Source organism: Enterobacter cloacae complex sp. HYC033_NIDB, assembly GCF_056673335.1.
In genome coordinates this window covers 57,672-113,017 of sequence record NZ_CP115125.1, presented here as the reverse complement: position 1 = coordinate 113,017, position 55,346 = coordinate 57,672, and the positions used below count along the sequence as shown (strand labels likewise).

The window sequence follows — 55,346 nt, the reverse complement described above, 5'->3', positions numbered from 1 at the left end:
TTGGATAATTACTTTCCGGATTATAATTAACATTATCAAAGTCCACGGATTCAAAGTCATTATTTATAGAGTGGGCGCCATCTACCTTGTTTTTTTCAAGCCACTCTTTGATGCTTATACACCCGCTAACCTTATATAAATCCATCAATGTACCCACAATGAATACAAAAAAAGTAACAAGAGGAGGAGCCAGTGAACATATAGGCATTATCACATACCAAACTACCCTGTTGTATGTGTAGGGTTCAACACTGCCTTTATTCTTAGATATTTTATAAAACAAATAGATGAACAATCCTTGCCATAAGAGCACAGTTGCACCAATGAATACCACCTCCGTAACTAACCATCCAGCCAGATAACAAGCAATAGACTGAAACAACACTACCATGAATATCTGAAGCAGATTTCTCATCGCACCCTCTCTGGCATCCTGTTACTGCTTATGTTTATCTTGATATTTTTTTGCCTTCTTCATCAGTTCTTCAGGACTGTCAGCCCCCGGCACTCGTTCTTGAGACTCCTTTTCCTTATTATACGTATTCATTTGCGAAGATTGCTCTGAATTATGATGTTTTTGCAGATCAGAATACTGTTTATTTATGCTGCCTTCTTCATCGCGTATTCCTCCTTTAGTATCGGCTATATTCTCTCTCGATGTTGTGAGCATATTATCAACTTGGTCTTTTACATTATTCTGAATTCCGCTGTCCTGTGTACGTTGTTCGATAGTAGCCTGATGAGACTGGTGATCGGCACTAACATCGCTATTTCCACCGCCACCAGAAATGGCCCCCATACCATGGCCAACATTTCCTTTAGCTGCTGAATATGATGCATCAACGCTCGGTTGTACCTGCTCCTGAACAAATCCCCAAGCCAGTTCCCGACGTTTTCCTGCGATTTCTGCTGAGCTGGTATTAGTAAGCAATGTATCTGCATCTTGAGGTGCATGTTTACGGACATACTGGGCAAACTGCTGATTTAGATCCTCGCTCATTTGACCACTCATACTTTCTGTACGAGACGCCATTTCAGCATATTCATGGCTACGAGCCTGACTTGTGGTGTACTGATCATAGCTCTGTTTTGCTGAGTTCAACGATGCCGAAAGTTGATCTGCTCGGGAAGCCGCATTATTGTCCGTATGGCTCCCAGATTCACTGACTTTACGGCTAGTAAAGTAATCACTCGCCTCCTTAAAGTCCTGGGTTGCTTTAGCATCCATATCATGTCGAGCATCATGGCTAGCTCGAGAGCTATTTGTTGCTTGGTGCATATCGTCATCGGAAAAATCAACTCCCGCCTTAACTCCTGCCTGAAACCCTACCCCTCCTCCGGTACCCAGCACATTCAGCCCCATACTTCCTTTAGCATGTGCATCACCATACAATCCGAGTGACGCTCTGGTGCTCCTTGACGCTAACTCTTGAGTGGCCTGTTCATTACTAATATTATGCCCTTTCGCATAGCTTTCTACTGCGCTGCGCATCCTGCTGGCCATCATAGAATCCTGAGCACTCATAGTGCTGTCTGCGCCACTGGTCATTGAATTACTGCTACCACGGTTTGAGCCAAACTGACTAAGCGTATTCCATGCGCTACTCAAACTACTGTTATATCCATGCAATGCACTCTCTGACTGGGTTTGTGCCTCGCGGGCCATTGCCTGCTGTGCGGTTGCAATCTGACGAGTCATGTTGATACTCATAGGAATACGTGACGTAGCACCACTGGAATCTGTCACTACACTACCATCACGCATTTGCGTCGAACTGGCTCCGTTAGCCAACTGTTGGCTCATTTGTCCAAATACTGTTGAGCTATTGGTATTCCAGTTAAAACCACTCACATTTTCTGTCTGCATGTTAGCGTAAGAGTAGTTACCATCAACAGCACCAGAGGCAGCAGTGGCTGCAGGGCTGATAGCGGAAGAGGCCAGATGGCTGTAGAGATTTGAGAACCCCGCCCCCAGTCCCTTCAGCATTCCCCATGCCAGTGGCGGGATAAGCATCGACAGATAGCCTGCCGTGGTAGCGAGGTCTGAGTATTTTATCTGCACCTGTGACAACTCCGAGAGAACCACTGGTGAACCGTTGGCCTTCGCATAGAAGGTCATGCAGCTGTTGAGGATGGCGTAAAGCAGTGGCCAGCTCTGCACCCACATGATAGCCAGCACGTACCCCTTCAGCACATTAAGGGTGACGGCGTTAAACATCCCGCCCAGCACCATCAGGGGGAATATTCCGATGGTCAGACCGACAATCAACGTCTGAGACATAGGTAGTGAGCGTAATGCCACCTGACCGACCGTCGCATGCGCCAGCCGCTGCTTCTCCATCGATGACGTAGTGGCGATATTCAGCAGGCTTGAGGTGTCACCGTTGCGGGCTGCATAGCTCATGATGCCATTTCGCAAAGCGTTCATCGTCACATTCTGACGGACAATCGACGCGGCGCTCTGACCAGCACCATAGAAATAGTTATAGCTGTCCCCGATCATCTGGCTGAACAAAATGTCAGGATTCGGACGTCCGCCAAAAAGCTGACGCACGTAGTAACTCCATGTTTTTCCTCCGGTCTGAGTATCCAGGGCAAGCTTTGGCTTAATTACCGCAGCGGCTTCTTCACAGGTTAAAAACTGATTATTGTTGTTGAATACCCCCCTCAGCGGACTCGGCTTTGAGAAAATCAGCGTATACGGGTCTGCACTGTTCATTAGATCTTCCATGGTATATTTTCCGTTCAGGAAAATATCGCCCATCACGCAGTTCTGCACATAGTCCGTGAATATCGTAGTTATCTCTGGGTTCTGTGATAAAAAGTCCGTACTGCGTGAAACCAGATTCGCCCCAAATATCATGCCGGTTTTGCTGTAGGTGATGCTGTCGGGCTGTGAAAAGACCATTTCATACCCCTGAACAAGGGCATATCCGATTTTGGTGGTCAGCGATGCAGGCAGTGCCAGCCCGACGGGCACGTTATCGACTTTATAGACCTTTGTCTGATTACTGATATCGATTATTTGTACGGAGGTGCGAACACTGACCAGCAGCGACATCAGCACAATGACGCCTGCCCAGCCCAGCATATCCATGATGTTGTGCCGTCGTATCCACGAAATGGCTACAACCAGCACAGAGAAAGCCGTCGCAATACGCCGAATAACAACCCAGTTCTCCGTCGACATGAACGTGACGATGGCATTCAGCGTCTGCGTCAGCCAGTCGCCGCCCGCGATGACATAGATTTCCTGCATCAGCGCGCCCCCCCGAAGTGATAGTTGTTCTGGTAGCGCTGCAGCATGCGTGCCGAGACCTGCTGGCGCATGTAGCTCATCTGGCGGTCAACAACCAAAAGCGCATCCTGCTGTACCTGCACCTGTGCCTGGAAGGAGGCTATCTGCCGCGTGGCTTCGTTGAGGTTATTATTGATGCTGTCGATAACCGCCTGGTCATAGTTTCCCGTTGCCACCATTGCACGGGCCTGCTGGACCAGCTCCTGGATGTACTGGAGAAGAATGTCGTAGCCGATGTAATCGGTTAGCTGATAAACGAGGCTGTTAGAAACCCCCAGCATCTGTGGATCAACCAGGTACTTGAAGACCGGGATGGTAGTACTTGTGATAAATCCCTTCTCTTTCTCGGTTAACTTTAGATCGGCAACGGCTTTATTCTGAATGCTGGAAAGGATGTCTTTTATCTGATTTTTCAGTGCATTTTTCTGGCTGATCGTGACATTAGCATCGGCAACCACCTTCAGACATTTATCGCTGTCATTACAGTGATACACCCGTGCAGTCCCCCCCTCCATCATGGCCCGAATAAGGTCGCGATCGGTCGTTCTTGCCGGAAGCGGGGTTATATTACCCTTCTCATCAAAGACCATTGTTCCGGTCAGGGTCATGATGAACTCCTTAAGCTCTTTATTCCCGTCAAACATGCGGTTCTTTCCGAGCGCATTCCAGATGACATTGATATTCTTCGTTATGCGCTCTTTATCCTTATCACTGGCCTTATCACGGACCTTATCCATGCTTCCCCCCACCGTGCAGCCCTGGCGGGATGCCGCCCAGTCGGCAAACATGTTGCTCTCACCGGCAATGTCCTGGCAGACCTTCTGCTGGGAGACCTGAGTGCGCGGAAACAGACCGCCGACAATCCCCTGCGCCGCCTGGCAGGAGCTGAGGTTCATGCTGTTAATGTCGCTGGCCATCTTCTGCAGGAAGTCTTTAGCGGTCTTGATTTCCGGTACCGTGGTCTGCAGCGCCAGATCGAAGAAGTATCCGGCCGCATTGGACATAATCTGCTTGGCGAAACGCTGCAACTGATCGCTGTTAATAAAGCTGAAGGAGCCCAGATAGGCATCGATGCCGCCGCAGCCGGCGTTGATGTCGGGCAGCGTCATGGAGATAAGCTGGACGGTTTTCACCTGCGTGCGCGCGTAGAGTGAGCCGCCCGTGGCGTAGCCCGCGGCCTGGCCCTGCCAGACCTGTGGCTGGCTGGTGTTGGACGCAAAGCCCAGCTTATTAAAGAAGGTGTTCATGTCACTGTTCACGTCGGCACTCACGCTCGCTGAACACGCAAGAAGGAGGCCACACAGTATGGAGAGAGGTTTACGGACGAACATCGGCACCCTCCCGACTCGCCTGCAGGGCGAGTTTTCCCATTTTTCGTTTTAGTATGAACATTTGCCCTTTCGTATAAAGCGAGTTCAGGATTGCATAAACGCCACCTGCAACGGCAAGCCCGCCGCTCAGCGCGATAAATATCAGTGGAATGGCGTACATCAACACGTTCCACAAATCTTTCAGCTGCAGGTGACCGTCCCTGAGCCAGTCGCCGACGCAGGCATTGAAAACGTATGTCATAAAGACGCGCGACAGCACGCCGGCAATGAGCAAAATGCCCGCCCACTCAGCATAAACGCCGAACCGTGCGTCCTCTTTCCGTGCCCTGAGCGCGATTAACTCTGGCGTCGTAGCTCTCTGAAGCATTCCGGAGGTCATCATGTCGTGTTCCTCTGCATTGTTCTGATCAGCCATTGTTACCCACTCCACGCATCTGAAGGACCGTATCCATGCGGGCCATAAAGCCCTGTTCGTCGGTCGCGCCCTGCAGCAGGGGCAGGGCTTCAAGGGTGTTTACGTTGACGAGAAAGGTGGTTGGCGTGGCCACGGGCAGGTTAGGGAAAAAGGTTTTCATCACCTCCGGCGGCGCGGGCAACGCATCGGGAAAGGACGCATCCCCCTGACCGTCGATGGTGTAGGCCATCACCCCAAACCCCACCCGTGCCGACAGCGACTTCAGGACCGGATCAAACTGGTGGCAGTACGGGCAGTGTCCCTGCATAAACAGCACGACCTTCCAGTCGGCCAGATTGATCTGGCGGCCGTTGCTGAGGCGGTACCAGACCGGCGGCTTCGCCGGAAGTGGCTTAACTTCAGGGTCTTCCGGGGATGTTGGCAGAGATCCCGACGTTCGCGCCCCCTGTGGATGCCATAACGATTTGATCTCGTCCATTGTGGAAGCCTGTGTGGCCAGGCAGAGGGACATGAGCGCCACGGTAAACACGGTATGTCTAAGGTTCATGTCGGCATCCTCCGGCATCACGGGCCTTTTCGGCCTCACGGGCGGCATCAATCCAGCGGTTGATGATGCGGTAGCCCCCCCAGAGCGCCATCGATACGCCGATTATCTGCGCCAGAAGAATGGCCATCTCCGGCTCGCGCCGGACCAGGCGGGAAACAATGTGAAACCATATCCCGAGGCTCAGCACCCATAATCCGGGCACGTCGAACTCAGGCAGGCGAAAACGGAATTTGCGCATGCGAACTCTTCCTGTATTAAAAGTTGGGGGCAAAATCTGTGGAAACGTTGAGGAACTGCTTCGCCAGGTCATCCTGGCTGATAAAGCCATACGAGACGGGTTTGACCGCCCCGCTTTTAGGGTCGGCCAGCATCAGCGCCGGGAAGTAACGAATACCCAGCCGGCTGGCCTGTCCACCGTCCATTCGGGTATCCGGCAGGAGTGGATTCACGATACCGTCCACGGAAACCGGAATGACGCTGAGGTGATACGTTTCGCGGAAGTTTTTAATGACCTGAACCAGCTGGCCGTCGATCGGGTCCTGTCCGCGGTAGAAGAACATCACGCCATAGTGCTGAGCCAGCGTTTCAATGGCGCGGCGCTGGTCGGCAAAGTCCGCCGCCAGCTGGTTGCGCACGGTACCGTTGTAGTGGCTGTGCTGCAGGTTGTAGTCCAGTTCGGGGTGCTCGAGCATGGCTTTTTTGGCGCTCATCGAGAACAGCCCGGCCTGCTGCGTCCAGTAGTTCTGCAGGCGGAAGTAGCGGGTAAAGTTCTCCACGCCCGGATACAGAATGGCCTCGTACATGGCGCGCTTCGTGGCCTGCTGAAGCGTGGCAAGCTTCTCCATGATGTCCGGCGAGGCCTGCTGAGGCTGTGTTGAAGAGGATTTGTCGTCCTCCGGCGTTCTGCGCGTTTCGTTGTACCACTGCCAGCCGGCATCTTTTCCTGTGGCGGTAAAAACGCTGCCAAGAAGCAGCAGCGCTAACGCTGTCTTTCTCTTTTTCACTGGAACCTTCCTTATCCCGAAGCAGGTCGGTTATCGTTTGAAAAGCGGGTTTAACAGCCACGCCAGCAGAACTCCCGCCACGAAAAGCACAACCATCAGCGCCATAAAAAACACATCGATGCGGGTTGTTTCATCAACGATATTCCCGCGCCAGTAAAGCACCGGTGAGGCGACAATCAGGCTGATGATAAGGCGTCCAGTAAATCCTTTAATTTTCATGATGGAGAGTCCTGAGTGAGTGATGAGTGGCTTACTGTTTGTTCTTCAGTTGCGCGGCGATTTCCTCGCGGACGCGCTTCGTCAGGGTGTCGTTATCCGGGATTTTCTTGTTCTTTTGCAGATCGTCGAAAAAGTTTGAGAAGTCGAGTTTGTCGAACTTGATTTGTTGCAACTCAGTCTGGGTGATGCCGCGACAGTCCGGGCTGCTGGCCTTGCCAAAGCCGATGTGAAGCTGACCGTTACGTCCCTGCTGCTGCACAATCTGGGCAAGCTTTGAGTCAAACTGACAGTAGCTGCGCTTCTTCTCGAGACAGACGCCGAGCACTTTTTTTGAACAGAACTCACCGATACTGACCGTGAGCTTATTCTCTTTGGCCTTGCCCAGCGCTTTCTCCTCGCTGCTGCACCTGGCAAGCCCGACGTCCTGGCCCCAGCCGCCGTCCTTACAGCAGCTGCTGAAGCCTGCCGCAAACTTCTTGCAGAACTTCGCGCTGCCGGTAAAGGCGCGTACGTTAACGCTGTTAATGGCTGCCACGTCCTTGCCCGCAGCGGCCAGCGCGGCGAGTGCCGAAACGACAGGTGCAAAATCGTTGTTTTTACCGTTCTGCGCCCGCTCACAGTCACCATCGAGACAGAAGGTGTCGCCGCCACATATCATCACCTGGCCGGAAGTACGTGTTTCACAGGAGTACGTCGCGTATTCATGCAGGCAGCCGCTGCCGTCTTCTGCCGTGAAGGCGCAGGTGCGTGAGGCAAGCGTACAGGCCGGATTGTTCATGTAGGTTTTGCAGGTGCCATTGTCAGCAGCCTGGGTCATATACGTGTCTTTGTACTTCCAGCAAGCCTGCGTGACCGGGTATGACACGCCGTCAACCACCACCGTTTTTGTGCTCCCCGGCTCAATACATTCCGTCTTTTTGAGCGTACCTTCGCTCTTGCTGAACGGGCAGGATTCGTTCCAGACCACGTCTGGTACCCATTTTTTGGCGGGAATTTCAATCTGGAGCGTAACGGTGAAGCTGTAGCGCATATTGCTGTGCTTCCAGATTGAATCTGTAGTGGGATTGTTTCTCCTGGTACGAATGGAAAACACCATCCCTGCGCCTTTCTTCAGCTGCATGCCGCTACTCAGCGCCAGGCTACCGGTATCGTTATCCATGGAAATCAACCCGAAAGGCGTGGTTACTCGCATAAACCAGTTAGGATTACTGAACGCCAGACGTTTATTCCAGGAATAGGTGGCTGTTGCAGCAACAACCTTCCCTGTCACCGGCGCAGTCCATGTTCCTGTGTATCCCGCTTCGGAGGAAGCAAACGAAATATTCTGAGACTGGATAACAATCTGTTTTGTTTCAGATGTATCTTCATAGTGGCCGGTAATGCTGGCCGTGCGCGTACAGGCCTGCTCAACCAGCAGGTCGCGCTCACAGGTATAGTTGGTGAACTCACTGCGGCTGATATTCTGCGCTTCGCACTGCGTCTGCCCCGTTTTGCCGATGATGGTATCAGCGCGGGACTGGACATCCTGGCTGGCCTTAATAAACGGCGCGTCGGGCGAAATGGGCTCCTTCGGGTTGTTAACAAACGAGTCGGTGACGGCTTTTGTAGCCTCATTAGTAGTCCAGCCCGTGGTACCGTCCGCTTTCAGCGCACCATCACCGGTCGCCGTCACACCGCCATAGTACTTTTTCTCACCGGGTGAGGCGGTATAGTTGGGGATAGACGCTGAGGGGTTAAAGTTTTTCAGGCTGCTCTCACCCTGCCCCTGTACCTGACGGGCAAAATCAGCCCCCGCCCTGTACTGCGCGTCAGCATCGGCAAATGCATTCACGCTTGCCATCGTGGTGGCAATGGCCAGCACCGACATCAGTATTGCTCTTTTCATCGGGCATCTCCTTTATTAAGCAGCTGTTGCGCCTCATCCCTGCACTCGCCCTTCCCCACCACCTTTTCCAGCGCCTGCTTCAGATGAAGATTGCCGCGAATCACGTCGTGGCCCGCCTCGCAGTACACCACCAGGGACGGCACGCTGGTGATCCCGTACTCACGAAAGCGGGTCGGGTCGATGGCGACGCCGCTGGCTGAGCCGTCCTGAACAAGCGCCATCACGGCGGTTGCCGTCGTTTTCATGTCGTTGTTGACCATACCCCGCAGGGTGGCGGGAATATCGTAGCGGCGGGCCTCGGTCAGCATGCGCTTAAGCCCCGCCTGCGGGATGGCAAAGGAGACGAAATACAGGGCACCGTGCGTGGGTTTATCCTGCTGGTCCTCGCGCTGGCGCTGTTTCAGCTCCCCGATAAAGCGGGCGTCGTCTGCTGAAAGAGGGTTCTGGCGCACCTGCTGCTCCAGCATCTGGCGCAGCGGCGCGTTGTCCTGCCCCCTCAGCTGCTGGCTGAAAGACTCCTGCTGACGAATAAACTCGCGGTTCGCCTCATCAGCCCCTGACGCCAGCGCAGTGCAACAGTATGCTGACAGCAGCAGCGCCGCCGTCAGACCGGACAGAGTTTTCATGGAAGTTTCCTTTTTCTCAGAGGAAGACGCAGTTGCGCTTGCGCCAGAGAAGATAGCCGTAGTTTTTCTTCGTGTTCGGCGGGTTACGCCCCGTTTCCCAGCGCATGACCGTTCGGCCGAAGGGATGGCACTGCGCCACGTCCGGATACATATTCACCATCTGATAGCGCCAGCGCGTTTTGGGAATAATGGGTGACGGATACTCGAAGCAGACCTTTTTATCCTCCCCGACGCTCTCCATTATCTGACCCTGACGGTGCAGCTTGAACGCCATGCGCTCGCTGACCAGAACGGAAGACTGCAGGGGGCTGGACTCATTGCTCACCCAGCCGTTAAAGGGATACATTGACCCCTGCGATCCGGCACACCAGAACAGCGCGTCAACCGACGTTTTTGCTGCACTGGCCACCGCGTCGGCCGCACATGCGCCCTGCGCGATGGGGTTGGCAAAAATGACCGCCTCCGGATTCAGAATGGAGGTCAGGGCGCTGTCCCCCCATGTCGGGTCGATTTCAGACAGGTATCCGATATCCAGATCGCCGCCCTGCAGACACCCGAGGGAGGTGATGATATTGAGCCAGTACGTCAGCGGATATTTGTACCAGTGCACGTGGTAGAACGCGCCATTGACCTGTTTGTCATCTTTTTTGGCGGCGCCCATCCCCATTTTCCCGAGATTAACGGTGAATCCGCCGAGGTTCACCATGCAGCCCGGAGAACGTGCCACATCGGTCATGGCCATCGGCTCCCAGTACCCTATTGCCAGGCCAACGCGCTGAAATACCGGCGGTGGCATGGGACAAAACTGTATCGGGCTACCGGGATTGGACGTGTCCGGTAAATCCCCGCCCGTGACTTTTGTGCTGCCGAGCGACAGGGGGAACATGCAGCGCCAGCAGATATCAGTGATCGGATTGACGAAGCGCCCTTCGCAGGCGGCGTCCGCCGCTGCCATGTGGCTGTTACCCCACAGAAGCAGCCCGAACAGAGAGACGGTCAGCATTTTCACCGGACACCTCCTGCATCATGCTGCGCCATATCGGGCGGAATGATTTCCACCTGCAGGCGCTTTCCGCTGGGTGCCGCCGTTACCCGCGCCGGCACCTGGCTTATGCCGAACCGGGCGGTCAGCACCCCGTTCTGGTCGAAGAAAATGCGGCTGTCGAGCTTCTCCGACGTCTGCGGAATGTTGCCCTGAACCAGAATGATGCGGGTGATCAGGGTGTCAGGCTTCTGTCGCTGTACCCACGCGAGCTGCTCCGCATCGTCGCCGTTGATAAACAGCAGGGTTTCGTTAAACGGCACCACATCAAGCGGATTAAAGACCTGCCCCGCCTGAGCAAACACGTTGCCCCTGTCGTCGGCAAGCGCCTTGTCCACCCGCACGCTCGGGTCAAACCAGCGCCGCTCGTAGCGCACCGCGCGGGTTATTCCCTCAACGGCAGGCGGGCGCTGGCTGTTGCGCACCACGCGCGCCTTAAACTCCGCCATCTTTTTGTCCATCTCGCCGGACTGCGCCAGCGTCTGCAGCCGGCTTTCGATAACGGTCAGCATATCCGGCTCCGCCACCGGCCAGAGATCGCCCCACGTCCCGAGGTCAGCGGCCGTCACGCTGCCGGTCAGCAGCGTCAGGCCCAGGGCAAGGGCGCGCATCACCCCCCCTCCTTCATCCGGCGGGCCACGTCAGTCTGGATTTCACGCGTGATATCCGGCGCCCCCTGCACCACGGCAGGTGCGACAAGGATGAGGGCACGATGGCGGACCTGCCAGTCCCTGAGGCTGGCCTCCAGTGACGCGTTAAAGCGGTCTGAAAGTGCTTTTGTCTGCGCCTCGTCCAGTGAACGGCGACCGGCGCTGTCAAAGAAGGCATCCACCGTGGATTTCATGTTGAAGGCCACAACCACAGGACGGTTAAGCTGGCAGACCAGCCAGCTGATGCCTGCGCCCGCAGCCAGCGTGCCGGCAATCAGCGCGGCGTTAATGAGTACGTGTTTTTTCATGAGATGGTCTTCCCTTCATGCTCGTGAAGCCAGCGCTCCAGCGCGGCCATTTCCGGCCCGGATTTTTTCCACGCCAGCTCCCAGACGGCTTCGTGAATACTCAGCCCTTCCCGGCGTCGCTGCTGCAGAAACTCAAAGTCCGGACCGTCCGAGGAGTACATTGCCCGGCTGAGCGGATCGACGAACAGGCGGTGCCAGGACGTCAGGTGCTCAACCGACAGCATAAAGCTGCTGAACCAGTTGTCCTTCGCGCTGCCAAAACCTTTAATCATGTCGCGCTGCAGCTGCGAATACTGGTCCGGGTACAGCTGGTTGTACTTGGCGAACTCTTTGGCGGACTGCTTGAGGATAATTTTGTAGGACGAGTTACCCCATGCCGCGCGGGCGGCGCTGGAGGCCGTTTCCGAGTCAAAATCGACGATGTTCTGCGTAATGGTGATGTACGAACCTGTATGGCGGCGGGCGGTACGGTAGCCCTTCTCGATAAACGCCCCGACCTTGTTGTTCTTGAAGTCCAGCAGGCGCCAGCCTTCGTCTATCACGTTGAGCTTCTTCAGGCTGCGCGGCGTGCGGTACATGCGGTTCTCAATGTAGAGAATGAGCGAGAACATCACCGCCACCAGGAGGGACGGCCTGTCCTCCAGTCCGCCGAGCTCAAGCACCACCATCCGGGCTTCGTCCTTCAGGGACGGTTCGTCGGAGTTGAAGTAGCTGCCGTACACCCCGTCGCGGGTGTACTGGGTCAGCAGTACCACCATCTCATCGAGGCGGCTGCGGATGGTTGGCGATCCGCTGTACTCCTCGCTGTCGCGGGCCATCATCAGGTAGTCCACCACGTCGTCAATGCGCGCCTGGTTTTTCTTCGTAAGCCAGGTGGCCTTCACCGCCTTGAGCAGCAGACCTTCGTGCACCTCGTCCAGGTTGCCGTTGGGGCTGGCCATCACGGACAGCTGGTCCCGCAGGCGTTCGGCCATCTCATCGATGGTATCGTCGGTGACGTTAGCGAACGGATTAAACTTCAGCGTCTCGCCGTCGAGGTAGACCCCGCCCATGTTCTCGCACAGGGACTTGTAGCCGTCGCCCATGTCGAACACCACGGCGAAGCCGCCGGAGTCGATAACGCTGCGTATCAGGGGCTGGATAAGCCCGGTTTTCCCTGCGCCGGAGGTGCCACACACCGCCATATTGAAGTTGGTGTTACCCATGCCGCGGCTGAACAGGTCGATAAACGCCAGCTGGTTGCGGTAGGTCGGTGCCAGCAGGCCGGAAGTGGCCAGCGGGCTGTCCGCCACCACCGGCATCAGATTGGCGACATTAAAGCTTTCGGCGCGCTGCAGCACGCCGGACTCGCGCAGCTGCTTAAAGAGGCCGCCGCCCGCCATAAACGGCAGATTCACGAGAAAATTGCGCATATGGTTAAAGCGCGGGGAAATCAGCTCGAAGCCATTTTTACGGAAGCTGTTCAGTACGTCCTGCTCGACCTTCAGCGCAGTTTCCTGGTCATCGCGGCAGAAGAGGGTCACGTTCAGAAAATAGCTCACCAGCGAGGACTGCCCGGACGACAGGCGCTGGCGCAGATCGCCCCACTCTTTTGCCTCCTGCGCCACGCCCGGGAAGAACTTGGCGTAGCTGGTCTTGGACTTCTTCTCAAGATCCATGAACTTCAGGTTGGCCTCGTTCTGCGCCTTTACCTGGTCTTCCACGCTAAGGACCAGCGTCAGGATAAACGGGCACGAAACGGACAGTTCCGGGTTGAGAAGGTTGCTGTAGTTGTCGGCCATATTCCAGAGGAAGGCCAGCTCCGGATTTTTGGTCAGCTGGAAGTTCATGATGCGCGCGGTGCTGTTGCGACCGTTACCGCGCAGCCCCAGCGTCATGTAGTCGGCCTTCACCTTCAGGTCAAAGGTATCGTCCACGCACTGGTAGTTCAGATCCTTGAGCGGGTCCAGTTCCCGTTCGGTGGGATACAGCGCATCCGGGTTGTGGTTAATCATTTCGCCCGCAATGCGGATAAAGGCATCCGCATCCACGCTGCGGGTGGCTATCTGCGCCCCCTGCAGCGAGGCGCGGATGATTTTGACCTGGTTTTCCATCTCCATCACGCTGGCCTTACTTCCGCGCTTACGGGGGACGCAGCAGGAGATGTACACCCGGTAGTTACGCAGGGTCAGCGGCAGGTTGAGGTGATCGGGCAGCGGGAACCCTTCTTCTGCGGCCCTGAGATAGTAGGCGCGGGTGATGGCGTTGAACGTATCAGCCTTTTCCCCCGTCCATGAGAGCTCGCGCAGGCCATACTCGATATCCTGACCCACCAGATGGCTGGACACCAGGTGAACGGCCACCGGCACCTCGCGGGGCAGCTTGGTGCGCATCAGGTTTTCCAGCGACGAAACGATAGTTTCGTTGGCGCCGTTGATGGGCTGCGCCTCGAGCATAAAGCCCATCGTCTTTTCGTTCATGAAGAGGCCGGTTTCCGCATCGTAGTCGCGGTACGGCAGCACGCGGCTAAACTGCGGGAAGCGCATCTGCCCGAGGACATCGTTCGCCTCAGAGGACGCATCGGGCATCTTCAGGGCCGTCAGCAGCGAGTTGACCGTGCGGGTGACGGAGTCCAGCGGATTACTCATGATCCCCCTCCTTTTTATTGTCGGCCGTTTTGACCGCTTCCGTCGCAGGGGCCGGGCGGCTGGCGGGGATACCGTAGCGAAAACGCACTGAGCGCATCTGACCGTACAGGCAGAAATACGGACGGCATCCCATAAGCAGCGCCGCCCCTGAAAACACAATGGCCATCACAATCCACAGCAACTTAAACGCACTCAGCGCCCCGTCAACATGACCGGCATATCCTTTAGCATCGGTGACGACGCTGCCCCGGTCATGGCAGACGGCAGAGGGAGCGTCATGCAGCGTGAGGCCGGAGGACTTGTTCTGCGGAGCAGGCGGTATAAAGGGTTGTAAAGGTTCATCACGGCAGACCGCAATACGAAACTCGCCACTGCTGACGTTATGCGTGACGGCCATAATTTCCTGCGCCATCGCCTCTCCGGGCGTGGTGTTATCCATCCACAAAAGCATGGCAACCAGCAGCATCAGCGTGGCGGCAGGCCAGATAATCAGATAGTGAAAAGCCCAGGCAAGCCATCTAAGGCAATACAGCAGGACGGACAGAAGCTTAAGCATCATTCCCTTTACCTCCGGGATTCAGCGGAAACCAGACGCTGCAGTTGTGTCTGATAGCCTCCGCCAGCCTCTCCCCGTCCTCTCCGCTGTACAGCGCTTTAATCCGGCTGACGTCAGACTTCGCCAGGAAAACCCTCATCTGCTGTTTTGTTACGCTCATACCTGAGCCTGCTTTACCCAGGAACAGACAGTGCCCACGCTGCCGTTGCATTATGTGTTGAGAAATCCCAGCCTTCCCGTCAAGGGCGGGAGCGCTCTGCTGAGACGCTGAAAGCCAGAAGTCGCGCTCTGCGGCATTAACACAGATGACACGCATCCCCATCGCCTCGCAGCAGGCCGCTATATCGTTAAGGTGGCGGGTCTTACCCGGACCGCTGTTACTGTTGGTTGTCATGATGTTCGTCTCCTGGTTTTTTGCCATCGTTCTGAATGTCTTTGCGCAATTCACACCAGTCGCGGAGTTGTCGTTCTGATAAAAAGGTCCGCATAACCTCAACGCTGATGGCTGTCTTACCGCTACCGGTTTTCCCCACGACCATCACATTGGTTTTTCTTCTTCCCATCGGTCACCTCAGATACTGTTTTTCTCGTATTTCCAGAACCCGCTGGCATTCCGTACAGGTACGTACGCCCGGGATGGCCTGCTGCCGCCTGAGGGGGATGCGATTGCCACAGCATTCGCACCGGTTGCGGCTTTTGCCCTGCAGGCAGGATCGCTGCCTCGCGGCCTGTATATGAAGCTGGTTCAGCAATTCGTCCTGCTCCTGCAGGAGATCGAGTTCGTCTGCCATCAACGCTCCCTGCTCACACTGTCCGGACACGCTACCGCCCATCCCTTTTTACGTTTCAGGGCACGCGTGATAACGACAGATTGTTAAAATGGGTGCCACACGCGGTGGCGGTTCAGGTTTCAGTTAACGCGTGGGGTTCCCCACGCTGAGGGTTTCACAACAAAAAACACCCGCGTCGGCTGGTGATAAACGTCCTGCGTATCGATATAGGGCGCGATCCACAGCCCGGCCGCCTTTTCACCGACGCGAAGCGGCCTCGGGTCCACGATGGACTCGCGCCCTGGCGGCGACACAGTAACCGGCGTGACCGTGGAGAGCGGCGCCCGTGAGGCTGAGTGCGGCTGCGGGCGGGGGAGAGTCGGTATACCCGTCAGAGGTGCATTCCTGGATGCGATGGCATGCACCGGTTCAGCCGGCAGCGTCAGGGGCTGCACGGACCGGGTCCGGAAATTACCCTCAGCCAGGCGCGGCAGCGATGTCGCACCCGGCTTTACCGCGCTGGCCTCCTCCAGTCGTTTGGCTTTCTCATTGGCCTGCTCGATGGTCATGCAGGTATCGGATGTCGTCGCGTTACACTCAAAATCGCTCGTTGTACCGGCACATCCCGACAGCGTCAGGAGACTGGCCAGTGTGAGCGCAACAGGCACTGTCTTGTTCATTTGCGGTTCCTTTACGTGGGGTTATTGTGAGTCGGCCTTCGGCATAAACTGGCTCTGGTTAAGCCTGCCCAGCTGGTTGAGCATCTGGTCGGTACTGAACCCGTTCATGCCGCCCTGCGGGACTGACGGCGGCGGAACCGGGCTGCGGTCGTCGCCCTCCGCTTTGCTTCTGTCATTCTCGTGCGCCAGCTCTTCAATGGTTTTCAGCTGAAAACCGTCCTGAAAGACAACGGTCACTTCGTTACCCGCCCCAATAGGAATGACGGGGTGGTACTGCTCTGCGCGTTTGATGTAGTAGTCGCTGAGGGTCTGGGCGGCTTTGGAGGCGCCTCCGCCAATCCCCATCTTCATCACGTCACCCGCGCCGAGTGATGCCGTGGCGCCGAGGCCGACCGAAGGCTGGGACGCGGTCTGCACGCCCTGACCGATGCCGTCAACAAATCCCGCGCCCCATGCCCAGCCGAGGATTTTGCCGTTTCGCATCACCACCTCGCCCTTGATGCCGTTTTTTCCCCGGAAGCTCACGTGCCCGGCAATGGGCTGGTCGATGGTGACGCCGTGCTTCAGGCAGCTGATGTTGCGGGTGCGTACGATGGCGCGTTCGCTGGACACGTCGCCCCAGGCTTCAAGCCCGATGAAGCAGCCGGTCAGGTCGTAGCTTTTGCTGTTGGGCATTTCCACCCTGCCCGTAATGCGCAGCTGCATCGGCACCGTGGACTCGTTACCGGTTACGGAGGCGTTGGCGTCAGCCCCCTCAATCAGCATCGATTTGGCGAAGCTGCCCGACGGGATGTACGGCAGGGACGGACCTTTACTCTCGTCGCTGTGGGCAAAAGACTGCCGGCGCAGCTGGTTGGGTACGGGGATGGGCTGGTACTGCACCTGCGCCGGCGGCGTGACGCCGTTACCAGGATAGAACGCGGTCGGCGGCGGGACGGCCCCCGTCTGCGGCGGGAAACCGGTCGGCTGCGGCTCACCTTCAGGCCCCGGCGCAGGCACTGGCGGCTGCGGGGCCGGCTCACCCGATGCGGTGACGGGTTTCGCCCCCAGCGCGCTGACCTGAGCGGAAAGCGCCGCATTATCCTGACTGAGTTTGTCAATCTGGTGCTGATAGCCTGCCTGCCCCTTGCTGAGCAGCTCAAGCTCGCGGCGCATTTCGGCATACTGCTTCTGCATCTCGGAGGCCGTAGCCTGCATCTCGGTCGTGGCATGCTGCTGCACCTTCTGGTCAAAGGTGCTGTCCACCACGCCGGTCATATCGGGCGCAGGCTCGCCGGCGGCTGCCGCATCGCTGCTGCCCTCGTAGCGTGCATCCGCCAGATACCAGCCGCCGCCGCCCACCACGCCCACGGTCGCCAGCACGATACCCAGCCAGATAAACTGCTTGCGCTTCACCACTGAATTAATGCTGGCCATCAGCCGCACCTCCGCTGCTGATAATGAAGACCTGCAGGGCGCCGCCCGCCATCAGCTGACGCGAGGCTTCACCAAACAGCACGCCGCGAATGCCGCTCTGCCAGAAGTCGCTTTCCGCGATGTTGCGGGCCATCCCGGTATTGTTGGTGACGCGATAGCGCACCACCTTAAGGTGATTACCCACCCAGACGCGCTCGGGGACTGCAGAAAGTCCGGCGGGAGCGTTGAGGGCTTCATGCGTAACGGGGATAGCCTGCCAGCCGGACGGAAGCTGCCCGCCCAGCAGATGCTGGCTCAGGGAAACCAGCGTGGCCTCGTAGGGGGAAGACTCTTCCCAGGTGCGCGCCGCTTCACCCGTACCGGACAGCTCGCTGACCAGCCGGATGGTTCGCCCCGCGCCCGCACGTGGCACGGCCTGTACCGAGAAGTTGAGGCCGCGTTCGGTTTCCAGAATGAACGTGAAAGGCTTTTTGTTGAGGGTGCTGACAATCACACCACCGCTTGCCGTCTGTTCCTGACGCGTCAGCTCACCGTCGAGGCTGGTCAGGGCCGTCACGCGGTCACCTGCGACTGTAAAAAGGTTCGGGTCGGTATTGCTGACCGCGATGCTGGCCTGTCCGCCGTTCGTCAACGGGACAATCGTGGCAGAAAGCGCAGCGGGTGCGGCGACCGTCTGACCGGAAGCGAGCATCAGCAACGCCAGCAGCGCACGGCGACTATTTTTGTTCATCGATGATTTCTCCGAAGTGACTGAGCCAGCTGATGCCGTCCTCGCGCTCGAACTTGAGAACGTACTGTTTCAGCTCGGGATACGGTTTCGAGTCGCCTATCCAGGTCTTCAACTGGCCGCGTACGTCCACGCGGCTGCTTGCCGGGTAAACCTTCACGCTGGTCATATAGAAAGACGAGTTAACGTTGTTGTCCTTAATGCGCTTCGCATCCTCAGCAAGCCGGATTTTCAGCTCGTTCTGCGCTGCGGGTTTGACATAGGACAGCAGCTGCTCATGAGAGGCATCAACGGTTTCCGGGGTAACATTGAGGCGAAGGGCGATAAGCGACAGGGCCATCTGTTGCAGGTAGGAGGCATCTGCCTGGTTCTGCGACACGGCAAACGGCGCGTTGAAAAGCATTGGCGTGACGATAGACTTCTGCTCATTCTGAAGGCGGTAGTTGTTGACGGCCTGAATAACATTGGTGGTGATGCTTCCCAGAATAACCACCCCCATGGCAATAAAGCCGATGGCAATAACCCGCTGTGTACTTAATCGTGCTCCGTGTTCCATCTGATTATTCCTGTCTATTTAATCCACTGGCGGTAGCATGAGTCGGGTACATCATGAAAAATCCCCCTCAGCAGTGAGGTCGGCATATACCAGTAGACCAGGTCCCGTAGCCATGAACTGCCCCGCCCTTTTTTGAGCTTTTTAATTCCGAGATAGGCCAGTACGGCAGCGATAATTCCGGGGATATAATGCTGGGTCCAGAATCCCCACCCCAGGCAGACAATCGCCGGAATAAGCTCATCCACAGGAAGGCCAAACCAGCGGCTCTGATTCGTCAGGGTTTCGGGAAAGCGATATTTTTTGAGAGATTCATCTGCCATATATGTTCCGTCTCCGGTACAGCTGGCAGTATGGAAATACCTGCCAGCCGGATTACAGGCAAAGCCCTCCCGTGAATGCTCGTGAAGGGCATTCAGAATTAAACCGGAATTTAATAGTCGGAAGTGGCTCTGAACGGCTGTCGCTGGATATCAGTATCCTGCGACAGACATACCTACCGTGACGAATACGGACAGGATCGCAAAGCCCGCCAGGAACTTGAGGTTCTTGGTCGTCATATACATCACGGCGCCCACCAGAACTTCGGCAAGAATAACCCACTTAACCACGCTGGAGTCTTTACCAAATGTTCCTTTAACGGTTGCATCGCCGCTGGACATCAGATCTTTACCCGCAGTCGAGGCAAGAACCGTATCAGGGAAAAACGCAGCAAGGGCTGCGACAGGCAGGGCAAACTTCAGCGCTTTGAGTAACGGGACTTTGCTGAATTTTTTCTTTGCAGGGGTCGCGGGTACAGCGTTAATAACAGACACATCAGTCATATTCATTAATCCTTTAATTACACCGGATAGATTTGTTGAAATAAAAATCCTAAGAAACTAATTTTGTGACTTGGGTTCAAGATTGTTTGGGATCACCTCCGCCATTTCAGAGTTATAGAAATCAGGGAATTTTTCCAGGTGGTCACGTAACCGAATCAGCGCTTCAGCTGATTTAGAACGACCACTTCTGTCCTTCGCCTTCAAAATAAGAAGATCGGTTTGTGGGTCAAGGTAGATCGACATAGTTACCGTTGGGCCACGAAGCCTGTGACGTCTAATCATGTTTTCCCTCTCAACATATTCCTGCGTCAGGATAGTGACACATTGAATACAATTTATTCAATACGCGAAAAATTCCACTATATTTTTTACATAAATTTAACATTCAAAACCTTAAGAACAACCATTCTCACCTTTCTGTATACGTCCATTCTCATGCAGTAGAATCTGAAGTCATCGTAATCAATAAAATATTTCGCAAGCTCACTCTTCACACTAGAAAGTCTGCTTGAAATTGCTTTTTCAGAGACACCTAAATATTGCGCCATCGTATGAAGTTGAAAACCAAGAATTGAAAAACATAACGTAATCATCTTTTTATTCGTCAACCCTGATATAAAAATATCAAAATCAAACTCATCATTTTTTATCCTATTCGAGGTATTGAATAAAGCTTGATAATCCGGGAAGTAATTAATAAACCATAAAGCATATAATTCTTTATTTACCATACGAATTTCAACACGTAACTGATAAAACTCACCATTCAAATTAAAAGTTCTACAAATAGCTGTATCAGGCCCCATAACAAAGGCCTCCAACTCAATTGTCGACAAATCAAGCTCAACTTCATCAGGATCAAAACTGACACCTGAAAAACACTTTGATAATGGGTGAAAGAAATCTAAATATGCATCATTTTTATATATGGGGTTTCTGGATTGATTCCGAATGCAAAAAGGCAAAGGTGAGTACTTATAGAGCGCATCAAAACGCTTCACAATATCATCTAATGATTGACTTGATTGGGAGAGATCTCTAGGATCGCGCGGGTGCATTGAAGCCTCCTCTGAAGGTTTCTGTGTATAGTCGGTACACCCGGGGGTCTAGCCCGGTGTACCGGCGACCCGCCAAACTGAATGGCGAGCATCAAATTTTACTTATGTCTGCATAAAATATATCAATTACTGACGCCAAAGTCACTCAAAAACAGCAGATCTAAATCCTATTTATCAAACATTTTCAGCTAATTATCTTGAGACTCTTCCTCCTGGGGGAAGAATTTTTCAACAATCTGTTGCACATCTTCACGTATACACGTAACCATATCCCTGAAATCAAATTTTTCATTTCCTGCGAGATGCGGACTCAGCGACTCCATCGCCAGGAGCTTGCTGACTATAAATTGAGTTTTCATTACATTTTCAAGAATAGTTTTATTATAGAGCGCCTGATTAAAGGAAGACTCTTTTCTTTCCATTTGCGCTTCATAGACCCGAAGACCAAGTTCGACCAGCATTGATGCAATGCTCGAAAAACTTACATCTTTATCTCTCGCTCCTTCAGCGCGACGTTTTTCAGCGATTACTCTTATTTTCTCTGACACTTCATCGCTTACATAGACCTGAACTCTGGCCATAATTTTCTCCTTATTTATAGTTCCAAAACTTCTGTACCTCAGAATATTTTGAAAAGCTAAAAATGCACGACTCGGCACAAACTCCCTGCCAGAAAACAGACGACTTGCATGCCGACACACACTGTAAAAATTCACGACTCGAATATAGACTCGCCGTAGTCATAACTCAATGGATTTATTAAAAATAGTCACAAATGACTCTGAGTAGAGTTTTTACCGAGTCGAATAGAACTCGCTACCGAGTCGTTTACACACATTAAAATAAATTATTTCACATTACTTTTTCACTAACTGCATGATTTGAATACCCAATCAGAAAAACTTTAATTTTGCGTGGGGTGTGGAGCTTTTGGTGGTGAGGAGTGCATATTAGTTGAGTCTGGGCATGGGATGGGTTAACGTATTTCCGGCATGGTGCCCGGAGGGAAGAAATGAAACGGATTGCTCTTACGTTTTTAATGTTGGCTTTTTCTGGAATGTTGAACGCTGCTGATTGTTTTGATCTGGCAGGAAGGGATTATCATATAGATCCGGATCTGCTTCGGGCAATCTCCTGGAATGAATCGAACTTCCGCACATACGTAAAAGGCTACAATCCTGTTTCGGGTTTTGGCTCCGGACTTATGCAGGTGGACTCCCAGCACTTTAACGAACTGGCTCGTTATGGAATAAAACCGGAGCATCTTCTTTCCGATCCGTGTATGAATATCTACACCGGGGCTTACTATCTTGCAATTGCATTCAAAAAGTGGGGAGTCAGCTGGCAGGCCGTGGGCGCTTATAATGCAGGTTTCAGGAAAACAGAAGAACAGGCGCAGAGAAGATATGTCTATGCCAGAAAAATTGAGGCAACATATCGGGCTATAAAGAATAATAAAAATGCAGCGCAGACTCTTGCAAAACAGTAAAAAGACCTCAACAGGAGGTCTTTTTATTCATCCAGTATTTATGTCGTCAATCAATAGCCCGATAAATTAAATCTGCTTCAGGGTGTTTTATGATACTGATGTAGTCTTTCAGTGCATCCTGACGAGCGACGAGGTGTTTACAGACTTTCGAATATTCAGGCCCCATATCTGCAACCTGCCAGGACAACCAGTTCATGATCATCAGGGTCGCAATAATTCCGGCAGCATCGGCACTGACCTCTGCTTCAAAGTAATTACCGGGAATAACCATGTTATAGCGCTGTTCACCTTCCGGTGCGATATATCCGGTTTGCGTCGTGGTGAATCTGACACAGTTCGGAGCAATGTTTCCTCCGGTGCCCTGCGGAATAATCCAGTAATTCCAGAAACCGCCATCATAATCTGAATGCTGACGTAACCAGCTGGCAATCATGTTATCAGCAGAAGGCGTAAAAAAGAGCGCAGGAATAAAATCCAGACGTTCATCACCATCTGTAACAGAGTAGCGCTGGCGTTCATCGATCTTAAATTGTTCGGCTGATTCACGAGTGGCGGTTTTGACGTTTAATGTGTGCATTCTGGTTTTCTCCTCATTGGGTTATTACATCGTTCGACTTCATCACTGAGCGGCGAAGGGCAATGAGCAGCTGACAGTAAGGAAATAAAGGGGCGCGCAGCGTTTATATACCCCTTTATTTCCTTACTGGCTGATGCTAAAAGCAGCCCTCCGCGAACTGATGAAATCGGGCGATAGTCACACCAGGAGAATGCACACATCCCGTAACGGAAAATCGGCGTAAGACGAATTACCGTTACGGGCTTCAGAGTGGGGGTAATTTATTACCGCCACGGTGAAAGCGGCGCATCCATTCGGGATGCAGCAAGCGTGAATTTGAATTTACGTCAGGATGGACGCCCGAAGGGCGGAGACGGTTTACCGGCTCCGTTCACGACAGCCGTGTCCCTTCAGGGACGACGCCCGGAAAAGAAAGGATAATATCCATATCCGCGGCAGAATAATAAAGACCATCGCCAGCAGGAGAATGAGGAATATTAACCACCTGACCAAAAGACAGGAGCTTCAGACTACCACGCGCCGGAATAATGCAGGCAGCGCGTCAGCGCAGCCTGCTTATTCTGCGCCGCAGGCGCGCGGCCTTTGATGCCACGAAAGGCAGGACACTCCCCTGCCCTTCTGGATAGCTATGCAGCGTCATTTATACAGCGCAAAAAGTCGCGCATGGCACTGATACGGCGCTGATCGTCCAGCCGCTTACCAAAGTTGTTGATGTAGTACACAGGCGTATACCGCACCCTGTTTAACTTCATCGTCAGCGTATTGCCCGTGACCACCTCGGCAGGAATACCCAGCAGGGAAAGCTGAATAAACGCCATATCGGCCGCAACAGAATCAATATCGATGCAGCTTCCGAACATATGTTCAGACGGGTTATAGCCCGCCTCCAGCAGATATTCCGCATACGCCACAATCATTCCCGCCGCACCGCTTGCCGGATCGCTGACGGTAACGAATCCCTCACGGCGTATCGTTTCGTCGACGTCCGGCATCAGCAGCCTCGCCAGCAGTGACTGGACGTGATACGGCGTGAAATACTGTCCGTTGCGGTCGTCGCCAAGCTCAAGCTCCATGAAGATCGCGCCGAGGAAGTCGTGGAATTTGGCCTCCAGTGCGCAGACCATCAGGCAGAAAAGCGTATGCAGGTTGCTGATATCACTCTCGCTGTACTTCGCGCAGATTTTGCGGCTCTGCTCAATATTCTCTGGCGTTCTTATCCGCGCCATATCCAGCTCGCTGGCGGCCAGCGTGATAAAGTCGCTGAACACCTCCCAGCGGCGCAGGCTGCGGGCGGTATCCCTGAACACGCTGATAAACTGGCGGCGGGCCTGGTCGATTGTCATCATCCGGTGCAGTATCGGCTGCGCATTCACGGTGGGCAATACGGGTTTAGCGGGTGTTAAGGGTGCGGCTTCTCTCGCCTGATCAAAGAAGCTGGCAAAACTGAGTTGAGACATATTTCCTCCTTAAATGCCGCCCCGTAAGGAGCGGCTCAGTTATCAGTTAAATGCCCGCTTCAGTTCGAGCGTGCGTAACACCTGCCCCCACTCACTCCCGCGCATGGCAGGAATACGAACGGCGCGCCCCTTCTTCCGGCAGTGCGCTATGTGACGGCCCAGCGCCCGCATTTCGGCGCTGATGTCGTCACGGTCGATATCACTGCGTTTAATACGCACCTGTTTTTTTACGGGTGCGTTTTCCGCCTCAAGCATCTGGACATACAGGGCGGTCGGTGTAACAATCGAAACTTCACTGAATTGCATTGGTTTGTTCCTTTTGGTGAAGGCCGGATTAATCGTTGCAAGCGGGTAAATCCGGCGGGATATGGCAGACGAAAGTCTGCCTTTTTCATTTCTGGCGCTGCACTCCCTCCTTAACGCGTGCCAGAATCTCCGCGTGGTCAAGGTTGCTGTAGTCGCACATCCGGTAATAACGGATACCGATCCGCGCGTAGATTTCGGTCACATTGCCGCAGACCATTTCCGCCAGCATGAAGGTTTCACACTCGCCGTTCTGACTGCTGCGCCAGTTCATCGGGTACATCAGCCCCAGCGCATCATGGAAGGCGTGTACGTCGATTTCGACGGACGCGGTCAGATATGACTTTTCGCGGCTCAGCCAGTACGCGCGTTCGGCCTCACTGGTCGCATAAATACCCGCTTCAGCGCAGGATTCGGTCAGATTTAAGTGCATGGTTTATCTCCTTCTGGTTAATGGCGTTGATATTTCGCCGTGGTGGTTATTCGTCGAACGTGATGCCGGAAAAATGCGCCATCAGGTGCAGCATGTCGGCAATCTCGTCGACTTTCTGCTGAATGGCTGGCGTGGCTTTCAGGATGCGCGTGACAGCGGTTCTGAGTTCGCCCATATAGCGGTTTGCAGACTCGCCCAGCGCCGTTTTGTCCGTATTGCTCTGGTACTTCATCAGGGCTTTACTGACGTGGTTTTGCAGGGTATCAAGTTCGCTGAGCGCGCTTTTCTCCCATGCGTCAAAGCTGAACGTACTGTTCGTGTTGCTGTTGCTCATAATGTTTCTCCGGTGTGACTGGCGGCATCCCCTGCCGCCAGCCGGTTAAGTAATCAGTAATCCGCCGCCAGCTCGATCATCAGGTCAGCACATTCACCATCGGCACGTTCTTCTTCCGCAGTCGTCAGCATGTAACCCCGTTTCGCTGCCGCCCCCATAAACGCCGGACGGTCTTTCAGTGGCAGTTCTGCCAGGTAATGCATAGCCATACCCAGCAGACGGGACTCATAAATCTCGTAGTGCAGGCCACATCCCCGGTTAGCCTGTATTTCCATACGGGCCAGCACCACGTCCGCGCGAATAACATCGAACGGGTTACGGGAATGGATATTGCGCACAAAGCCATCAGTACGCAGGGACGAGGTTTTCACCCATCTTTCGGAAGATTCTTTGGTGGCGGTTTTGACGTTGACGTTCTGTGTGTTCATCCTGCTTTTCCTCCTGTCTGGTGGTTTATCCATCTCTCGGTGAGTTCCCTGGCGGCAAAGGGCAAAGGAGCAACGGCGGGGCGGCAGGAGAAGGGCGGAGACTAAAGTTTTTGCGGTCCCTCGCAAAAAGTTTTGGCGGAGTGCATTTCACCCTTCGGATGACGACACGACGGTGCTACGACAAGCCCTCCGCCCGGGGACTTAACGGGAGAGGGCTCGCCAGAGGTACGGGGAGAGGATGAACACACCCGACACGGCGGAACGACGTGGCGTCACCTGAGTGCCGGCGGCTTTATCGCCGGCATGGTGAAAGCGGCGTGACCGGAACGGTCACTGCGAGCCGGTGTTGACGTTGCGACAGTGGGATGGAAGCCCGTCAGGGCGGAGACGGTTTACCGGCTCCGTTTACGACAGCCCCGGTTCCCGTCAGGGAGGTCGCCCGCAGTCATGGCCAGTGACCCCGTCAGACAGCAGGCAAATTTGAAAAGATGATACAGACAACTGCCACCATAATTCGCAGCGTTCGTTCTTCAGAGGTGATTCACAGCAGGAAATTACAAAGCGTGAGGACCATATAAAAGAGCAGTTATACCGCAGGCATAACCGCTCTTTTTACTTTCCTGCCCTCACGCTGGCGTATAGTTTGTTACCTTCGCCTCCAGTACACCCAGCCACTGACCAGAAGCAGAACACCGCTCAGCACCGCCAATTTCATCGGGGTTATGATCTCCCCAGAATTCCAGCTTGTATCCGATACCCCCAGATAAAAAACGCCAGACCTGAAGCCACAATTCCCCACTTAAGGAGAAACAAGAGCACGTTGTCCAGCATACCTGGCGGATCGCGCCAGGTGATAACCAGCGCAATCAGGGCACAGATTGCCACCCCGGCATAGTACGCCGTGCTTCCGAACATCTCCGGCGCCGCGTAATGTATGACCAGCGTAAACAGGCCATTTAACAGCGCGACCAGTATCCAGTATCTCATCTCTAAATTATCCCTTTTAAGCACCCTGCCGACCGTATTCTGGCAGGATATGATATCAGACTCAGTGAGGCGACTTTCCCCGAAAATAATCCGGTCGCACCGTCAGTTCCCGCTCAATGAGTTCATCTGCAAACAGGGGCGCGATCCTGTTAACACGACGCGCCAGATTCCGTCGCCGCGTGGCCGCCTTTCGCTCATCGCTCCAGCGCCTGATCGGCCGTTCATACAGAAAATCAACGCAGACAGCATATCCGGCTCCTGCCACCCACAGTGACATCACGGACTCAGGGGCTGGCTTCCCGGCCTCCACCACTTCTGACGCCAGTTCAGGTTCACCGGGACAGGGACCGGGACGCTTCCAGCGCAGCGAGTAACGCCACTTCATACCTGACTCCGCGCTGTCAGCTTGTTGGGTACCATCCAGCGCTCCAGCTGCCGGACAGATCCCGGACTTTCCCTTGCCAGCGCATTCGTTTCAGCCATCACCGTCCAGAAAGGCTGACTCTCCATCGTCCAGCGCTCCATTGGCTCCAGTGACGGGAAACGCTCGCTCCAGCGCCAGAACATCTCTTCCAGGTCGTACTGGCGCAGTTCAGTCCCCGACCAGCGTGCGCTCCAGCTGCTGACCGTTTCAGGCGTATGGAATGCCAGCTCAATCTCCGCCTGCCCCGCCAGCGCCTGGTACGCCTGCTCACGCTGGCACCGTTCTTTGTGACGCTGTCGGGTGTATTTTTCATCCCGCAGGGCGTCCTGACAGCGAACCCGCTCGGTCTGCTGAAAGGCCACCTCCGGAAAGAGGCGCTGACCCGCACCAACGGGAAGCGGCAGCCAGCAACGCGTCCCGCGACTTTCAATCAGCGCATCGATGGCACTGAGCCAGCTGTCCCTGCTGCCCCGCAGCTCCCGCGCCGTCAGCACCGGCGCAAAATGATGGATTTCCCTGATAGTGATGCGCGTGCTGCCCGTGAGCCGCCGGAAAAAGGCGCTGGCATACGGATACATCGTGGACACCGCGCCGCGCGACCGCCGGCGTTCAACCTCCGCGATGGCCTCCATCGCGGCGCGTCGCTCAGGGCTGAAGGGAACCAGTGACAGGTTTGCAGGTATCATGCCGCGCCCTCCGCTGCCAGAATACTGATGATGCTGGCCTGACTGTATCCGTCCGCATCGAGACGCGCCGTCAGGCTGACGGTGTGGCTGACAAGCTCCGGCTGGTAGCCGCTCAGGGTACGAATGACGGAGAACGGGCGACCGCTGGCGGGCACGAACACCACCATCCACGCCGGACTGATGGCACCAGGACTGCACACCGCAATATGGTAATTGCCGTGCGAGGGGGTAAAGCGTATCTGTACGGGGAAGAAGCCGCCGAACTCGCTGCGGTACTCGCCGTTCACATCCCAGTTTTCAGGGCAGGACAGGTCACGCATGACGGCGTGGGTCAGTTCGCGGCGGAAGTCTTCGCCGCTGTCCCGCCAGTCCTCAAACTCATCACAGGACATCGTTTTCAGTACATCGGGGGTCAGAATAGTGCGCATGGGTATCTCCTTATCGCCGCCCCGCAGGGCGGCGCTCCGTTATCAGGCGGCGTGTGCCGTGTTGGTGGTGTCGTTGTCAGGGCTGTCGGTATCTGAAGCCGCGTCGTCTGCACCGGATTCACCCGCTGACTCCGGTCCTTTGAGCCATGCCGGAACCCAGCGGGTGTGCTGCATAAAGTGCTCCGCATGCGCTGCAGCATCGCCCTTCTTCATCTTCTCCGCGTCACCCGCCGCGCCCGTCAGCCCCGCCTCTTTCAGGGAGGCGACAATCTGCGGATGTTTCAGGCTGCCGAAGTAGTTGTCCTTCGTCGGCTGCCACCAGTCGCGCAGGTGGAAGCCGATTGCCGCCTCGACCGCATCGAGGGTACTGCGCGAGGTGTGCCCCATATCGCGGGTCTGCACCCCGTCAACGGAACAGGCCGTGCAGAAGGCCATCAGCGACATCAACACCCCGCCGTCAAGGGCAAAGAAGGTGGTGAAGTCCTTCTCCCACCCTTCCGGCAGCAGGGCTTTCAGCCTTGCCCGTTCGGTCATCAGGATGTTAAACGCTGCGCCATCCTTACCGGACGGGGCGTTCTCCGTCAGGCTGCCGTGAGATACAGTGAGGCTGATACGGAACGGATGCGTCGTGGTCAGGCAGCCCGAGAAGACGCAGGTACACATGCGCCAGACCATCAGCGCCACCGCCTTTTCGGGCTGCTGCATCAGCGCCGCCTGGACTGCCAGCGTACGTTCGGAGGTCATTTTCGTGAGCAGCGGAACACTGATCCCCTCTGCGGCGTCGGGCTGGCGTGAGGTGAATGGCACCGTTACGCTGCTGGTTACGGTTTCTTCAGGCATATCCGCTTTCAGGCGCACACCGCGCTGCACGTACACCTGCCCTTCGTACAGGCTGACCATCACTCCCGCGCCTGACTTCATGTCGTCAGTCCACGCGCTGGCTTCTGCCGCCGCCTGAATGGCGAGGATGTCCGCTTCGATCGCATCTGACTCGTCGCAAACGCTGTCATATGTATCGTACTGCTCCCGCAGCGCACCAAGACGCTGCTGCTGCTCAGGGGTGTACACCGGATCGGGTTCAGCAGGCTGCACGAACTCCTTACCGTCTTCGCCGTGGTACCAGATGCGGGCTGCGCGTCCGCGACTCCATGCCCAGCCCTCCCGCTGCTGAATGTCCTGCGCGATACGCTCCAGCTTTTCCTGCACCAGACGCTCAACCAGCACGCTGTCAGCCGTACCGTCGCCCTCGTCCTGGCTGAACAGATCTTCACGGATGTAACCCCCTGCCGCCTCGTAGGCATCGCGCCCGATAAAACGAAATTTGGCGTTGTCGGTGCGCATCTCGGTTTCGGTAATAGCGCGTTTAATCAGGTGTGCGGGCGCGTTTGACCAGCTGGCCTTCACGTTTTCGAATACCTCGACCTGACGGGCAGGATCGTCCTCGAGACAGAGCGCCTGACACTGCTCAACGGTCAGTTCGTCCTGTGCAAGCTTCTCCATCAGGGAGGGGGCGAGGTTTGCCAGCTTCAGCATGCGCTGCACGTGACGGGAGCCGAAGCCGAGCGCGTCGCCAATCTGCGCGGGGGTTTTGCCCTGCCCTGCCAGCGTACGGAAACCTGCAATCTGCTCGGCGGGATGCATGGCGGCGCGCTGCTCGTTCTCGGCGACGGAGGCAAGGGCGGCAATGTCGTCGGAAACACGCTTCACCATAACGGTATGGTCAGCAGCGAGACGCCCTTCCTGCGCCAGCAGTTGCAGGGCAGTTAATCGGCGGCCACCTGCGGCCACGCCGGATTGTCCGTCCGCGAGGGTGTGAACAATAAGGTTCTGCAGCAGTCCGAGCGTCTCGATGGAGTCGGCCAGACCGCGAACGCTGTCCACGGAATAGGGGATGGAGCGCACGTTCAGCGGGGATTTAACGAGATCGGACAGCGGAACGTACTCGACCGCAGCGGCCTCAAGGGCGATCTTCAGGGCAGCCTCCTGTGCCTTCGTAATTTTTTTGCTGCTCGCTTTTTTGGGTGCTTTTGCTTTAACATCGGTTACTGACATAGTTGATACCTCACTGATTGATGATTGTCCGGCCCTGCGGAGTTACCGCTCCGGCAGGGCACCTTCTTATTTACTGCTGTTTACGAATACCGTAACGTTCGATGTAACGGTTGAGCCATTTCCCGGCATCCGCTTCAAAATTCCACGCGCGCCAGACCATTACGCCGTTCTGACGAACGACCAGACGAAAATGTGTACCCTGATCGTCCTCAATTGCCACGTTGGTGTACTGCGCCGCAACGACCTCAGCCTGTTCGCGGGTAAAGGTGTCGTCGGGTAAAACCGCCAGCGCCTCGCTCATGTTGCCCCTCCTTCTGAACCTGTTTTGCTTTTAAAAAACCATCACCCATTGAGTTGCCGGGGCCGCGGTTTTGACGTTTTGCGGGGACCTGCTGAACGCCCCCGCTGGTTGTTACCTTCACCCGTTTGAGAGCCGTTCGCCGCAGGGGCGTAAACCAGCGCGGGCGATGGCGGATGTCCGGGGCGCGGTTTACCGCGTGCCATTTACCCTGGACAGCTGACAGCGGCTGTGCTTGTCTCAGCCCCGGCGAAAGGACTCAAAAGGGTGAAAAAACCAGGCAAGGAATGAGCAGGAACCCGCCGCAACGACGGAAAGCGCGGGCGCGAAACGGCGTTGCCCCTTACAGCCCGGCGGCCGTTGATTTTCGCCGGGGTGCAGGGAGCGCAGACCACGGCGCGACAGAGGCGGCGCATCCTGATAAGGATGCTGCAAGCCCTGGTGTTGCGTCATGGGATGGAAGCCCGAAGGGCGGAGACGGTTTACCGGCTCCGTTCACGACAGCCCGCCCGGACGCCCGCAATGAAAACGGGAACGGGCAGAAAACAGAAAACGGGAGGATAAGAATGGATTACATGCGGCTAAAATGATGGCTGACGATCATCCAGCTTGATGCCAGCCGGGAACATCAGGAGCGAAAATGCTTTTCTTTTCTGTACTGCACAACGCTATACCAGGCCGAAGCCAGGAAAGCAAAAACGGTGATCAGCACTCTTAATTCGTCCCCCGGTTCCTTCCCCTTCAGCATCAACATTATGATGATGCCGGCAACGATAATCCATGCAACGCCACTCCAGAGACGCAGTTTATCCGCCGCGACATTAATCAGGATAAAAGCAACGGCCAAGATTCCCCCCCATAGAGCCGGTACAGGCTGAAACGGAATAAACAACAGGTTAATACCGGTTAAAAGAGTCACGGCTGCAAACATCAGAGAAATACGCATAAAATATCCTCCCTGGACACACTGATGATAAGAATCACTTCTGCTGCTCATCTCCGGGTTTATGATATTCGGGCGCATTTGCGCGCGGCAGCTGCTGACTGTTCTGCCGATGAACGTCAAGCCGTTCACGGAAATACTGGCGAAGATGTTCAGGCTGTTCCCGTTCAGCCAGCTCCGGCACCACGGGCCTGTTCATCCTTTCCTGCCAGGCAACGGCAGCGGCGGCTTTATCGACCGAGACCTTATCCTGATCTTCTTTTGAGAAAGAGGCGATATTCCACTTCGACATATGCATCACCGGTCTGCTTTACAGGAAGATATCCCTGATAATACGCACATTCCCGGGCAACAGCGACTGACAATGGAGAGGAGAGTGCGCGGCGCCGCAGGCGCGGCGAAGTTTCTCTCCGGCAGGCGCAGCCTGCCCGGGTTTTCGCGCGGGCTGACAGGCGCCCTCCGGCCGGACGCCTGCCATCATGTTTACTGGCCGTATCCGTCCTGTCGTATAAACTGGCCGCAAAGGTAAACAGCGCTCTGACAGGTCATGTAGTAACATATTTCGTCGATCACCTGTTCTGTCCGAAGCGCCGACTGCCCATTCTCGCGGCGGCGGGCATTAATAAGCGCTTTGTACTGTCGCAGGATCTCGCGGGTTTCCGTTGCAAGTTTCATACGTTTTATCCTTAACCGGCGGGTTTCCCCGCCGGACATTAATCAGTTGCTGAAGACATAGCCGTCATGGAACACATAGCCGCTGCTGAACAGGTCACGCGCCCAGGCTTCAAAATCGAAATAGCTGCGCAACGGCTCCGGCACCTCATTTAACAGGCCGTTGTCCTCCACCATCTCCCGCGCAAAGTCCTCCTCGCTTTCCGCCTCGCCCCGGTACGCATCATCAAACGCGTCATAATCACACTCGCCAGTATACTCCGCCCAGGCGATAAAAGCGGCTTCCCTGCCCTCTTCTTCGGCGCGTTTGTAAGCGGCGATAAAATCCCAGTCAATGGAGCATTCAGAGACGAACTGCGACGGGATACCTTCCCAGTCCTGAAACATAAACTCGGCATCCCATTCATCGGCATGCAGCGCCTGACAGGCCTCGTAAAAATCCTCCCTGCCGTCAAATTCCGTCAGATCAAACCATTTGCCGAAAATGCTGCCGCAGTTGTATTTGTGATACGTGCCCACGTAAACAGCGGGTGTGGTGGTCGTAGTGCTCATAAAAAATCCTCCCTAGTCGATGTCGTCTGAGTTCCGGCTTACGCCGTGCCGACACGACAGCCGGGCGAAAAGCGGAGGATGCAAGGGCGTCACCGAAGCCGCAGCGCAGTAAAAAAGCAGGAGCAGGCTGGACGGTTTGACGGCGAAAACTGAGCCGGAAAACGACGGGAAGACGGCGGATAATGCCTTTGAAATAAACTGCGACCGGGTGAAGGTGACGGCGTTTACGCTTCCCTTGCATCAGCCGCGGCCCGGCTACAGTAGAGGCACGGCGTTTGCCGCAGGCCGCACGGGACGTTACTCAACGCGAAGCCGGAACAACGTGGAGGAAGAGCCGTAAAAGCGGAGCCGGCGACATCCTTATCCTTCGTGCCAGATTCAGGGGGCCGCCGCCCCCTGCTGTTCGCTAAACTGGCCGGATTGCTGACAGGGCATTGCGGACAAGACTGATTTCTGCACGCGCTTCTGCCATGACCTCATGTAACAGGGTTAAATCCATCCACCGGCGCGGAGGCTCGCCCGGAATACGCAGCACATCGCACATCTGGCCACATGCCAGGATTTGATCCACTTTGTCGCTGATAACAAAGAACTCGACGCTACTGTAGCGTGCCCCTTTGTTCAGGATGGCATCGAGCACCACCGGCAAATTGTCATCATCGTCCAGCCAGCAGGGCATATCATTTTCCTTCACAACCAGACGGAAGTTTCGGGTCTGGCGATAAAACAGCGTTTCCCCGCGCGTGTTCAGTGCCGCCTTTATCCGGCGCGCATCCTCCCATACCTGCCGGGATACATCCCGCACGGCGCGGGACAGGCAATCCGTTACAGCCTGAATCTCCGGCTCCGTCAGCCATTCCCCGGCCCAGGGGAAAGCTATCTGTGTTCCGTCCTCCGGAAGCTGCGGCGCGTCGGCATAGCGGCTGCCGGATAAAATAATCTGCGCTGGCGTCCCGGATATTTTTGTCATGGCACTTTGCAGCTCTGCGGGTACGTCACCGGTACAAAGCAAAGGCAGCAGATGAACAATATTTGCCGCATCCAGACGGACATAAATGCTTATCCAGCCCGGTTTATTGACCGGATCACGCTGATCAACATCGGTATGGTCAGGCCATCCATAATCAGCAATCAAATCGCGCGCACGGCGCATAACAAGGGCGGTTAACGTGGTGATTTCCTGCATAATGGGTTCCTCTGAACGGGGTCAGTACACGCCGCCCGGGCGGCGTGTTGATTTCAGTTTTTCAGTAAGGCGCGAACTTTCGCCGCATCAGCCAGGCGGCGGGTAACGCTTTCCGGGACCGGATGATTGCTGTCACGGGCGGTCCATTCCCTGTGCCATAACGCCTGTTCGGCAGTGGTCAGCAGGGTTTCAAGCAGGTCAGCCGGCACACTCACCGCCGCTGCGGCCTGTTTCACCTGTTCAATCAGATCCATCACCGCACCGGCAGACACGCCCGACTCAAGCCGTTGTTCCTCCGGAATGGCGTCCATACGCGCCAGTACCGCCCTTGTGTCCTGCTCCGAAACGGCATATTCCATTCCGTCGGCCAGTGCTTCGATATCCGCCGGGGACCAGATAATGAGGTTCAGCGGGGTTTCTGCGGGATACTGCTCACGCAACAACCGGCAGAGGGTTTCACAGGTTCCGTACATGTTTTTCTCCTTAGTCCTTAAAGCAGGCATCCAGCTCAAGAATTTCGTTGTACGCCGCCATAAACAGGGCATTGATGCGAAAAAGGGTCTGACGGGTCAGGCGTTCGGCCAGCACATCGGAATCAAAGCGATAGCGGTGCTCCATCCCGTTCAGCGTCGCCCGCAGGTCACACATGCTGTTGGCGACTTCCGTCACTTCTGCGCGGAGTTTTTCGTGTCCTGCATAGTTCATTACGCAGCCTCCGGGAACTCGTCGTTAGCGGCCGGGTACTGCATGGCGCGCCGGACGGCGGCCAGACGTTGCTGTCCGGCCCGGTGATACTGCTCCAGCAGTTCAATACCGATGTAGCGACGGCCAGACTGGAGCGCGGCCACGCAGGTAGAGCCACTGCCCGCAAAGGGGTCGAGCACAATCGCGCCGGGATGTGTGAAGGACTCAATCAGCGGTTGCAGGCTGGTTACGGGTTTTTCGGTAGGGTGGTGCCGGTTGCCGCTGTATTTCCAGCCCAGCACGTCCGGCAGCGGGTTTTGTGGCAGACGTGGACGGCCTTTTGCAAGGATGTAGGCGCATTCGTGGCGATAGCCCACGTATGCGGCCTTCGATGTGTAGGTTTTGGTAAACACCAGGTGGCCGACAACGCTGAATCCCGCATTTTTCCAGGCAGCCATAAAGCGATCGACGCGGTTCCAGCCATAGAAGCTCACCATCAGCGTGTCTTTTTTCAGCACGCGATACATCTCATGGCAGGCGGGTTGCAGCCATTCATCGGTTTTATCGCCGGCGATGGTACGCCCCTGACGGTCACGAAAACCGACGAGATATGGCGGGTCGGTGAGAATGAAATCGACAGCATTATCCGGAAAGCCGGACATGATATGGACGCAATTACCCTGGATAAATCGGGACATGGTAGTTCTCCTTTCTCAAATGCGGCGCCAGTTACGCCGTGCCGATACGACAGCCAAGCGAAAAGCGGAGAATGCAGGGGCGGTGCCGCAAGCCGCAGCGCAGTGAAAAAGCCCACGCTGGCTGGACGGTTTGACGGCGAAAATTGAGACGGAAAACGACGGGAAGACAGCGGGTAATGCCTTTGAAATTAACTGCGACCGGGTGAGGACACCGGCAGAGCGAACCCTTGCATTCGAAGTGGCCCGGCTACAGTAGCGGCACGGCGGCCACACGATGGCAGGAACCTGAAATACAACCTATGTTCTGAACTGAAGAAAACACAGATTTCGCATGCGAAATCTTCACCGGAGAAACGATAATGTGCGGTCGGTTTACGCAGTACAACTCCCGCGAGGAGTACATGGCCTTTCTCGGAGAAGAAGCAGAACGGGATATTCCGTATGATCCGGAGCCCGTCGGCCGCTACAACGTTGCGCCCGGAACCCGGGTGTTGCTGCTGAGTGAACGCCGCTCGCAGCTGCAGCTTGATCCAGTTCACTGGGGTTATGCCCCGGAGTGGTGGAACAAGCCCGCTCTTATCAACGCCCGAAGTGAAACTGCGGCCAACAGCCGGATGTTCAGACCACTCTGGGAGCACGGACGGGCCATTGTTTTTGCCGACGGCTGGTTCGAGTGGAAACAGCAAAACGGCGTGAAACAGCCGTTTTTCATTTACCGTAAGGACGGAAATCCGCTCCTGCTCGCAGCCATCGGGAAACCACCTTTTGAGAACGGCAATGACCAAAAAGGATTCCTGATCGTCACAGCAACTGCGGATGAGGGACTGCTGGACATTCACGATCGACGACCGCTCGTGTACTCACCGGCTGCCGCACGTAAATGGCTCAGCGAAAACACAACCAGTAAAGAGGCGGAAGACATTGCCCGTGAGGGCAGTCTTTGCTCCGAAGATTTCACATGGCACCCCGTCAGCCGGGCTGTTGGCAATCCCCGGAACCAGGGCCGGGAACTGATAGAGCCACAGGCTTAGCAGACGGTGAGATACCCGGTATCCACTCACAGGGTTATGCACCGTTTCTGTGGATAACCCTGAGCCTGTTTTATCCGCCAGAACAATGACCTGGCAGGAGCAGGTAAAATTCTTCTTGCAGGACGGGAAATATCTTAAATAATACTGTATATAAAAACAGGTATTTTAAGAGGTATGCCATGTTACTTTTTGTCGCCCCCGAACAGGAGCCGGTGCCGTCCACTGCCCCGCTGTTCACCGAACGTTGCCCGGCGGGTTTTCCGTCACCGGCCGCCGATTACACGGAGGAGGAACTGGACCTGAATGCCTATTGCATCCGGCGTCCGGCTGCAACGTTCTTCGTCAGGGCTATCGGGGATTCGATGAAAGAGATGGGCCTGCATTCCGGCGACCTGATGGTGGTCGACAAAGCCGAAAAGCCGCTGCAGGGTGACATTGTCATCGCGGAGACTGATGGCGAATTCACGGTTAAACGCCTGCAGCTGACACCCCGTATCGCCCTGCTGCCGATGAACCCGGCCTATCCCACTCTCTATCCGGAAGACCTGCAGATTTTTGGGGTGGTGACAGCCTTCATACACAAAACACGGGGCATGGACTGATGTACGCGCTTGCTGACGTGAATTCGTTCTATGCCAGCTGCGAAAAGGTTTTTCGCCCTGACCTGCGAAACAAACCCGTCGTCGTTCTCTCAAATAACGATGGCTGTGTCATTGCGAGAAGTCCTGAAGCGAAGCGGCTGGGTATCAAAATGGGGGTACCGTGGTTTCAGCTGAAGTCGATGAAATTTCCGGAGCCGGTTATCGCGTTCTCCAGTAATTACGCCCTCTAGTAAGTTAAGTGGAATGCAACATTTTCTGTGTAAACTTTGAACAGGATTCCTGATTACGAAGGAGAACACAATGCTCACCACTTTATTCTGTACTCCTGCCAGTTCACAGGCAGAACGATGGTTGGGGTTATTATCCGATCTCGGCAGGTCACCGGCGACAATTCATGCCTACCGCGGCGCACTTACTCACTTCTTTCACTTCTGCTGCCAGCGGGAATTGCCCCCCGAGCAGGCAAGCTTTGAAGATATCGCTGCGTACATTCGCCCCCAGTTACCCGGCATGCCTCAGCCTGCAGCCAGTGCAACGCTTCAGCTTCGCCTTTCTGCTATACGTCTGTGGTTTGACTATCTGATTTACATGGGGGTAATTAGCCGGAACCCTTTACCGCGAGCAGGCACACCCCACATGCCTTCAGCAGGACGCGGTATGGTCCAGCGAATAACACGACTGCCACAAATTCCGGATGACGGCCAGTGGTATCATCTCTTGGGTTATATATCAGACTGTTCATTGCGCGATCGCCTGATGCTAGCGCTGGCGTATCATGGTGCGCTAAGACGCACTGAGGTGACAACAATAACCATAGAGGATATCGATCCTGCCCACAGGCTTATACGGATTCGCGCCGAAAACACTAAAGGCAAACGCGAACGGGTGGTCTGCTACGGCCCGGCGATTACGCCGGTACTGGCAGCACATCTCAGGAACCTGAGGCAAGCGGGTATTACTGGTGGAGCACTGTTCCGTTCGTTTTCTGACAGAAATTATGGCTCACCGCTTTCATACTGGAGCTGGAGTAAAACGGTTCGCTAGTGGTCAGACAGGACCAGCATGCCATTTCTGACCACGCACACCTTTCGTCACCTGCGACTGACACATCTTGCCCGGGCGGGATGGAAGCTGCATGAGATAGCAACCTATGCTGGTCATCGTGATCTACGCACCACGCAGATATATATCCATCTTTCAGGCACTGATCTTGCGGCCAGAATGGCGATGACTGTTGCGGAGACTGACCGGAAAATCGCAGCTATCATGTTTGGCCCGGAGAGAGAGAATGACAGGCAAGCGTGATAAAGGTTTCATATACGCGCATTTTTGCCGTGCAGATTATGACCTGCACGCTGGCTTTAGTCCTGAGCAGAAAGAAGCGCTAAGTACAAGCCATAAACGCTCCCGTAACTATGGCAGGTCCGGTTCCCTCTCTTCCCTGATCACCCCCCTGCTGGATATCGCCAACACCAGTGGCACCGGCTGTAGACTTACCCGCACTGTAATTATGGCGATGCTGACTGAAATGCAAAATGTAGGGCAACCTTGCTGGAACTGGCGGAAAGACCAGTGGATCTCCCTGTTTGATAAATATCGTCGCGGTAAACCACTTATGATGGCATTTGCATATCATCTCGGTTCATTCACGTCGCCGCTTCAGATCCCTCATGAAAACACTCTGTCGCTTTACGCCAGTGCCATCTACGGCAACGCGATTTTCCGGGACCAGCTGAACCGGCTCTCGGAAGCACTGATATCACTGGGCTATTCCCCTCAGCACCTGCGGCATGCCGTTTCCTCCCCCCTGGGTCTGCTGATGCTACTCAATGATAATCCCAGGCTTGAAGAGATGACCACAGAGCTTCTCTGGCAAGCTCAGCAGTACCACGATAAGCGCGTATCAAGACACGTAGGGAAAATTTCTCATGGGCTTGCCGCACTTGGCATTATTGCAAAGCCGGTACGAATGCGTAACTACACCGAATGGCATGAGAAGCCGGTCGAAAATATCAGCCCTGAATGGGTCGCATGGTGCAGACGCTGGCGTGAGACATCTGTGCTTCGTCCCAGAACCCGTGAAAACCAGTACAGCTTTATTCTTCGCTGCGGCCTCTGGCTGGCAAAGGAGCATCCCGAGGTGAAGGTCCCGACAGACTGGTCTATTGAGACATGTGCCAGTTTTATCGCTGCTGTGGGGCGAATGAAAGTGGATGAGCTGTCTCTGGGGACTGAACATGGACTGCGGAAGTCCAAACGCTCCGGAGAGCCCATGATGCCACATTCACGTGCACATTTTATCTATTCGCTGCGACGATTTATGAGCGATTTCGAACTCTGGGGCTGGGGACGCCTTAATTTCAGCCCCGCCCGTCACCTTTTCACGCCGGATACCCCACTTTTTCGCCGTGGTGTAAATCCGAGAGTGATAGATGATCCCGTCTGGCTCAAACTCATCTGGGCCAGTCTGAACCTGCGCCACGAAGACCTGCTCAGTGAAATTCACTATCCCCTTTCCATGCTTCAGGCAATGGCTGTTATCTGGACCCATGCAGGTTTACGACAGAATGAACTCCTGCGCCTGACTACGGAATGCGTCACGCCTCAGTCAGAAGACATTATCAGGGAGGATGGTAGTGTCGTTCCTGCCGGAACACTATGTTATCTAAACGTCCCGGCAGGAAAGACATCGAAAGCATTTGTTAAACCCGTCTCTGTCATTGTAAAAAAATATGTAGACATATGGTTGAACATCCGCCCCGTGGATCAGGCAAAACTGAATGATGATCGCACCGGAGAAAAAGTCCGTTATCTCTTCCAGTATCGCGGCAAGCCGGCAGGCAGCGATGTGATTAACCGGACGGTCATCCCAGTCCTCTGCGCCAGAGCGGGGCTGCCGGTTGAAGACAGCGGAGGCGCCATAACCAGCCACCGTGGACGGGTTTCAGCCCTGACTGCGCTTGCCAGCGTACCACAGGGCATGTCGCTGTATGAACTGATGCAGTGGTCAGGTCATTCATCACCACAGTCAACCCTGCATTACATTCGCATCCGCCCTACACAGCTGGCAGCGTCATTTGTGAAGGCCGATCGGATAGCCCATATGATAAGCGTACTGGTCGATCACGATCCGGAAGCGGTCTCGCCCACTGATCCGGCGACCTATTATGACCTTGGTGAGTCCTTCTGCATGAATCCATTCTGGAGCAGTTGCCCGCACAGAATGGCCTGCATTGGTTGCGATTTTAATCTGCTGAAAGACAGTGCGCGCGGACTGATGCTGGAGAGTAAAACATCTATCAGGCGTTATCTCGAAGAGGTCCCGCTCACGCCTGATGAGAAAGCCATTGTAGAGCAGGATATTAAAAAAGTAGAACAGGCTCTTGCAAAATTAACCGGTAAATCCGGAGGATAAAATGAACCAATATGAGCAAAAAACGAAGATTGCGCACATCAGAGCATATTAACCAATAGGTTGCAGATCAAATCGCCTGTAACAGCCTTTCTGGCTGTTTGTATATAATTATGAAAAAATGGTGAGTAGAGTTTCAGGGTAACAGGGGATGCTTATGTCGGTTTTCCACAACTGGCTACTTGAGATCGCATGTGAGAATTACTTCGTCTACATCAAACGCCTTTCCGCCAACGATACCGGCGCAACAGGTGGTCACCAGGTAGGGCTTTATATCCCTTCAGGTATCGTTGAAAAACTGTTTCCGTCTATCAACCATACCCGTGAACTGAACCCTTCGGTTTTTCTCACCGCACATGTGTCATCGCATGATTGCCCAGACAGCGAAGCCCGGGCAATTTATTATAACAGCCGTCATTTTGGTAAAACCCGGAATGAAAAAAGGATTACCCGCTGGGGTAGAGGCAGCCCACTTCAGGATCCTGAAAATACAGGGGCTCTGACGCTCCTGGCTTTCAAGCTTGATGAGCAAGGGGGGGACTGTAAGGAAGTAAATATTTGGGTATGCGCCAGCACTGATGAAGAGGACGTCATTGAGACCGCTATTGGTGAAGTTATACCCGGAGCGCTTATATCCGGCCCCGCAGGACAGATTCTTGGCGGACTATCTCTACAGCAAGCGCCAGTAAATCATAAATATATTCTACCTGAAGACTGGCACCTGCGCTTTCCGTCGGGAAGTGAAATTATTCAGTATGCAGCCAGCCATTATGTGAAAAATTCCCTTGATCCGGATGAGCAACTTCTTGACCGCCGGCGCGTGGAGTACGACATATTTCTGTTGGTTGAGGAACTGCATGTTCTGGATATCATCCGAAAAGGATTTGGCTCTGTGGATGAATTTATTGCGCTGGCCAATTCTGTCAGCAATCGCCGTAAATCCAGAGCCGGGAAGTCGCTGGAACTGCACCTGGAGCATCTATTCATTGAGCACGGCCTGCGACACTTTGCGACGCAGGCCGTCACAGAAGGTAATAAAAAGCCCGATTTCCTTTTCCCTTCCGCAGGGGCTTACCACGATACTGAGTTTCCCGTAGAAAATCTGCGCATGCTGGCAGTCAAGACTACCTGTAAGGATCGCTGGCGTCAGATACTGAATGAGGCCGATAAAATTCATCAGGTGCATCTGTTTACACTCCAGGAGGGAGTTTCTCTGGCTCAATATCGGGAGATGCGGGAGTCGGGTGTCAGACTGGTCGTGCCATCATCTCTGCACAAAAAATACCCGGAGGCGGTGAGAGCTGAGCTAATGACGCTAGGCGCGTTTATTGCTGAGCTGACAGGGCTTTACGCAGATATTCCATAGATAATCTCCCGGCATAAATACCGGGAGGAGCGTTCAGATTCGTTCAACCTTGCACGAATCGGCATAAACCGCTTTCAGGATATAAGGTTCAAGCAGTTTGGCTACGGCTTCAAACACGGGCACCACTACGGAGTTACCGAACTGCCTGTACGACTGAGTGTCTGACACAGGAATGCGAAAAGGCCTGCCATCTACTTTTTCAAAACCCATAAGGCGCGCGCACTCTCGTGGAGTCAGCCTGCGGGGCCGATGCGCCTGATTTTCTTCGTTCGCGAAGTCTGTTTCACCTGTGACCATATCCCAGCCACGGTCTATCAGAATTTCAGACCCGTCTTTGTGATAGCGAGCAGAAAGCGTACGGGCAATGCTTTCTTTATTTTCAGGATTAACGAGGCCAAAACCGAATCCGTTACCCTTAGCTGCGTGCTTTTTGGCGTAGTTATAGAGATACTCCCAGAGTTTCGGCGTCAGTATATATTTGCTGTCAACCACGGGTTCCAGCAGTTCGCCAAATGACGGACGCTGTTCCGGATAAAAACGACTAATATCGCGCAGGGTAAAACCCTGGTGAATATTCAGATCACGACGGAAACCGACCAAAACGATACGTTCTCGGTGCTGAGGTAAAAAGTGCTTTCCGTCGATAACTTTAGGATCGTTTTTGCCCATCTCAGCTGCATCCGCAACTTCATAGCCCAGTTCGTCGAGGGTATCCATGATGACTTTAAAGGTTTTACCCTTGTCATGGCTCTTCAGGTTTTTAACGTTTTCAAGAACAAAGATGGCAGGTTTTTTTGCGCGGATAATACGCGCCACATCGAAGAAGAGCGTTCCCTGAGCCTCACATTCGAAACCATGCGCGCGCCCGAGCGAGTTTTTCTTGCTTACACCCGCAAGGCTGAACGGTTGACAGGGGAAACCTGCCAGAAGTACATCATGATCCGGCACATGCTCATTAATGTAAGCATAGGCATCGTTTTCAGGTACTTCAGGTTTATCACTGAGCGTGACTTCCCGAATATCGAGATTGAAAGTGTGTTCCTGAGCATCGTTAAACCAGTTAGCTTTATATGTGCGCACAGCCTCTTTATTCCATTCACTGGTAAAAACGCACTGGCCACCGATGGTTTCGAAGCCCTTCCGTATACCTCCAATGCCAGCAAACAGGTCAATAAACCGGAAGGCATAGTCAGGGTGATGAGCAGGCGCTTCCGGAAGCATTTTTCGTAGAAGTTCCTCTTCGGCTAACGTCAGCGACTTAGGTGAGCACTTACCATTAATCCAGCGATTAAGAGTCTCGCGACTCCACTCATTTTTACCAACTTTTCTAAGCAGTTCAGCCACGTACTTCTGGTCATAGATTTCCAGCACCTGCCCGAGCAGCTTTTTATCATTTTCCTGTCGCAGTTGTTCTTCCGCCTCTGCTTTCTCAAGCAGATCCTGCGCCAGTAATTCAAATTCAGACATATTGCCTCCATTGGGTCTTATGGGTGAAACTGTATCACTCATTTGACCCAGAGGAAATGTTTTTATCTGGATATTTAAACAGGGTTATTGTTAACGAAAATCAGCTTTTTGTCATTACAGGGCCAGAAAGATACTATCTGGCGGCATAAAAAGCGCCATGTCTCGCATGTCCCAACTTTAGAGGCTTCTGTTTCTCGCCAAAAAGGCGTGCTTATCAGCAGGCTCAATTGAATTGGAGATCCAAGTAGGTGAGTATTACTACTCACCTTCACTGCTAAGAAGAGTTACATCTAGACCATACGCTCAGGCCGTTTCCAGTTCAGCATCATCGTTCGACGCCCCGATATTAAGGAGCAGCCTGTCACATTCAACAATAACGTATTCCGGGATAAGATCGAATCGTGTGGGGTCTAGTTGGCAGATAAACTCGTTTTCAATATGATAGGTTTCATTCACAAACTTGCGAATGACACGGTTATCGGCCTCAGGTTCCAGTAGTCGGAACACCTGAAGTTTTTCATAGCCATTCGTGCAGCTTCGATATAACGACAGAATTTTGTCAGGATCATTCAGCAAGCTCAGCATATGGGGGTAATCAAAACCAAAAATATTTTTAGTGATTAAACTGCATCCATTAAGGAAGCTCTCCGGGTCCATCATCGGGTACCCTGTTCCTTCAATCAGAGGTAGGCGTGTGTCGATTGGTTCCTCTCGGCGGTGAAATAAGTTAGAAAGTACCTGATAAACATCACCTCGATTGTCCATGATTTCATAATGCCTGCGAAGATAAATGAGCTTGATCAGGTCATCACAGTCGGATTCGAGAACCACTTTGCAGATTTGGGCAAACGTCAGAATATCGCTTTCGCGGATAGGTAATTCAGTTATCGTGCCAGTGCTATAACGTAAATAGGATGCAGTAACCTGGTTACTAAACAACTTCTTCACCGACTTCAGAGTATCGATGATTGGCTCAACGTCATGTGTAAGCATCAGTACCGTCTGGTTTTTCAAACACTCAGATGAGTCACGGCGGAACAACATTTCCAGGATGGCAAATTTTTTGTTTTTATCAAACGAAGAGATAGGATCATCGAGAATAATCAGGTTGGGCTTACGAGCCAGGCATTCGTACATAAAAAGAACGATCGAAAAGGCATTACGCTCGCCGTAGCTCAAATGTTGGCTACCTCCACTGAGATAGTCGGTATAGTCGACATGGCGAAGCTTAAGACGGCACTGTTCTCCATCGCCAGATATATCTACCTGATAGCGGTAACCCGCATATGCCAGAAAAGTGTTGATATCCTTCTTGTGTTTCTGAATGAGCCGCTGCATGCCAGCGCGCTGCTTGTTGATTTGCCCCTGCAGCAAACCAGCCTGGGAAATGAGGCTATCTAACGAGGCGTTCAGTCTCCCAATTGTTGCAAGAGTTTTATCAGATTGCAGCTCGGAAAAATACTTCACATCCAAACGAAAAGAGGCTAAAGAGGCACGAATATTTCCGGCGTCGTTAAAAGTAAAACTGTTCAGGGTTTTTAATGTTAAGAGCATGGCCAGAAGATTTTCTGTCTGCTGCTTTACGGTAACAAGGTAGTCTTCATGCTTCTTCTCCAATCCTCCCTGTAACGTCGTTATTTCCCTCAGACGGGAGCGTGCGGCTTCGGAAAAATACTCGCCTAATTTATCAAGTACTGTGATGATACCAACCAGATTTTTGATCACTGCTTTGTCATATTCAGCGCTTACTTTGCTAATTTGTTCTGCTTTTTCGTGAGAATCACCTGTGCAGAAAGGACAGCATCCCTCAGAGAGTGAGCAGAAATTTTCATACCCTTTGGTCTGCCACTCGATCCACTCTACATTACGATGACTCTGAATAAATGGCTGATAAGGCTCTAGCCCGGAGGGAATATGCTGAAGCTTGTTACCCCCTGCCAACCCCTTCATCCCCGTAGAGGCTTTAGATAAGCCCTTGCTTGTCAGCTTGAACGCACCACTAAGCTCCTGAAGATGTGTAATAAATAGCTCAAGCTCATCATTACCACTGAATTCCTGCCGGATTGCCATTACCATCGAGTCGATCTCTCGCTCCGTTTGGTTGTAGGCTTCTGTTTTGATAAAGATGTCAAAGCTGTTACTAATCAGTTCATCAGGCTGAAATGTGAACTGAGACACGTACTTTTCATCAAAGCACATTACATCCTGAATTTGCTCTGTACCCGTTACACTGGGCTGAAAATCGTCGGGATTCACTGCTCGAAACTTAAAAGGTAGCAGACTGTTAAGACCAGCGGCATCACGAGAAACACTGTGCAAAATGGCACGTGATATGGTGCTTTTACCCGTGCCATTTGGAGCGAACTTAATGTTAAGTTTATTTTCAGAGAGTGTAATGCAAGCGTTATCTATGTTATTGCAGTATTTGATTTCAACATCCATTGAAAAATCCTTCTAACATGCTGAGCTGGAGAAGACTGCATCTTTTTATTAAACCCATAACGGTGGTCTTTTCATTTTACCATCGCATCAGGGAAGCCAAACAGATAGCTGACTACCTGCCTTGGAGGATTAATATACGAAATTATTAGTTGTGAATCTTGATATGTGGTAACAATTTCGGACGTATGCTTTTAGTTCATAGTAATCTTTTAAAGCATGCATTATTTATATTGATTTTCTATTCCACATAAATGCCTCGATGTCGGCGCGCGTGATGAACTGCCTGGAGGAGCTGGCCCCCAGGGTGGAACAGTATTCGATCGACGAGATGTTCCTTGACTTGACCGGTGTGGAGCACTGCATGGACCTGGAGGATTTCGGCCGGCAGCTGCGCCAGCACGTGTATGACTGTACCCGTCTGACCATCGACGTGGGTGCCGGACCGACGAAAACCCTCGCTAAATCAGCCCAGTGGGCCTCTAAAGAGTGGAAACAGTTTCGTGGTGTGCTCGCCCTGACCCGGGGGAATCCACAGCGAACGCGGAAACTGCTTTCACTGCAGCCGGTCGAAGAGATCTGGGGCGTGGGAAACCGTATTGCACGCAAGCTCAATGTCCTTGGCATCAGGACCGCGCTCGATCTGGCCCAGGCGAACCCGGCCTTCATCCGGAAAATTTCTCCGTCGTTCTCGAGCGAACAGTATGCGAACTGAACGGGGAAAGCTGCATGTCGCTTGAGGAAGCCCCGCCAGTGAAACAGCAGATTGTCTGCAGCCGCAGTTTTGGAGAGAAAATCACGGAGTACGATTCGCTGCGGCAGGCTGTCTGTCAGTACGCAGAGCGGGCCTCAGAAAAGCTGCGTAAAGAGCGCCAGTATTGTCGGCATATTTCCGTATTCATCAAAACGTCTCCGTTCGCCGTTAAAGAGCCTTACTACGGCAACGTGGCCACTGAGAAACTGCTTACCCCCACTCAGGACACCCGGGACATCATTGCGGCCGCCACAACGGCTCTGGAGCGCATCTGGAAGGACGGGCACCGGTATGCCAAAGCCGGTGTGATGCTGAATGACTTCACCGGCTCCGGCGTTTCGCAGCTGCAGCTGTTTGACGAACGTTCGCCACGTCCTCACCGCGCTGAGCTAATGAAGGTTCTCGATGATATTAATCATTCCGGTCTGGGACAGGTCTGGTTTACCAGCCGAGGGATTGCGCCTTCCTGGCAGATGAAACGCGATATGCTCTCCCCTGCTTACACCACCCGTTGGAAAGATATCCCCATTGCTAGGTTCAGTTAAATTCCCCTTTCAGAGAGAATCAGTAGTGCTCGCCGCAGCCGAACGACAGGGCGAAGCCCGCGAGTGAGCGAGGAAGCACCAGGGAACAAAACGAACATAATCTTCTTACGCACCGAATACAGGAATCACTGTAACAATCTTAAAATCGGTATTGTGATAAAAACAGCTGAACAGAGTGGAACCATAGTTCCAGTGAATCCGGCGTGTGGAATCGATATTCCCGGTTGGGGTTGACGGGTGAGTTCTGCCACGCAAGTAGAAGGTGGGACCGTGGTCCCAGTTATTCTGGTGTGTGGAATCCGTATTCCGGGCGGGATTAACGGGTGAGTTCTGACACGTAAGTAGGAGGTGGGACCGTGGTCCCATTAATCTGGTGTGTGGAATCCGTATTCCGGGCGGGATTAGCGGGTGAGTTTTGCCACGCAAGTAGGAGGTGGGACCGTGGTCCCAGTTAATCTGGTGTGTGGAATCAGTATTCCGGGATGGGTTACCGTCTGAGTTCTGATATGCAGGCTGAGGGGTGAACCGTGGAACTAGTTAAGAAAAAGTAGCAGAAACTAGATCTTAGATTATGGTAACAATCAGGTTGAGATAAGAAAACAGACCTTTTTAACACCACTGGTGTTATAGTGCAGAGAATAGCTGCTTCGGATGTATATATTCCGAAGCAGCATGTAACGCATTAAGGATATTTGAAATTAATGATAACGCTCGCTTGTAACATTAAACAGGCTAAACTTTTTGTAAGTCACGCAGTATGCTTTCTATCTTCTCGATACATTCGGCAGGTAAACGAGATTTATCGAGATTAAAAATCACCTTATCGCCTTTGTATAGGGCTGTCGCACCAGGTACAAATTGATGACGGGTATTAAGGTTAACTTTTTTACCTGATGGCTCTTTCAGAACATCTGTCAGTAAACCAATAACTTCCTCGGATTCAAAGATAACTCCCGCTTTCTTTTGCTCATGAAGCTGTTGTGTCCGTTGCAACAATAAAGCTTCTTTTCCCGAAAATGCTTTATACAGCGCCTCCCCAGAGCGGGCGGAAAGTTCACCAGGGTGAGTAAACAGGGCAACCACTGATTTTGGCAAATGGGCCGTGTTGATGCAACGCGTGATGATTTTACGGGAAATATTCTCAGCTTCAGCCAGAGCAGAGATATTGCCGTTAAAATCATTTTCCAACCGCTTTGCATAGCGGTTGCCCCGTTCATAAGCACTGACAGGGCGGTAATCATTACCCAGCCGTGATAAAGCCATCATCTGTTCGTCATCGAGATCCCCGACGAGAACACGATAATCCGATGATGTCAGAATGGCGGCTTTACGACGGCGACTACCATCTGCAATCTCAATGACACCTTCTACCCGTCGTCCGAACGCAGGCGTCTGCTGACCACTCAGGATGAAAGAGGGGATTAGATCATCAAGCGCGTCTTCGGTCAGTAGTTCCTGGTCTCGTTCATTACCTGACCAGACTCTCGATGCCGTTTCAACACTCTCGCCCGGGATGGCTTCCAGAATAAATTTCACTTCCCGGCCGCAAACTGGAAGCAGTATGGCATTTCCACGAGCCATGGCTCCTACACGTGCGATTAATGAATCAACCATCGGTGCAGCGGGTGCCGCTGACGGCTCAGTTTCGGGGCGAATATCTTTTATGGTATGTTTTGGAATAACTGGAGCACGTTTCATTATCTGATCTCCCAGCGAGGTTTAATCAGGCGATCAAAAATTTCATTACAAACAGGCTCCCAGATAGCCAGCGCATTTCGCCAGGCTCCTGTAGACGAGCGTTGATCGATAGCCTGCTCAAACACTGTTCTCATACGGATCTGACCTTTACCGACCTCGTCGGTCTCGCGTACAACGTTTTTCAGTACCATGCTTCCCCAGGCATCGCGGATCTGTTCTTCCATCCAGGGTGACTGCGAGCCATTGTTATTGCTGTACTTGGTCAGAAGAATTCTGACGTCAGGCTCAAAACCCTGCAGATCCACGTTTTTTAACAGATCGCGCAGCATGTCAAAAAACTGAAGGGCAGAGGTGTAATCGAATAACTCAGCTGGCGTTGGCACAATGAGTACATCCGCAGCACAAACAACATTGATGGTACCAATACCGAGGTTCGGTGCACTGTCGATAACAATGACATCATAATCATGAGCCACCGTTTCGATGGCCAGGCGAAGCATCATGTGGGGTTCTGTCGGGAGTTTTCCGTCGTCAAACCTTCCCATGAGCTCTGTTTCAATGCGGTGCAGAGCCAAGCATGACGGAATGATGTCGAGACCCGGCCAGCAGGTGGATTTGACGGCATAGGCTGCATCATCGCGCTCACCGAGATAAAAAGGCAACAGTGTGTCTTCGGCATGGATATGCAAATCAGGAACCCAACCGTGGTACATGGAGGCTGTGCCCTGAGGATCATTCCCTTCGACAAGTAGTACCCTCAGCCCTTTCAGCGCCAGATCCTGTGCCAGGTGGACAGATACCGATGTCTTATAAACCCCCCCTTTATGTGCTGCCACCGCAATAACGGGCGGAACGCTGTCATCAGGACGGCGCAAACGGGTGCCAAATACATCCCGCATATGATTGATTTGTTCAATGGTGTAGCCCACCCGCTGCTCCACCCGTCCACGCATTTCCATATCAGGATGTGGAAGGCGTCCTGCTTTTTCGGCATCACGGATTGCCTGAGAAGAAACACCAATCAGATCGGCGGCCTCACCCACACGCCAGCGACGGGTAATTTTCCTAGCTTCCGGACTATCATCGTTAAACTGTGCAATCGCGATAGCTTTCGTCATTTCATGACCAGCATTAATGCACTGGTCAAGCGTTTCCATCAGTCCCATTCTCTGTTCCTTGTTATCATCTTTGCATTAATCTATTAAATCTTGATAAAAATCGCAAAGCAACATTAAAATTGCAAACCACCTTAAAAATTGCAAAGCCGATCAAAATGTAGCCGTTTTCAGTTCAGCATCCAACTGAAAGTCTGCTGCATGCTTCAGTCAATATCATCCGCTCGCCGCAGAAAGCGTGCGCACGCAGGCGCATGCGTCGAGGAAGAGGAATTACTGCGTACTAACAAGGTGTGGCAGACGCTCTGAAGCTAACGAAGATCCAGCGGATGGTTTTGAATGGTGAGGAATTGACTACTGAATCGCCATGGGTTTAACAGACACCTCAGAGTCATTTAAGATGGCTTAAAGAGAGGTGCCCATGAGCGGTAAGCGTTATCCCGAAGAGTTTAAAACTGAAGCAGTCAAACAGGTTGTTGATCGCGGTTATTCTGTTGCCAGCGTTGCAACACGTCTCGATATCACCACCCACAGCCTTTACGCCTGGATAAAGAAGTACGGTCCGGATTCTTCCACTAATAAAGAACAGTCAGATGCTCAGGCCGAGATCCGCCGTCTCCAGAAAGAGCTGAAACGGGTTACCGACGAACGGGACATATTAAAAAACTGTCCATGGGTGAAACCCCGTCCTGAGTCTCAGAAACTCCCCGGAAAAGTTGGCAGGCTAATTTAGCGAAGGAAGCAGCCGTCGGCCTTTTGGTGGTATGACCCCGTAAAAAAACATGGTTCAGGGACTGTGGCGGATCCGGCAGTGGTGACTTTGATCCCGTTCAGGAAGGTGATTTCTCCGTCGTCCCCTCCTTCGTTCATCGAAAAATGAGCAAGGAGATTTCCATGAAAAAATCCTCCCGAATGTCTGTTATCCATCCTCATGCTGCGGGCGTTGATATTGGCGCTGAATTCCACGTAGTCGCCGTTCCACCGGATGCTGACGCCGAGCCGGTCAGAACTTTTCAAAGTTTCACTGGCGACCTTCATCGGATGTCCGACTGGCTCAAAACCTGTCACATTACGACCATTGCCATGGAGTCCACTGGCGTTTACTGGTTGCCTGCTTTTGAGATCCTTGAGGCTGCGGGTTTCAATGTGATCCTTGTTAATGCCAGAGACGCAAAAAATGTTCCCGGTCGCAAGACTGATGTCAATGACGCACAGTGGCTGCAGAAGCTGCATTCATTTGGCCTTCTTCGGGCCAGTTTCAGACCTGAACACGACATTTCCGTACTCAGGTCTTATTTGAGACAACGGGAACGCCTGACTGAATACCGGGCTGCTCATATCCAACATATGCAGAAGGCGTTGATGCAGATGAATGTTCAATTGCATCATGCCGTATCGGATATTACTGGCGTTACCGGTCTTTCAATCGTCAGAGCTATTGTCAGTGGTGAGCGCGATCCTTCAGTATTGATCCAGTATCGTGATGTCAGATGTAAAAAGACGCCAGAGGTTCTTCAACAGGCACTGACAGGGAACTGGCAGCCTGAACATCTTTTTGCACTTGAACAGTCGGTGGCATTTTTCGATTTTTACCAGGAAAAAATCCGTGAGTGTGATGATCAAATCGAAACTTCATTATTGCAGCTCAGCACCGGAACTGAAGAGCCTGAAGGAGTATTGCCCTCCGCCAGACATCGTACAAAACAGCCCAATCAGCTTTCCTTTGATGTCAGGCCATTACTCTGGAAAATTACCGGAGCAGACCTGACACAGATACATGGGTTCGGACCTTATCTGGCACTAAAATTCGTTGCCGAATGCGGTACTGACATGAATCGCTGGCCGGATGCGAGCCATTTTACCTCGTGGCTGTGTTTGTCCCCGGGGAATAAGATCTCCGGTGGAAAAGTACTGTCCTCGAAAACACGGCGTTCATCCAGTCGAATTGCTGCTGCACTAAGACTGGCAGCCACAACAATTGGCCGGAGCGATACAGCGCTGGGTGCTTTTTATCGTCGATTATCATCCCGTATCGGGAAAGCAAAAGCAGTCACTGCAACGGCAAGAAAACTGGCAATACTGTTCTACAATGCCCTTAAATACGGTCAGAAATATGTCGATCCTGGCGCGGATTATTATGAAGAGCGCTACCGTAATCGCGTACTCGACGGGCTTAAACGAAGGGCAAAATCACTGGGTTACTCTCTCCAGCAAGATCCCGAGTTATGCGTGTGAACCGGGAGTTTCTCAGTAAGCGTGCAGTGAGAACCGTATTGACGAAGTGAAGCTGGTCAGGCAGGCAGAGTAACCCGCCACGGGAGCAGAGCACCCACCCGGTTCACAGGCCAGTCGGCGATGACATCAAGTACATAATGCAGATAGCGTTCCGGATCCACGCCGTTTAATTTGCACGTCCCGATAAGACTGTACAGTGACGCACCGCGCTCACCACCATGATCCGAGCCGAAGAACAGCCAGTTTTTTCTCCCCAGACTGACCCGTCGTAGGGCGTTTTCGGCAATGTTATTATCCACCTCCACCCAGCCATCTTCTGCATAGCGGATCAGCGCCGGCCACTGGTTCAGCGCATACCCGAACGCCTTCGCCAGTTCTGAGTGCCTTGAGAGGGTTTTCTGTTTCTCCCGCAGCCACCCCTCCAGTGACGCCAGCAGCGGCAGCACTTTTTGGTGCCGGACTGCCTGCCGTTCCTCTGCTCTTTTACCTCTGATCTCCGACTCGATGGCATACAGCTCGCCGATCCGTTTCAGCGCCTCCTCCGTCAGGACTGACGGGGTACGGACGTGAACATCGTGGATTTTTCGGCGGGCATGGGCCCAGCACGCGGCTTCCTTTATATGGCCGTCGCGGTAGAGCTCGTTGAACCCGGCGTAGGCATCAGCCTGCAGTACGCCACTGAAGCCTGCAAGATGGGTCTGAGGGTGGATACCTTTTCTGTCCGGGCTGTAAGCGAACCACACTGCGGGGGCCAGCGCTGATCCGGCGTTGCGGTCGTCTCGAACGTACGTCCATAAGCGCCCGGTCTTCGTCTTCTTATTGCCCGGCAACAGCACCGGGACAGGCGTATCGTCAGCATGGAGTTTGCCGTCGGTCAGGACATAGTGCTGAAGGGCTTCATCCAGCGGTGCCAGCAGACGACAACACGCATCCACCCAGCCCGACAGTACAGAACGACTCAACACTACACCCTGGCGGGCATAGATCTCCGACTGGCGATACAGCGGTGTGTGCTCTGCATACTTTGAGGTCAGCACTCGGGCCAGCAGCCCCGGTCCGGCGATCCCCCGTTCGATGGGGCGCGAAGGAGCCGGGGCCTGAACGATGCGATCGCACCGACGGCAGGCATGCTTTTCACGGACTGTCCGGATAACCCGGAAGGCGCTGCGCATCAGCTCCAGCTGTTCGGCGGCATCCTCACCCAGGTAACTCAGCGAACCACCGCACTCCGGGCAACACGGCTCAGTCGGCAGCAGCCGCTTCTCATCCCGTGGGAGTGACTCAGGGAACGGTTTGCGGGTGCGGGTCTGACGCAGCGGGCGCTGCACTGCCGGGTCATCCACCCGGCCGGTCAGCGTATCGCTTTCCTGCTGCAGCAGGTTCAGGTCAGCTTCCATTTGCGCGATACGGCGGGATACCTTTTCGGAACGACTGCCGAAGTTCATCCGGCGCAGCTTATCCAGTTGCGCCTGCAGATGGTCTATTTCGCGTTCCCGGTTGCTCAGCTTTTCCTGCAGGGCGTGGATCAACGCTTCCTGTTCGGCCAGGCGCTGTTTCAGCAGAAGGATGTCGTCAGAAGAGGTATCGTTCATAAGCCTGTATTTTACCAGGCTTATTCTGCGACAACCAGGATAAAGAGCGCTACAACATGGTCAGGGATGTCAGTAACCGCTTTGGCTGTCGCCAGTCGATACCTTCCATCAGCATCGCCAGTTGCGCCGGCGTCAGGAACACTTTGCCATCGCGGGCTGAGGGCCAGGCGAAGCGACCACGTTCCAGTCGCTTTGTCAGCAGGCACAGACCATCGCCGGTGGACCAGAGCAGTTTTACCTGACTGCCGCTGCGTCCCCGGAAGATGAAGACGTGGCCGGACATCGGGTCATCTTTCAGCGCGGTCTGCACCTTTGCGGCGAGGCCATTGAAGCCGTTGCGCATATCGGTGATACCGGCAACCAGCCAGATTTTTGTGCCTGCGGGAAGATTTATCATACCGGCCCCCGCATCAGTTCGCGCAGGACAGTGCTCATGAGTTCAGCAGAGGGATGAGTCAGTGTTATTTCTCCTCCCCGACATTTTATGTGGCAGGTAGCGGGAGGAGAGCAGGATGGTAGTTCGAAGGTTGGGAGAGAAGAGCCCGCCTGAAGCTGCACGGGTATCAGGGCAGGAAGCGACGATGAGTTTTTTCGGGGCCGACAGACCCGCCCTTCACGCTGCCAGAGCCTTATCCATTTAAAGAGCAGGTTATCATTGACGTCATGTTTCCGGGCCAGTGCGGCAATACTGCCTTCTTCTTCAAGAGCCAGCCTGACCAGTTCCATTTTGAATTCAGGGGAATAGTGTTTCCGGGGAAGTCTTTCTTTAGCGCGCATGAGGTGTCCACCTGCAAAATAAGTGGGTGCTTAAGTTACAGGATCCTGGATTCGGGACCAGACGGTACTCAGACGACGCTTACGTTTCTCAGGAAAGCCGCTGTAGATTCAATCTGTCAATGCAACACCCCTTTCAATTATCTCTTTCGGTGTTTTGAACTTCAGTGTCTTTCTCGGTCTGTTGTTTAGCTGAGCAGCAACCAGATCTAGTTCATGTTGAGTATATTGGGCAAGACATGTCTTTTTAGGAAAGTACTGCCGAATTAGCCCATTTGTGTTCTCATTTGTTCCCCGCTGCCAAGGACTCTGAGGATCGCAGAGGTAAACTTTAACGCCGGTGCTGACAGTAAATTCCAGATGTCTGGCCAGTTCCATTCCTCTGTCCCATGTCAGTGATTTTCTGAGTTCTGACGGTAAACTCAGGAATTTGTCGGTAAGAGCCTGATTTACTGAGACAGAATCTTTGCCCCTGAGTCTAAGGATGATCGTATAACGTGATTTTCGGTCTACAAGTGTGGCTATATGAGAGTTTTTTGTACCTGAGACTAAATCGCCCTCCCAATGCCCCAGAGAGCGTCTGTTATCGATATTTCGGGAACGTTCGTGAATTGGTGTTCCGTTCACTATGTTAATCGTACCTCTTTCGCCTTTGCGGGTATGACGCCTGCCATGGCGAAGGCTATGCGACCGTCGCAGATGCTGTATATTCAGGTGGTGTAGCGCTTCACGGCTACGAAAGTACAGCGTTTTATAAATTGTCTCAGGTGATATTCGCAGCGTTTTTTGACGTGGTTTTGTTCGCCTTAACCATCCTGATATTTGCTCTGGAGACCATTTCATCTCCAGCTTTTCCAGAACAAGCTTTCGCAATGGTAAATTTTGATCCAGTAAGCACGGTTTTGGCCTTTTCGCCATTCTGTTGGCTCGGTTATTAGCATCAACAGCTTTGTAATAGCGTCTGCCCCGATTACGCTGAACTTCACGTGAGATCGTCGAAGGACTGCGATTCAGCGCAGTAGCTATCGCACGAATGCTCATTTTGGCTGACAAACCAGCTCGTATCTCCTCGCGCTCAGACAGTGTCAGGTGAGCTACAGCCCGCTTACGCTCATGGGGTTTTATGCCGCCAGTATCCCTTAACATAGT

At 53.6% G+C, this 55,346-nt stretch carries 62 protein-coding genes and 5 pseudogenes (2 of these 67 cut by a window edge); 12 read left to right on the top strand and 55 right to left on the bottom strand.

All coding sequences use genetic code 11. From position 1 onward, the window contains the following. From O1721_RS25255 to traM, 27 genes are all read right to left on the bottom strand, one after another. Positions 1–415, bottom strand: the 5' portion of a protein-coding gene (locus O1721_RS25255; protein ID WP_008324118.1) for an entry exclusion protein. Its footprint begins 17 nt before the window's first position; 415 of the gene's 432 nt are visible here — the first part of the coding sequence; it begins with the start codon at positions 413–415; the stop codon falls past the left edge of the window. Between the two features lie 21 nt (positions 416–436). Beyond that, a complete protein-coding gene (traG, locus tag O1721_RS25250; RefSeq protein ID WP_008324119.1) occupies positions 437–3,259 on the bottom strand; it encodes a conjugal transfer mating-pair stabilization protein TraG in 2,823 nt (940 codons plus the stop codon). After that, positions 3,259–4,629, bottom strand: coding sequence for a conjugal transfer pilus assembly protein TraH (gene traH, locus O1721_RS25245; RefSeq protein ID WP_016247527.1), 1,371 nt, complete (start codon positions 4,627–4,629; stop codon positions 3,259–3,261). Before traH ends, traG begins: the two co-directional genes overlap by 1 nt. Then, positions 4,616–5,044 carry a hypothetical protein gene (locus O1721_RS25240; RefSeq protein WP_008324122.1) on the bottom strand — a complete coding sequence of 143 codons (429 nt, stop codon included), beginning with the start codon at positions 5,042–5,044 and terminating at the stop codon, positions 4,616–4,618. The genes traH and O1721_RS25240 overlap by 14 nt, the downstream gene beginning before the upstream one ends. After that, complete coding sequence (gene trbB, locus O1721_RS25235; RefSeq protein ID WP_008324125.1) at positions 5,037–5,591, bottom strand: type-F conjugative transfer system pilin assembly thiol-disulfide isomerase TrbB; 555 nt, start codon at positions 5,589–5,591, stop codon at positions 5,037–5,039. Before trbB ends, O1721_RS25240 begins: the two co-directional genes overlap by 8 nt. Continuing rightward, complete coding sequence (gene traQ, locus O1721_RS25230) at positions 5,581–5,829, bottom strand: type-F conjugative transfer system pilin chaperone TraQ (RefSeq protein WP_008324126.1); 249 nt, start codon at positions 5,827–5,829, stop codon at positions 5,581–5,583. Before traQ ends, trbB begins: the two co-directional genes overlap by 11 nt. Positions 5,830–5,845: 16 nt before the next feature. Beyond that, the gene (traF, locus tag O1721_RS25225; RefSeq protein ID WP_008324127.1) at positions 5,846–6,595 is read right to left on the bottom strand and encodes a type-F conjugative transfer system pilin assembly protein TraF; all 750 of its coding nucleotides are present in this window, start codon (positions 6,593–6,595) and stop codon (positions 5,846–5,848) included. A 30-nt stretch (positions 6,596–6,625) separates the two neighbouring features. Beyond that, positions 6,626–6,814 (bottom strand): conjugal transfer protein TrbE, encoded by a 189-nt coding sequence (gene trbE / locus O1721_RS25220; RefSeq protein WP_008324128.1) that lies wholly within the window; start codon positions 6,812–6,814, stop codon positions 6,626–6,628. A gap of 31 nt (positions 6,815–6,845) precedes the next feature. Beyond that, positions 6,846–8,699 (bottom strand): type-F conjugative transfer system mating-pair stabilization protein TraN, encoded by a 1,854-nt coding sequence (gene traN / locus O1721_RS25215; protein ID WP_022652255.1) that lies wholly within the window; start codon positions 8,697–8,699, stop codon positions 6,846–6,848. Next, positions 8,696–9,325, bottom strand: coding sequence for a type-F conjugative transfer system pilin assembly protein TrbC (trbC, locus tag O1721_RS25210; RefSeq protein WP_008324130.1), 630 nt, complete (start codon positions 9,323–9,325; stop codon positions 8,696–8,698). Before trbC ends, traN begins: the two co-directional genes overlap by 4 nt. Before the next feature lie 16 nt (positions 9,326–9,341). After that, a complete protein-coding gene (gene traU, locus O1721_RS25205; RefSeq protein ID WP_032160671.1) occupies positions 9,342–10,328 on the bottom strand; it encodes a conjugal transfer pilus assembly protein TraU in 987 nt (328 codons plus the stop codon). A gap of 2 nt (positions 10,329–10,330) precedes the next feature. Then, positions 10,331–10,978, bottom strand: coding sequence for a type-F conjugative transfer system protein TraW (traW, locus tag O1721_RS25200; RefSeq protein WP_008324132.1), 648 nt, complete (start codon positions 10,976–10,978; stop codon positions 10,331–10,333). Further along, on the bottom strand, positions 10,978–11,325 hold the full coding sequence (trbI, locus tag O1721_RS25195) for a type-F conjugative transfer system protein TrbI (protein ID WP_008324133.1): 348 nt from the start codon (positions 11,323–11,325) through the stop codon (positions 10,978–10,980). The genes traW and trbI overlap by 1 nt, the downstream gene beginning before the upstream one ends. Beyond that, positions 11,322–13,952 (bottom strand): type IV secretion system protein TraC, encoded by a 2,631-nt coding sequence (gene traC, locus O1721_RS25190; protein WP_008324134.1) that lies wholly within the window; start codon positions 13,950–13,952, stop codon positions 11,322–11,324. Before traC ends, trbI begins: the two co-directional genes overlap by 4 nt. Continuing rightward, on the bottom strand, positions 13,945–14,511 hold the full coding sequence (gene traP, locus O1721_RS25185) for a conjugal transfer pilus-stabilizing protein TraP (RefSeq protein WP_008324135.1): 567 nt from the start codon (positions 14,509–14,511) through the stop codon (positions 13,945–13,947). Before traP ends, traC begins: the two co-directional genes overlap by 8 nt. Continuing rightward, positions 14,501–14,902 carry a hypothetical protein gene (locus O1721_RS25180; RefSeq protein WP_008324137.1) on the bottom strand — a complete coding sequence of 134 codons (402 nt, stop codon included), beginning with the start codon at positions 14,900–14,902 and terminating at the stop codon, positions 14,501–14,503. The genes traP and O1721_RS25180 overlap by 11 nt, the downstream gene beginning before the upstream one ends. Next, complete coding sequence (locus tag O1721_RS25175) at positions 14,886–15,071, bottom strand: hypothetical protein (RefSeq protein ID WP_022652254.1); 186 nt, start codon at positions 15,069–15,071, stop codon at positions 14,886–14,888. Before O1721_RS25175 ends, O1721_RS25180 begins: the two co-directional genes overlap by 17 nt. 3 nt (positions 15,072–15,074) lie before the next feature. Next, entirely contained in the window at positions 15,075–15,299 is a 225-nt protein-coding gene (locus O1721_RS25170) for a TraR/DksA C4-type zinc finger protein (protein ID WP_008324141.1), read from the bottom strand. Positions 15,300–15,418: 119 nt separating this feature from the next. Then, a complete protein-coding gene (traV, locus tag O1721_RS25165; protein WP_008324154.1) occupies positions 15,419–15,958 on the bottom strand; it encodes a type IV conjugative transfer system lipoprotein TraV in 540 nt (179 codons plus the stop codon). A gap of 21 nt (positions 15,959–15,979) precedes the next feature. Then, positions 15,980–17,374 carry an F-type conjugal transfer pilus assembly protein TraB gene (gene traB / locus O1721_RS25160; protein WP_008324156.1) on the bottom strand — a complete coding sequence of 465 codons (1,395 nt, stop codon included), beginning with the start codon at positions 17,372–17,374 and terminating at the stop codon, positions 15,980–15,982. Continuing rightward, positions 17,361–18,104, bottom strand: coding sequence for a type-F conjugative transfer system secretin TraK (gene traK / locus O1721_RS25155; RefSeq protein ID WP_008324157.1), 744 nt, complete (start codon positions 18,102–18,104; stop codon positions 17,361–17,363). The genes traB and traK overlap by 14 nt, the downstream gene beginning before the upstream one ends. Then, complete coding sequence (traE, locus tag O1721_RS25150) at positions 18,091–18,657, bottom strand: type IV conjugative transfer system protein TraE (protein WP_008324158.1); 567 nt, start codon at positions 18,655–18,657, stop codon at positions 18,091–18,093. The genes traK and traE overlap by 14 nt, the downstream gene beginning before the upstream one ends. A 14-nt stretch (positions 18,658–18,671) precedes the next feature. Next, positions 18,672–18,977 carry a type IV conjugative transfer system protein TraL gene (gene traL, locus O1721_RS25145; RefSeq protein WP_008324160.1) on the bottom strand — a complete coding sequence of 102 codons (306 nt, stop codon included), beginning with the start codon at positions 18,975–18,977 and terminating at the stop codon, positions 18,672–18,674. A gap of 150 nt (positions 18,978–19,127) precedes the next feature. Continuing rightward, positions 19,128–19,478, bottom strand: coding sequence for a type IV conjugative transfer system pilin TraA (traA, locus tag O1721_RS25140; RefSeq protein ID WP_008324162.1), 351 nt, complete (start codon positions 19,476–19,478; stop codon positions 19,128–19,130). Positions 19,479–19,535: 57 nt separating this feature from the next. After that, positions 19,536–19,760, bottom strand: a complete 225-nt coding sequence (locus tag O1721_RS25135) for a TraY domain-containing protein (RefSeq protein ID WP_008324165.1) — start codon at positions 19,758–19,760, stop codon at positions 19,536–19,538. A gap of 86 nt (positions 19,761–19,846) precedes the next feature. Continuing rightward, positions 19,847–20,536, bottom strand: a complete 690-nt coding sequence (locus O1721_RS25130) for a hypothetical protein (protein ID WP_008324166.1) — start codon at positions 20,534–20,536, stop codon at positions 19,847–19,849. Positions 20,537–20,724: 188 nt separating this feature from the next. Further along, positions 20,725–21,117 carry a conjugal transfer relaxosome DNA-binding protein TraM gene (gene traM / locus O1721_RS25125; protein WP_008324167.1) on the bottom strand — a complete coding sequence of 131 codons (393 nt, stop codon included), beginning with the start codon at positions 21,115–21,117 and terminating at the stop codon, positions 20,725–20,727. Positions 21,118–21,548: 431 nt separating this feature from the next. Here traM and O1721_RS25120 point away from each other — a divergent pair, with 431 nt between their 5' ends. Further along, positions 21,549–22,025: a transglycosylase SLT domain-containing protein gene (locus tag O1721_RS25120; RefSeq protein ID WP_008324168.1), complete on the top strand. Its 477-nt coding sequence runs from the start codon at positions 21,549–21,551 to the stop codon at positions 22,023–22,025. Between the two features lie 46 nt (positions 22,026–22,071). On the opposite strand, the gene O1721_RS25115 is transcribed toward O1721_RS25120, so the two are convergent. The 12 genes from O1721_RS25115 to O1721_RS25060 form a co-directional block, all read right to left on the bottom strand. Next, positions 22,072–22,602: an antirestriction protein gene (locus tag O1721_RS25115; protein WP_008324170.1), complete on the bottom strand. Its 531-nt coding sequence runs from the start codon at positions 22,600–22,602 to the stop codon at positions 22,072–22,074. Between the two features lie 626 nt (positions 22,603–23,228). Then, positions 23,229–23,945, bottom strand: coding sequence for an N-6 DNA methylase (locus O1721_RS25110; protein WP_369700117.1), 717 nt, complete (start codon positions 23,943–23,945; stop codon positions 23,229–23,231). 156 nt (positions 23,946–24,101) lie between these two features. Further along, the gene (locus O1721_RS25105) at positions 24,102–24,365 is read right to left on the bottom strand and encodes a hypothetical protein (protein WP_008324174.1); all 264 of its coding nucleotides are present in this window, start codon (positions 24,363–24,365) and stop codon (positions 24,102–24,104) included. Between the two features lie 85 nt (positions 24,366–24,450). Then, on the bottom strand, positions 24,451–24,795 hold the full coding sequence (locus O1721_RS25100; RefSeq protein ID WP_022652252.1) for a hypothetical protein: 345 nt from the start codon (positions 24,793–24,795) through the stop codon (positions 24,451–24,453). 46 nt (positions 24,796–24,841) lie between these two features. After that, on the bottom strand, positions 24,842–25,129 hold the full coding sequence (locus tag O1721_RS25095) for a hypothetical protein (RefSeq protein WP_008324178.1): 288 nt from the start codon (positions 25,127–25,129) through the stop codon (positions 24,842–24,844). Between the two features lie 53 nt (positions 25,130–25,182). Next, entirely contained in the window at positions 25,183–25,557 is a 375-nt protein-coding gene (locus O1721_RS25090; RefSeq protein ID WP_008324180.1) for a hypothetical protein, read from the bottom strand. 720 nt (positions 25,558–26,277) lie between these two features. Then, the gene (locus O1721_RS25085; protein WP_022652251.1) at positions 26,278–26,544 is read right to left on the bottom strand and encodes a hypothetical protein; all 267 of its coding nucleotides are present in this window, start codon (positions 26,542–26,544) and stop codon (positions 26,278–26,280) included. 61 nt (positions 26,545–26,605) lie between these two features. Next, positions 26,606–26,929 carry a hypothetical protein gene (locus O1721_RS25080; RefSeq protein WP_008324183.1) on the bottom strand — a complete coding sequence of 108 codons (324 nt, stop codon included), beginning with the start codon at positions 26,927–26,929 and terminating at the stop codon, positions 26,606–26,608. Beyond that, on the bottom strand, positions 26,926–27,654 hold the full coding sequence (locus O1721_RS25075; RefSeq protein WP_008324185.1) for a plasmid SOS inhibition protein A: 729 nt from the start codon (positions 27,652–27,654) through the stop codon (positions 26,926–26,928). Before O1721_RS25075 ends, O1721_RS25080 begins: the two co-directional genes overlap by 4 nt. After that, entirely contained in the window at positions 27,651–28,082 is a 432-nt protein-coding gene (gene psiB, locus O1721_RS25070) for a conjugation system SOS inhibitor PsiB (protein ID WP_008324186.1), read from the bottom strand. Before psiB ends, O1721_RS25075 begins: the two co-directional genes overlap by 4 nt. Positions 28,083–28,124: 42 nt before the next feature. Continuing rightward, positions 28,125–30,134, bottom strand: a complete 2,010-nt coding sequence (locus tag O1721_RS25065; protein ID WP_008324188.1) for a ParB/RepB/Spo0J family partition protein — start codon at positions 30,132–30,134, stop codon at positions 28,125–28,127. A gap of 70 nt (positions 30,135–30,204) precedes the next feature. Further along, positions 30,205–30,435, bottom strand: a complete 231-nt coding sequence (locus tag O1721_RS25060; protein ID WP_008324190.1) for a DUF905 domain-containing protein — start codon at positions 30,433–30,435, stop codon at positions 30,205–30,207. A gap of 284 nt (positions 30,436–30,719) precedes the next feature. On the opposite strand from O1721_RS25060, the pseudogene O1721_RS25055 reads away from it, so the two are divergent. Next, positions 30,720–30,943, top strand: a pseudogene (locus O1721_RS25055) (hypothetical protein); the annotation flags it as partial. Positions 30,944–31,060: 117 nt separating this feature from the next. Here O1721_RS25055 and O1721_RS25050 read toward each other — a convergent pair. The 4 genes from O1721_RS25050 to O1721_RS25035 all read right to left on the bottom strand — a co-directional run bounded on the left by O1721_RS25050 (position 31,061) and on the right by O1721_RS25035 (position 32,599). After that, the gene (locus O1721_RS25050) at positions 31,061–31,378 is read right to left on the bottom strand and encodes a hypothetical protein (protein ID WP_022652250.1); all 318 of its coding nucleotides are present in this window, start codon (positions 31,376–31,378) and stop codon (positions 31,061–31,063) included. Positions 31,379–31,412: 34 nt separating this feature from the next. Continuing rightward, positions 31,413–31,667, bottom strand: a complete 255-nt coding sequence (locus tag O1721_RS25045; RefSeq protein ID WP_072200699.1) for a DNA polymerase III subunit theta — start codon at positions 31,665–31,667, stop codon at positions 31,413–31,415. A gap of 191 nt (positions 31,668–31,858) precedes the next feature. Then, the gene (locus tag O1721_RS25040; protein WP_022652248.1) at positions 31,859–32,050 is read right to left on the bottom strand and encodes a hypothetical protein; all 192 of its coding nucleotides are present in this window, start codon (positions 32,048–32,050) and stop codon (positions 31,859–31,861) included. A gap of 42 nt (positions 32,051–32,092) precedes the next feature. Further along, entirely contained in the window at positions 32,093–32,599 is a 507-nt protein-coding gene (locus O1721_RS25035) for an antirestriction protein ArdA (protein WP_015062672.1), read from the bottom strand. Positions 32,600–32,735: 136 nt separating this feature from the next. Between O1721_RS25035 and O1721_RS25030 the strand changes: the two genes are divergently transcribed. Then, positions 32,736–32,939: a hypothetical protein gene (locus O1721_RS25030; RefSeq protein WP_042889371.1), complete on the top strand. Its 204-nt coding sequence runs from the start codon at positions 32,736–32,738 to the stop codon at positions 32,937–32,939. 66 nt (positions 32,940–33,005) lie between these two features. Here the strand turns inward: O1721_RS25030 and O1721_RS25025 are convergent, their stop codons facing one another. The 4 genes from O1721_RS25025 to O1721_RS25010 are packed head-to-tail and all read right to left on the bottom strand — an operon-like array spanning position 33,006 to position 35,167. Further along, positions 33,006–33,785: a hypothetical protein gene (locus tag O1721_RS25025; RefSeq protein WP_022652247.1), complete on the bottom strand. Its 780-nt coding sequence runs from the start codon at positions 33,783–33,785 to the stop codon at positions 33,006–33,008. Between the two features lie 53 nt (positions 33,786–33,838). Next, complete coding sequence (locus O1721_RS25020; RefSeq protein ID WP_022652246.1) at positions 33,839–34,258, bottom strand: DUF1380 family protein; 420 nt, start codon at positions 34,256–34,258, stop codon at positions 33,839–33,841. 10 nt (positions 34,259–34,268) lie between these two features. Next, the gene (locus O1721_RS25015; RefSeq protein ID WP_022652245.1) at positions 34,269–34,490 is read right to left on the bottom strand and encodes a hypothetical protein; all 222 of its coding nucleotides are present in this window, start codon (positions 34,488–34,490) and stop codon (positions 34,269–34,271) included. After that, positions 34,490–35,167, bottom strand: a complete 678-nt coding sequence (locus O1721_RS25010; RefSeq protein WP_022652244.1) for a DNA methylase — start codon at positions 35,165–35,167, stop codon at positions 34,490–34,492. Before O1721_RS25010 ends, O1721_RS25015 begins: the two co-directional genes overlap by 1 nt. A gap of 359 nt (positions 35,168–35,526) precedes the next feature. Here O1721_RS25010 and O1721_RS25005 point away from each other — a divergent pair, with 359 nt between their 5' ends. From O1721_RS25005 to O1721_RS24980, 6 genes and pseudogenes are all read left to right on the top strand, one after another. Then, positions 35,527–36,198, top strand: a complete 672-nt coding sequence (locus O1721_RS25005) for an SOS response-associated peptidase family protein (protein ID WP_022652243.1) — start codon at positions 35,527–35,529, stop codon at positions 36,196–36,198. A gap of 179 nt (positions 36,199–36,377) precedes the next feature. Continuing rightward, positions 36,378–36,800, top strand: a complete 423-nt coding sequence (umuD, locus tag O1721_RS25000) for a translesion error-prone DNA polymerase V autoproteolytic subunit (protein ID WP_022652242.1) — start codon at positions 36,378–36,380, stop codon at positions 36,798–36,800. Beyond that, positions 36,800–37,027: pseudogene (locus O1721_RS24995) on the top strand (Y-family DNA polymerase); the annotation flags it as partial. The gene umuD and the pseudogene O1721_RS24995, both read left to right, overlap by 1 nt. Positions 37,028–37,100: 73 nt before the next feature. Further along, a pseudogene (locus tag O1721_RS24990) lies at positions 37,101–38,105 on the top strand (tyrosine-type recombinase/integrase). After that, positions 38,089–40,215, top strand: a complete 2,127-nt coding sequence (locus tag O1721_RS24985; protein WP_022652239.1) for a tyrosine-type recombinase/integrase — start codon at positions 38,089–38,091, stop codon at positions 40,213–40,215. Before O1721_RS24990 ends, O1721_RS24985 begins: the two are co-directional and overlap by 17 nt. A gap of 154 nt (positions 40,216–40,369) precedes the next feature. Continuing rightward, complete coding sequence (locus O1721_RS24980; protein WP_032430834.1) at positions 40,370–41,578, top strand: type II restriction endonuclease; 1,209 nt, start codon at positions 40,370–40,372, stop codon at positions 41,576–41,578. Between the two features lie 33 nt (positions 41,579–41,611). Here the strand turns inward: O1721_RS24980 and O1721_RS24975 are convergent, their stop codons facing one another. Both O1721_RS24975 and O1721_RS24970 read right to left on the bottom strand, forming a co-directional pair. Next, positions 41,612–43,045 (bottom strand): DNA cytosine methyltransferase, encoded by a 1,434-nt coding sequence (locus tag O1721_RS24975; RefSeq protein WP_022652237.1) that lies wholly within the window; start codon positions 43,043–43,045, stop codon positions 41,612–41,614. A 303-nt stretch (positions 43,046–43,348) separates the two neighbouring features. Further along, entirely contained in the window at positions 43,349–45,487 is a 2,139-nt protein-coding gene (locus tag O1721_RS24970; RefSeq protein WP_022652236.1) for a hypothetical protein, read from the bottom strand. A gap of 241 nt (positions 45,488–45,728) precedes the next feature. On the opposite strand from O1721_RS24970, the pseudogene umuC reads away from it, so the two are divergent. Then, positions 45,729–46,783 (top strand): annotated as a pseudogene (gene umuC / locus O1721_RS24965) (translesion error-prone DNA polymerase V subunit UmuC); the annotation flags it as partial. Between the two features lie 732 nt (positions 46,784–47,515). Here the strand turns inward: umuC and O1721_RS24960 are convergent. Continuing rightward, complete coding sequence (locus O1721_RS24960; protein ID WP_022652318.1) at positions 47,516–48,481, bottom strand: ParB/RepB/Spo0J family plasmid partition protein; 966 nt, start codon at positions 48,479–48,481, stop codon at positions 47,516–47,518. Then, positions 48,481–49,647, bottom strand: a complete 1,167-nt coding sequence (gene sopA, locus O1721_RS24955; protein ID WP_022652317.1) for a plasmid-partitioning protein SopA — start codon at positions 49,645–49,647, stop codon at positions 48,481–48,483. The genes O1721_RS24960 and sopA overlap by 1 nt, the downstream gene beginning before the upstream one ends. A gap of 370 nt (positions 49,648–50,017) precedes the next feature. On the opposite strand from sopA, the pseudogene O1721_RS24950 reads away from it, so the two are divergent. Together O1721_RS24950 and O1721_RS24945 are read left to right on the top strand one after the other, a co-directional pair. Next, positions 50,018–50,260: pseudogene (locus O1721_RS24950) on the top strand (transposase); the annotation flags it as partial. A 230-nt stretch (positions 50,261–50,490) separates the two neighbouring features. Further along, positions 50,491–51,831, top strand: a complete 1,341-nt coding sequence (locus tag O1721_RS24945; protein ID WP_008786676.1) for an IS110 family RNA-guided transposase — start codon at positions 50,491–50,493, stop codon at positions 51,829–51,831. Between the two features lie 56 nt (positions 51,832–51,887). Here O1721_RS24945 and tnpC read toward each other — a convergent pair whose 3' ends face one another. The 4 genes from tnpC to O1721_RS24925 form a co-directional block, all read right to left on the bottom strand. Then, entirely contained in the window at positions 51,888–53,423 is a 1,536-nt protein-coding gene (tnpC, locus tag O1721_RS24940; RefSeq protein WP_001000409.1) for an IS66 family transposase, read from the bottom strand. A gap of 49 nt (positions 53,424–53,472) precedes the next feature. Beyond that, the gene (tnpB, locus tag O1721_RS24935; RefSeq protein ID WP_000609174.1) at positions 53,473–53,820 is read right to left on the bottom strand and encodes an IS66 family insertion sequence element accessory protein TnpB; all 348 of its coding nucleotides are present in this window, start codon (positions 53,818–53,820) and stop codon (positions 53,473–53,475) included. Further along, positions 53,817–54,149, bottom strand: a complete 333-nt coding sequence (locus O1721_RS24930; RefSeq protein WP_050586387.1) for a transposase — start codon at positions 54,147–54,149, stop codon at positions 53,817–53,819. The genes tnpB and O1721_RS24930 overlap by 4 nt, the downstream gene beginning before the upstream one ends. Before the next feature lie 159 nt (positions 54,150–54,308). Beyond that, a protein-coding gene (locus tag O1721_RS24925; protein WP_022652315.1) for an IS30-like element IS30 family transposase crosses the window boundary here: on the bottom strand, positions 54,309–55,346 show its 3' portion. The gene runs 114 nt beyond the window's last position; the window shows 1,038 of its 1,152 coding nt (coding positions 115–1,152); its start codon lies off the right edge, out of view; it ends in the stop codon at positions 54,309–54,311.

Bases quoted from the DNA above. Each gene is read 5' to 3' on its own strand.
- O1721_RS25120 (WP_008324168.1), top strand. From the start codon at position 21,549: ATGAAACGGATTGCTCTTACGTTTTTAATGTTGGCTTTTTCTGGAATG.
- O1721_RS24970 (WP_022652236.1), bottom strand. From the start codon at position 45,487: ATGGATGTTGAAATCAAATACTGCAATAACATAGATAACGCTTGCATT.
- traB (WP_008324156.1), bottom strand. From the start codon at position 17,374: ATGGCCAGCATTAATTCAGTGGTGAAGCGCAAGCAGTTTATCTGGCTG.
- trbB (WP_008324125.1), bottom strand. From the start codon at position 5,591: ATGAACCTTAGACATACCGTGTTTACCGTGGCGCTCATGTCCCTCTGC.
- traA (WP_008324162.1), bottom strand. From the start codon at position 19,478: ATGACTGATGTGTCTGTTATTAACGCTGTACCCGCGACCCCTGCAAAG.
- traQ (WP_008324126.1), bottom strand. From the start codon at position 5,829: ATGCGCAAATTCCGTTTTCGCCTGCCTGAGTTCGACGTGCCCGGATTA.
- O1721_RS25015 (WP_022652245.1), bottom strand. From the start codon at position 34,490: ATGAACTATGCAGGACACGAAAAACTCCGCGCAGAAGTGACGGAAGTC.
- O1721_RS24975 (WP_022652237.1), bottom strand. From the start codon at position 43,045: ATGTCTGAATTTGAATTACTGGCGCAGGATCTGCTTGAGAAAGCAGAG.
- O1721_RS25075 (WP_008324185.1), bottom strand. From the start codon at position 27,654: ATGATACCTGCAAACCTGTCACTGGTTCCCTTCAGCCCTGAGCGACGC.
- tnpC (WP_001000409.1), bottom strand. From the start codon at position 53,423: ATGAACGATACCTCTTCTGACGACATCCTTCTGCTGAAACAGCGCCTG.
- O1721_RS25025 (WP_022652247.1), bottom strand. From the start codon at position 33,785: ATGCAGGAAATCACCACGTTAACCGCCCTTGTTATGCGCCGTGCGCGC.
- traW (WP_008324132.1), bottom strand. From the start codon at position 10,978: ATGCGCGCCCTTGCCCTGGGCCTGACGCTGCTGACCGGCAGCGTGACG.
- traH (WP_016247527.1), bottom strand. From the start codon at position 4,629: ATGTTCGTCCGTAAACCTCTCTCCATACTGTGTGGCCTCCTTCTTGCG.
- O1721_RS25035 (WP_015062672.1), bottom strand. From the start codon at position 32,599: ATGAGCACTACGACCACCACACCCGCTGTTTACGTGGGCACGTATCAC.
- traU (WP_032160671.1), bottom strand. From the start codon at position 10,328: ATGCTGACCGTCTCTCTGTTCGGGCTGCTTCTGTGGGGTAACAGCCAC.
- O1721_RS25060 (WP_008324190.1), bottom strand. From the start codon at position 30,435: ATGAGCGAGGCGCTGGCGGTTTTACCCGACGACACCTTTACCCGCGAA.
- trbC (WP_008324130.1), bottom strand. From the start codon at position 9,325: ATGAAAACTCTGTCCGGTCTGACGGCGGCGCTGCTGCTGTCAGCATAC.
- traL (WP_008324160.1), bottom strand. From the start codon at position 18,977: ATGGCAGATGAATCTCTCAAAAAATATCGCTTTCCCGAAACCCTGACG.
- O1721_RS24960 (WP_022652318.1), bottom strand. From the start codon at position 48,481: ATGAAACGTGCTCCAGTTATTCCAAAACATACCATAAAAGATATTCGC.
- O1721_RS25040 (WP_022652248.1), bottom strand. From the start codon at position 32,050: ATGAAACTTGCAACGGAAACCCGCGAGATCCTGCGACAGTACAAAGCG.
- O1721_RS25085 (WP_022652251.1), bottom strand. From the start codon at position 26,544: ATGAGATACTGGATACTGGTCGCGCTGTTAAATGGCCTGTTTACGCTG.
- O1721_RS25090 (WP_008324180.1), bottom strand. From the start codon at position 25,557: ATGAACACACAGAACGTCAACGTCAAAACCGCCACCAAAGAATCTTCC.
- O1721_RS25170 (WP_008324141.1), bottom strand. From the start codon at position 15,299: ATGGCAGACGAACTCGATCTCCTGCAGGAGCAGGACGAATTGCTGAAC.
- trbI (WP_008324133.1), bottom strand. From the start codon at position 11,325: ATGAAAAAACACGTACTCATTAACGCCGCGCTGATTGCCGGCACGCTG.
- O1721_RS25010 (WP_022652244.1), bottom strand. From the start codon at position 35,167: ATGTCCCGATTTATCCAGGGTAATTGCGTCCATATCATGTCCGGCTTT.
- umuD (WP_022652242.1), top strand. From the start codon at position 36,378: ATGTTACTTTTTGTCGCCCCCGAACAGGAGCCGGTGCCGTCCACTGCC.
- O1721_RS25175 (WP_022652254.1), bottom strand. From the start codon at position 15,071: ATGGGAAGAAGAAAAACCAATGTGATGGTCGTGGGGAAAACCGGTAGC.
- O1721_RS25080 (WP_008324183.1), bottom strand. From the start codon at position 26,929: ATGAAGTGGCGTTACTCGCTGCGCTGGAAGCGTCCCGGTCCCTGTCCC.
- O1721_RS25005 (WP_022652243.1), top strand. From the start codon at position 35,527: ATGTGCGGTCGGTTTACGCAGTACAACTCCCGCGAGGAGTACATGGCC.
- sopA (WP_022652317.1), bottom strand. From the start codon at position 49,647: ATGGGACTGATGGAAACGCTTGACCAGTGCATTAATGCTGGTCATGAA.
- tnpB (WP_000609174.1), bottom strand. From the start codon at position 53,820: ATGATAAATCTTCCCGCAGGCACAAAAATCTGGCTGGTTGCCGGTATC.
- O1721_RS25045 (WP_072200699.1), bottom strand. From the start codon at position 31,667: ATGTCGAAGTGGAATATCGCCTCTTTCTCAAAAGAAGATCAGGATAAG.
- O1721_RS25110 (WP_369700117.1), bottom strand. From the start codon at position 23,945: ATGACAATCGACCAGGCCCGCCGCCAGTTTATCAGCGTGTTCAGGGAT.
- O1721_RS24980 (WP_032430834.1), top strand. From the start codon at position 40,370: ATGTCGGTTTTCCACAACTGGCTACTTGAGATCGCATGTGAGAATTAC.
- O1721_RS25115 (WP_008324170.1), bottom strand. From the start codon at position 22,602: ATGCACACATTAAACGTCAAAACCGCCACTCGTGAATCAGCCGAACAA.
- traM (WP_008324167.1), bottom strand. From the start codon at position 21,117: ATGGCCAGAGTTCAGGTCTATGTAAGCGATGAAGTGTCAGAGAAAATA.
- O1721_RS24945 (WP_008786676.1), top strand. From the start codon at position 50,491: ATGAAAAAATCCTCCCGAATGTCTGTTATCCATCCTCATGCTGCGGGC.
- traV (WP_008324154.1), bottom strand. From the start codon at position 15,958: ATGAACAAGACAGTGCCTGTTGCGCTCACACTGGCCAGTCTCCTGACG.
- traK (WP_008324157.1), bottom strand. From the start codon at position 18,104: ATGAACAAAAATAGTCGCCGTGCGCTGCTGGCGTTGCTGATGCTCGCT.
- O1721_RS25130 (WP_008324166.1), bottom strand. From the start codon at position 20,536: ATGCACCCGCGCGATCCTAGAGATCTCTCCCAATCAAGTCAATCATTA.
- O1721_RS25240 (WP_008324122.1), bottom strand. From the start codon at position 5,044: ATGGCTGATCAGAACAATGCAGAGGAACACGACATGATGACCTCCGGA.
- psiB (WP_008324186.1), bottom strand. From the start codon at position 28,082: ATGCGCACTATTCTGACCCCCGATGTACTGAAAACGATGTCCTGTGAT.
- O1721_RS25105 (WP_008324174.1), bottom strand. From the start codon at position 24,365: ATGCAATTCAGTGAAGTTTCGATTGTTACACCGACCGCCCTGTATGTC.
- O1721_RS24985 (WP_022652239.1), top strand. From the start codon at position 38,089: ATGACAGGCAAGCGTGATAAAGGTTTCATATACGCGCATTTTTGCCGT.
- traE (WP_008324158.1), bottom strand. From the start codon at position 18,657: ATGGAACACGGAGCACGATTAAGTACACAGCGGGTTATTGCCATCGGC.
- O1721_RS25050 (WP_022652250.1), bottom strand. From the start codon at position 31,378: ATGCGTATTTCTCTGATGTTTGCAGCCGTGACTCTTTTAACCGGTATT.
- O1721_RS25180 (WP_008324137.1), bottom strand. From the start codon at position 14,902: ATGACAACCAACAGTAACAGCGGTCCGGGTAAGACCCGCCACCTTAAC.
- traC (WP_008324134.1), bottom strand. From the start codon at position 13,952: ATGAGTAATCCGCTGGACTCCGTCACCCGCACGGTCAACTCGCTGCTG.
- O1721_RS25065 (WP_008324188.1), bottom strand. From the start codon at position 30,134: ATGTCAGTAACCGATGTTAAAGCAAAAGCACCCAAAAAAGCGAGCAGC.
- O1721_RS25020 (WP_022652246.1), bottom strand. From the start codon at position 34,258: ATGTACGGAACCTGTGAAACCCTCTGCCGGTTGTTGCGTGAGCAGTAT.
- traN (WP_022652255.1), bottom strand. From the start codon at position 8,699: ATGAAAAGAGCAATACTGATGTCGGTGCTGGCCATTGCCACCACGATG.
- traG (WP_008324119.1), bottom strand. From the start codon at position 3,259: ATGCAGGAAATCTATGTCATCGCGGGCGGCGACTGGCTGACGCAGACG.
- O1721_RS24930 (WP_050586387.1), bottom strand. From the start codon at position 54,149: ATGGAACTGGTCAGGCTGGCTCTTGAAGAAGAAGGCAGTATTGCCGCA.
- O1721_RS25135 (WP_008324165.1), bottom strand. From the start codon at position 19,760: ATGATTAGACGTCACAGGCTTCGTGGCCCAACGGTAACTATGTCGATC.
- O1721_RS25100 (WP_022652252.1), bottom strand. From the start codon at position 24,795: ATGCACTTAAATCTGACCGAATCCTGCGCTGAAGCGGGTATTTATGCG.
- O1721_RS25095 (WP_008324178.1), bottom strand. From the start codon at position 25,129: ATGAGCAACAGCAACACGAACAGTACGTTCAGCTTTGACGCATGGGAG.
- traP (WP_008324135.1), bottom strand. From the start codon at position 14,511: ATGATGCTTAAGCTTCTGTCCGTCCTGCTGTATTGCCTTAGATGGCTT.
- trbE (WP_008324128.1), bottom strand. From the start codon at position 6,814: ATGAAAATTAAAGGATTTACTGGACGCCTTATCATCAGCCTGATTGTC.